Source organism: Streptomyces violens (genome assembly GCF_000717745.1).
Lineage (GTDB): Bacteria > Actinomycetota > Actinomycetes > Streptomycetales > Streptomycetaceae > Streptomyces > Streptomyces violens.
In genome coordinates, this window is the sequence record NZ_JOBH01000008.1 from 1 (window position 1) to 56,111 (window position 56,111).

55 protein-coding genes, 1 tRNA gene and 3 pseudogenes (1 of these 59 running past the window's edge) are annotated in these 56,111 nt (G+C 68.7%); 36 read left to right on the forward strand and 23 right to left on the reverse strand.

Annotated elements, in window-relative coordinates; all coding sequences use genetic code 11:
• The first annotated feature begins 588 nt into the window (after positions 1–588).
• Positions 589–2,664: an ATP-binding protein gene (locus tag IF04_RS0116160; RefSeq protein ID WP_245654419.1), complete on the forward strand. Its 2,076-nt coding sequence runs from the start codon at positions 589–591 to the stop codon at positions 2,662–2,664.
• A 353-nt stretch (positions 2,665–3,017) separates the two neighbouring features.
• On the opposite strand, the gene IF04_RS40265 is transcribed toward IF04_RS0116160, so the two are convergent.
• Genes IF04_RS40265 through IF04_RS0116170 form a run of 3 tightly spaced genes read right to left on the reverse strand, consistent with a single transcriptional unit; the run spans position 3,018 to position 4,669 of the window.
• A complete protein-coding gene (locus IF04_RS40265; RefSeq protein WP_078600372.1) occupies positions 3,018–3,383 on the reverse strand; it encodes a DUF3052 family protein in 366 nt (121 codons plus the stop codon).
• Positions 3,283–4,137, reverse strand: a complete 855-nt coding sequence (locus tag IF04_RS0116165; RefSeq protein ID WP_030257063.1) for a M23 family metallopeptidase — start codon at positions 4,135–4,137, stop codon at positions 3,283–3,285. The genes IF04_RS40265 and IF04_RS0116165 overlap by 101 nt, the downstream gene beginning before the upstream one ends.
• A gap of 25 nt (positions 4,138–4,162) precedes the next feature.
• Complete coding sequence (locus IF04_RS0116170; protein ID WP_030257065.1) at positions 4,163–4,669, reverse strand: ArsR/SmtB family transcription factor; 507 nt, start codon at positions 4,667–4,669, stop codon at positions 4,163–4,165.
• Between the two features lie 594 nt (positions 4,670–5,263).
• Between IF04_RS0116170 and IF04_RS0116175 the strand changes: the two genes are divergently transcribed.
• Complete coding sequence (locus IF04_RS0116175) at positions 5,264–5,803, forward strand: hypothetical protein (RefSeq protein WP_030257067.1); 540 nt, start codon at positions 5,264–5,266, stop codon at positions 5,801–5,803.
• Positions 5,804–5,947: 144 nt separating this feature from the next.
• Here the strand turns inward: IF04_RS0116175 and IF04_RS38735 are convergent, their stop codons facing one another.
• A complete protein-coding gene (locus IF04_RS38735) occupies positions 5,948–6,187 on the reverse strand; it encodes a hypothetical protein (RefSeq protein ID WP_030257072.1) in 240 nt (79 codons plus the stop codon).
• A 608-nt stretch (positions 6,188–6,795) separates the two neighbouring features.
• The gene (locus IF04_RS0116185) at positions 6,796–7,275 is read right to left on the reverse strand and encodes a DUF4232 domain-containing protein (RefSeq protein WP_030257075.1); all 480 of its coding nucleotides are present in this window, start codon (positions 7,273–7,275) and stop codon (positions 6,796–6,798) included.
• Between the two features lie 242 nt (positions 7,276–7,517).
• Here IF04_RS0116185 and IF04_RS35725 point away from each other — a divergent pair, with 242 nt between their 5' ends.
• Positions 7,518–8,225, forward strand: a complete 708-nt coding sequence (locus IF04_RS35725) for a methyltransferase domain-containing protein (protein WP_157847655.1) — start codon at positions 7,518–7,520, stop codon at positions 8,223–8,225.
• A gap of 229 nt (positions 8,226–8,454) precedes the next feature.
• On the opposite strand, the gene IF04_RS0116195 is transcribed toward IF04_RS35725, so the two are convergent.
• Positions 8,455–9,012, reverse strand: coding sequence for a DUF3291 domain-containing protein (locus IF04_RS0116195; protein ID WP_030257077.1), 558 nt, complete (start codon positions 9,010–9,012; stop codon positions 8,455–8,457).
• Between the two features lie 621 nt (positions 9,013–9,633).
• On the opposite strand from IF04_RS0116195, the gene IF04_RS39785 reads away from it, so the two are divergent.
• Positions 9,634–9,834 carry a hypothetical protein gene (locus tag IF04_RS39785; protein ID WP_051831290.1) on the forward strand — a complete coding sequence of 67 codons (201 nt, stop codon included), beginning with the start codon at positions 9,634–9,636 and terminating at the stop codon, positions 9,832–9,834.
• Positions 9,831–10,322, forward strand: coding sequence for a hypothetical protein (locus IF04_RS39790; RefSeq protein WP_051831291.1), 492 nt, complete (start codon positions 9,831–9,833; stop codon positions 10,320–10,322). The genes IF04_RS39785 and IF04_RS39790 overlap by 4 nt, the downstream gene beginning before the upstream one ends.
• 60 nt (positions 10,323–10,382) lie before the next feature.
• Here IF04_RS39790 and IF04_RS0116205 read toward each other — a convergent pair whose 3' ends face one another.
• Positions 10,383–10,559, reverse strand: a complete 177-nt coding sequence (locus tag IF04_RS0116205) for a hypothetical protein (protein ID WP_157847656.1) — start codon at positions 10,557–10,559, stop codon at positions 10,383–10,385.
• 749 nt (positions 10,560–11,308) lie between these two features.
• On the opposite strand from IF04_RS0116205, the gene IF04_RS0116210 reads away from it, so the two are divergent.
• The 3 genes from IF04_RS0116210 to IF04_RS0116220 all read left to right on the forward strand — a co-directional run bounded on the left by IF04_RS0116210 (position 11,309) and on the right by IF04_RS0116220 (position 14,354).
• Positions 11,309–12,142, forward strand: coding sequence for a PIG-L family deacetylase (locus IF04_RS0116210; protein ID WP_030257083.1), 834 nt, complete (start codon positions 11,309–11,311; stop codon positions 12,140–12,142).
• A 429-nt stretch (positions 12,143–12,571) separates the two neighbouring features.
• Positions 12,572–13,036 (forward strand): hypothetical protein, encoded by a 465-nt coding sequence (locus IF04_RS38740; RefSeq protein ID WP_157847657.1) that lies wholly within the window; start codon positions 12,572–12,574, stop codon positions 13,034–13,036.
• A 139-nt stretch (positions 13,037–13,175) separates the two neighbouring features.
• A complete protein-coding gene (locus IF04_RS0116220) occupies positions 13,176–14,354 on the forward strand; it encodes a hypothetical protein (RefSeq protein ID WP_051831292.1) in 1,179 nt (392 codons plus the stop codon).
• Between the two features lie 679 nt (positions 14,355–15,033).
• Here the strand turns inward: IF04_RS0116220 and IF04_RS0116225 are convergent.
• Complete coding sequence (locus IF04_RS0116225) at positions 15,034–15,684, reverse strand: LysE family translocator (RefSeq protein WP_030257090.1); 651 nt, start codon at positions 15,682–15,684, stop codon at positions 15,034–15,036.
• A 787-nt stretch (positions 15,685–16,471) separates the two neighbouring features.
• On the opposite strand from IF04_RS0116225, the pseudogene IF04_RS39800 reads away from it, so the two are divergent.
• Both IF04_RS39800 and IF04_RS0116230 read left to right on the forward strand, forming a co-directional pair.
• Positions 16,472–16,576 (forward strand): annotated as a pseudogene (locus IF04_RS39800) (DUF3052 family protein); the annotation flags it as partial.
• A 116-nt stretch (positions 16,577–16,692) separates the two neighbouring features.
• Positions 16,693–16,962 carry a hypothetical protein gene (locus IF04_RS0116230; protein ID WP_157847658.1) on the forward strand — a complete coding sequence of 90 codons (270 nt, stop codon included), beginning with the start codon at positions 16,693–16,695 and terminating at the stop codon, positions 16,960–16,962.
• A 290-nt stretch (positions 16,963–17,252) separates the two neighbouring features.
• On the opposite strand, the gene IF04_RS39805 is transcribed toward IF04_RS0116230, so the two are convergent.
• The 3 genes from IF04_RS39805 to IF04_RS39305 all read right to left on the reverse strand — a co-directional run bounded on the left by IF04_RS39805 (position 17,253) and on the right by IF04_RS39305 (position 18,316).
• Positions 17,253–17,510 (reverse strand): hypothetical protein, encoded by a 258-nt coding sequence (locus IF04_RS39805; RefSeq protein ID WP_051831293.1) that lies wholly within the window; start codon positions 17,508–17,510, stop codon positions 17,253–17,255.
• A gap of 78 nt (positions 17,511–17,588) precedes the next feature.
• Positions 17,589–17,816, reverse strand: a complete 228-nt coding sequence (locus tag IF04_RS39810; protein WP_245654426.1) for a hypothetical protein — start codon at positions 17,814–17,816, stop codon at positions 17,589–17,591.
• Positions 17,729–18,316 (reverse strand): hypothetical protein, encoded by a 588-nt coding sequence (locus tag IF04_RS39305; RefSeq protein ID WP_030257101.1) that lies wholly within the window; start codon positions 18,314–18,316, stop codon positions 17,729–17,731. Before IF04_RS39305 ends, IF04_RS39810 begins: the two co-directional genes overlap by 88 nt.
• Before the next feature lie 1,323 nt (positions 18,317–19,639).
• On the opposite strand from IF04_RS39305, the gene IF04_RS0116245 reads away from it, so the two are divergent.
• From IF04_RS0116245 to IF04_RS35735, 3 genes and pseudogenes are all read left to right on the forward strand, one after another.
• The gene (locus tag IF04_RS0116245; protein ID WP_211259819.1) at positions 19,640–20,656 is read left to right on the forward strand and encodes a lipase family protein; all 1,017 of its coding nucleotides are present in this window, start codon (positions 19,640–19,642) and stop codon (positions 20,654–20,656) included.
• A 46-nt stretch (positions 20,657–20,702) separates the two neighbouring features.
• Positions 20,703–21,266 carry an EF-hand domain-containing protein gene (locus tag IF04_RS0116250; protein WP_030257108.1) on the forward strand — a complete coding sequence of 188 codons (564 nt, stop codon included), beginning with the start codon at positions 20,703–20,705 and terminating at the stop codon, positions 21,264–21,266.
• A 138-nt stretch (positions 21,267–21,404) separates the two neighbouring features.
• Positions 21,405–22,166 (forward strand): annotated as a pseudogene (locus IF04_RS35735) (transposase family protein); the annotation flags it as partial.
• 124 nt (positions 22,167–22,290) lie between these two features.
• Here the strand turns inward: IF04_RS35735 and IF04_RS0116260 are convergent.
• Positions 22,291–22,800 (reverse strand): DinB family protein, encoded by a 510-nt coding sequence (locus IF04_RS0116260; RefSeq protein ID WP_030257111.1) that lies wholly within the window; start codon positions 22,798–22,800, stop codon positions 22,291–22,293.
• A 206-nt stretch (positions 22,801–23,006) separates the two neighbouring features.
• Positions 23,007–23,534 (reverse strand): cupin domain-containing protein, encoded by a 528-nt coding sequence (locus IF04_RS0116265; protein WP_030257114.1) that lies wholly within the window; start codon positions 23,532–23,534, stop codon positions 23,007–23,009.
• 347 nt (positions 23,535–23,881) lie between these two features.
• On the opposite strand from IF04_RS0116265, the gene IF04_RS37460 reads away from it, so the two are divergent.
• On the forward strand, positions 23,882–24,700 hold the full coding sequence (locus IF04_RS37460) for an IS701 family transposase (RefSeq protein WP_078600376.1): 819 nt from the start codon (positions 23,882–23,884) through the stop codon (positions 24,698–24,700).
• Positions 24,701–25,151: 451 nt separating this feature from the next.
• Here IF04_RS37460 and IF04_RS0116275 read toward each other — a convergent pair whose 3' ends face one another.
• A complete protein-coding gene (locus IF04_RS0116275) occupies positions 25,152–25,736 on the reverse strand; it encodes a TetR/AcrR family transcriptional regulator (protein ID WP_030257115.1) in 585 nt (194 codons plus the stop codon).
• A gap of 160 nt (positions 25,737–25,896) precedes the next feature.
• Between IF04_RS0116275 and IF04_RS0116280 the strand changes: the two genes are divergently transcribed.
• From IF04_RS0116280 to IF04_RS39815, 4 genes and pseudogenes are all read left to right on the forward strand, one after another.
• Entirely contained in the window at positions 25,897–26,835 is a 939-nt protein-coding gene (locus IF04_RS0116280; RefSeq protein WP_030257116.1) for an alpha/beta fold hydrolase, read from the forward strand.
• Between the two features lie 118 nt (positions 26,836–26,953).
• Complete coding sequence (locus tag IF04_RS40395; protein ID WP_106975619.1) at positions 26,954–27,106, forward strand: transposase; 153 nt, start codon at positions 26,954–26,956, stop codon at positions 27,104–27,106.
• 1,312 nt (positions 27,107–28,418) lie between these two features.
• Positions 28,419–30,299 carry a gamma-glutamyltransferase gene (gene ggt / locus IF04_RS0116290; RefSeq protein WP_078600378.1) on the forward strand — a complete coding sequence of 627 codons (1,881 nt, stop codon included), beginning with the start codon at positions 28,419–28,421 and terminating at the stop codon, positions 30,297–30,299.
• Between the two features lie 86 nt (positions 30,300–30,385).
• Positions 30,386–30,635, forward strand: a pseudogene (locus tag IF04_RS39815) (helicase associated domain-containing protein); the annotation flags it as partial.
• A gap of 125 nt (positions 30,636–30,760) precedes the next feature.
• Here IF04_RS39815 and IF04_RS0116295 read toward each other — a convergent pair.
• Positions 30,761–31,360: a CGNR zinc finger domain-containing protein gene (locus IF04_RS0116295; RefSeq protein WP_037959675.1), complete on the reverse strand. Its 600-nt coding sequence runs from the start codon at positions 31,358–31,360 to the stop codon at positions 30,761–30,763.
• Positions 31,361–31,449: 89 nt separating this feature from the next.
• Between IF04_RS0116295 and IF04_RS0116300 the strand changes: the two genes are divergently transcribed.
• From IF04_RS0116300 to IF04_RS0116315, 4 genes are all read left to right on the forward strand, one after another.
• A complete protein-coding gene (locus IF04_RS0116300; RefSeq protein WP_030257124.1) occupies positions 31,450–32,229 on the forward strand; it encodes an MBL fold metallo-hydrolase in 780 nt (259 codons plus the stop codon).
• Positions 32,230–32,473: 244 nt separating this feature from the next.
• Entirely contained in the window at positions 32,474–33,772 is a 1,299-nt protein-coding gene (locus IF04_RS0116305; RefSeq protein ID WP_030257126.1) for an MFS transporter, read from the forward strand.
• Between the two features lie 209 nt (positions 33,773–33,981).
• Positions 33,982–34,587: an MBL fold metallo-hydrolase gene (locus IF04_RS0116310; protein ID WP_030257129.1), complete on the forward strand. Its 606-nt coding sequence runs from the start codon at positions 33,982–33,984 to the stop codon at positions 34,585–34,587.
• A gap of 347 nt (positions 34,588–34,934) precedes the next feature.
• The gene (locus tag IF04_RS0116315) at positions 34,935–35,327 is read left to right on the forward strand and encodes a hypothetical protein (protein ID WP_030257132.1); all 393 of its coding nucleotides are present in this window, start codon (positions 34,935–34,937) and stop codon (positions 35,325–35,327) included.
• Between the two features lie 340 nt (positions 35,328–35,667).
• Here IF04_RS0116315 and IF04_RS0116320 read toward each other — a convergent pair whose 3' ends face one another.
• On the reverse strand, positions 35,668–36,072 hold the full coding sequence (locus IF04_RS0116320; protein ID WP_030257135.1) for a hypothetical protein: 405 nt from the start codon (positions 36,070–36,072) through the stop codon (positions 35,668–35,670).
• A gap of 206 nt (positions 36,073–36,278) precedes the next feature.
• Between IF04_RS0116320 and IF04_RS0116325 the strand changes: the two genes are divergently transcribed.
• The 7 genes from IF04_RS0116325 (at position 36,279) to IF04_RS0116355 (ending at position 44,102) form a co-directional block, all read left to right on the forward strand.
• The gene (locus tag IF04_RS0116325) at positions 36,279–36,803 is read left to right on the forward strand and encodes a hypothetical protein (RefSeq protein ID WP_157847660.1); all 525 of its coding nucleotides are present in this window, start codon (positions 36,279–36,281) and stop codon (positions 36,801–36,803) included.
• A gap of 395 nt (positions 36,804–37,198) precedes the next feature.
• The gene (locus IF04_RS0116330) at positions 37,199–38,743 is read left to right on the forward strand and encodes an ABC transporter substrate-binding protein (RefSeq protein ID WP_051831294.1); all 1,545 of its coding nucleotides are present in this window, start codon (positions 37,199–37,201) and stop codon (positions 38,741–38,743) included.
• A gap of 17 nt (positions 38,744–38,760) precedes the next feature.
• Complete coding sequence (locus IF04_RS0116335) at positions 38,761–39,807, forward strand: ABC transporter permease (protein ID WP_211259820.1); 1,047 nt, start codon at positions 38,761–38,763, stop codon at positions 39,805–39,807.
• Between the two features lie 6 nt (positions 39,808–39,813).
• Positions 39,814–40,695: an ABC transporter permease gene (locus tag IF04_RS0116340; protein ID WP_030257148.1), complete on the forward strand. Its 882-nt coding sequence runs from the start codon at positions 39,814–39,816 to the stop codon at positions 40,693–40,695.
• Positions 40,696–40,698: 3 nt separating this feature from the next.
• The gene (locus IF04_RS0116345; protein ID WP_051831295.1) at positions 40,699–41,544 is read left to right on the forward strand and encodes an ATP-binding cassette domain-containing protein; all 846 of its coding nucleotides are present in this window, start codon (positions 40,699–40,701) and stop codon (positions 41,542–41,544) included.
• Complete coding sequence (locus IF04_RS0116350) at positions 41,537–42,283, forward strand: ABC transporter ATP-binding protein (RefSeq protein ID WP_030257158.1); 747 nt, start codon at positions 41,537–41,539, stop codon at positions 42,281–42,283. Before IF04_RS0116345 ends, IF04_RS0116350 begins: the two co-directional genes overlap by 8 nt.
• A gap of 253 nt (positions 42,284–42,536) precedes the next feature.
• Positions 42,537–44,102 (forward strand): amidase family protein, encoded by a 1,566-nt coding sequence (locus IF04_RS0116355; protein WP_030257161.1) that lies wholly within the window; start codon positions 42,537–42,539, stop codon positions 44,100–44,102.
• A 90-nt stretch (positions 44,103–44,192) separates the two neighbouring features.
• On the opposite strand, the gene IF04_RS0116360 is transcribed toward IF04_RS0116355, so the two are convergent.
• Positions 44,193–44,813, reverse strand: a complete 621-nt coding sequence (locus IF04_RS0116360) for a dihydrofolate reductase family protein (protein WP_030257164.1) — start codon at positions 44,811–44,813, stop codon at positions 44,193–44,195.
• A 219-nt stretch (positions 44,814–45,032) separates the two neighbouring features.
• Between IF04_RS0116360 and IF04_RS0116365 the strand changes: the two genes are divergently transcribed.
• The 4 genes from IF04_RS0116365 to IF04_RS0116380 all read left to right on the forward strand — a co-directional run bounded on the left by IF04_RS0116365 (position 45,033) and on the right by IF04_RS0116380 (position 48,908).
• Entirely contained in the window at positions 45,033–45,962 is a 930-nt protein-coding gene (locus IF04_RS0116365) for an aminoglycoside phosphotransferase family protein (protein WP_030257167.1), read from the forward strand.
• Positions 45,963–46,056: 94 nt separating this feature from the next.
• Positions 46,057–47,097: a vWA domain-containing protein gene (locus tag IF04_RS0116370; RefSeq protein WP_030257169.1), complete on the forward strand. Its 1,041-nt coding sequence runs from the start codon at positions 46,057–46,059 to the stop codon at positions 47,095–47,097.
• Positions 47,098–47,211: 114 nt separating this feature from the next.
• Positions 47,212–47,946, forward strand: coding sequence for a class I SAM-dependent methyltransferase (locus tag IF04_RS0116375; protein WP_030257171.1), 735 nt, complete (start codon positions 47,212–47,214; stop codon positions 47,944–47,946).
• 83 nt (positions 47,947–48,029) lie between these two features.
• Positions 48,030–48,908, forward strand: coding sequence for a GNAT family N-acetyltransferase (locus IF04_RS0116380; protein ID WP_030257173.1), 879 nt, complete (start codon positions 48,030–48,032; stop codon positions 48,906–48,908).
• 12 nt (positions 48,909–48,920) lie between these two features.
• Here the strand turns inward: IF04_RS0116380 and IF04_RS0116385 are convergent, their stop codons facing one another.
• Positions 48,921–50,156, reverse strand: a complete 1,236-nt coding sequence (locus IF04_RS0116385) for an MFS transporter (protein ID WP_211259821.1) — start codon at positions 50,154–50,156, stop codon at positions 48,921–48,923.
• Between the two features lie 103 nt (positions 50,157–50,259).
• Between IF04_RS0116385 and IF04_RS0116390 the strand changes: the two genes are divergently transcribed.
• Positions 50,260–50,712: a winged helix-turn-helix transcriptional regulator gene (locus IF04_RS0116390; RefSeq protein WP_030257176.1), complete on the forward strand. Its 453-nt coding sequence runs from the start codon at positions 50,260–50,262 to the stop codon at positions 50,710–50,712.
• A 237-nt stretch (positions 50,713–50,949) separates the two neighbouring features.
• Here the strand turns inward: IF04_RS0116390 and IF04_RS0116395 are convergent, their stop codons facing one another.
• The gene (locus IF04_RS0116395) at positions 50,950–51,306 is read right to left on the reverse strand and encodes a helix-turn-helix transcriptional regulator (RefSeq protein WP_030257180.1); all 357 of its coding nucleotides are present in this window, start codon (positions 51,304–51,306) and stop codon (positions 50,950–50,952) included.
• A 126-nt stretch (positions 51,307–51,432) separates the two neighbouring features.
• Here IF04_RS0116395 and IF04_RS0116400 point away from each other — a divergent pair, with 126 nt between their 5' ends.
• Positions 51,433–52,242, forward strand: a complete 810-nt coding sequence (locus IF04_RS0116400; protein WP_051831296.1) for an ANTAR domain-containing protein — start codon at positions 51,433–51,435, stop codon at positions 52,240–52,242.
• 186 nt (positions 52,243–52,428) lie between these two features.
• Here the strand turns inward: IF04_RS0116400 and IF04_RS0116405 are convergent, their stop codons facing one another.
• Positions 52,429–53,637: a cytochrome P450 gene (locus IF04_RS0116405; RefSeq protein WP_030257185.1), complete on the reverse strand. Its 1,209-nt coding sequence runs from the start codon at positions 53,635–53,637 to the stop codon at positions 52,429–52,431.
• Between the two features lie 183 nt (positions 53,638–53,820).
• Here IF04_RS0116405 and IF04_RS40400 point away from each other — a divergent pair, with 183 nt between their 5' ends.
• Positions 53,821–54,495, forward strand: a complete 675-nt coding sequence (locus IF04_RS40400; protein WP_030257188.1) for a GbsR/MarR family transcriptional regulator — start codon at positions 53,821–53,823, stop codon at positions 54,493–54,495.
• Positions 54,496–54,634: 139 nt separating this feature from the next.
• Here IF04_RS40400 and IF04_RS0116415 read toward each other — a convergent pair whose 3' ends face one another.
• The 3 genes from IF04_RS0116415 to IF04_RS0116425 form a co-directional block, all read right to left on the reverse strand.
• Positions 54,635–55,288, reverse strand: coding sequence for a TOPRIM nucleotidyl transferase/hydrolase domain-containing protein (locus tag IF04_RS0116415; protein WP_030257191.1), 654 nt, complete (start codon positions 55,286–55,288; stop codon positions 54,635–54,637).
• Between the two features lie 152 nt (positions 55,289–55,440).
• Positions 55,441–55,514, reverse strand: a tRNA-Met gene (locus tag IF04_RS0116420).
• 168 nt (positions 55,515–55,682) lie between these two features.
• On the reverse strand, positions 55,683–56,111 hold the 3' portion of the coding sequence (locus IF04_RS0116425; RefSeq protein WP_030257194.1) for a 3-keto-5-aminohexanoate cleavage protein. Its footprint extends 300 nt past the window's final position; 429 of the gene's 729 nt are visible here — the last part of the coding sequence; its start codon lies beyond the right edge, outside the window; it ends in the stop codon at positions 55,683–55,685.

Here is a 56,111-nt window from a genome sequence, read left to right on the forward strand (position 1 = left end):
AGAACCAGCATCGTGCCAGCTCAGAGGGCGATCACACCGTCGTCACAGGTGACACGTAAATGACGGTTTTCTAGTGGCACTCCAGTGGCACTTCACAGCTCGGGTACGTAGCCGTCGAATCCGACGACCTCTGGAAGCGGCGGCGTCGCCAGGACCTCCGCACACCGTGAGGAGTCGCGCCACCGCACGTCGACGACCACCGTCCCCTGCCGACCGTGCCCATCAAAGGGACACCACAACACCTGGACCAGGTCGGCACCTTGCGGTACCTCAAGCCCGGGAACGTCCTTGGTGAAGAACTGAGCCACCGGCAACAGCGGAACCGGCGCGATCCTTCGACGACCACTCCTGCGGGGGTCCGCGTCGCTCTTGTGCACCAGCGCGCTCTGCTGTTGACCAGAGGAGGGCGGCAGATGACCGGGGGTGTTTCGGTGGTGCAGTCATGTGAGCGTCCTGCAGGCAGAAGCGGGCATCTCACGGCACTCGTGGGCCCGGATGGTGCTGGCGGAGCAGACTCGGGTGCGCGTCGGACAACGATCGGCGCACCGAATGGGGGCCACCGTGGCGGAACCCGGGCGGAACCGGTTGGTGGGAAACCTGACGCCTGAGACGACGAGTTTCGTCGGGCGCGGTGCCGAACTGAGCGCCCTCGCAAAGATGGTGGCCGACGCGCCGCTGGTGACGCTGACCGGAGTGGGAGGAGTGGGGAAGACCCGCCTCGCACAGCGCGTCGGAGCCGAGCAGCAGTCTGTCTTTCCTGACGGGGTGTGGCTGGTCGAGCTCTCCCCGTTGAGCGCGACGGGCCCGATCGGGCTCGCCGTCTACGAAACCCTTCGGCTGGCCGATCAGAGCTCGCGGACGGCGATGGAGGTGGTGACCGACTGGCTGGCGGACAAGCGGCTGCTACTGATCCTGGACTGCTGCGAACACCTGGCCGCGCCCTGCGCCGACATCATCAAGGTGCTGCTGGCCGCGGCTCCGGGGGTACGCATCCTGGCCACCAGCCGCTGCCCCCTCAAGGCCCCGGACGAACATGTCGTGCCCGTGCCCCCGCTGCCCGTCACCGCGGCAGACCATTCCCCCGGTGCGACGCCCGCGGAGGCGGCAGTGCTGTTCCTGGAGCGCGCCGCCGATGCCGCGCCCCACACCCCCCTCGTGGCAAGGGACCGCGCGGCGGTGACCGAGATCTGCACCCGCCTGGAAGGCATCCCCCTCGCCATCGAACTGGCTGCCGCCCGGCTGTCCGATATGGCCCTGGACCAGCTCCGCGAGCGCCTGCAGACCCGCTTCGAGACGCTCACCGCCCAGCGCAAGTGGCAGGGCGAGGGCGAACCACGGCACCAGGCGCTGCGCACCACCATCGGCTGGAGCCATGAACTGTGTGCCCCCTTGGAGCGGCTGTTGTGGGCTCGGCTGTCGGTGTTCGCCGACGGCTTCGAGCAGGAGGCCGCGGAGTGGGTCTGCGCCGGTGGGCCGCTTGCCAGCGAGCAAGTGCCGGGGCTGCTGTCGCACTTGGTGGACAAGTCCGTTCTGCAGCGTACGGGCACCCCGCGCGGTCCCCGGTACGCGATGCTCGACACCCTCCGCGAATACGGTGAGCAGTGGTTGCGCGGTCTCGGCGAGCACGTAACGCTGTCGAGGCGGCACCGGGACTACTGCCGCTGGGTCGCCCGGCGGGGCTGCGCGGAGTGGGCCGGTCCCGACCAGGTCCTGTGGTGCGAGCGCGCCATAGCCGATCAGGCCAACATGCGGGCCGCGATGGAGCGTTGCCTGACCGCCGCGGAACGCAGCACCGCCGTGGAGATGGCCGGGTGCGTCGGGTTCCTCTGGCGCCACTGCGGGTTTCACCGGGACGCACAGCGCTATCTGGACCTGGTCCTGGACCCGGACCCGTTGCCCGGCCCGGAGCGGACCTGGGCACTCTTCGTCCGCGGCTGCATCGCTTTCGCCCAGGGAGACCTGGAGGCCGGGGGCCGCTGGGGAGCGGCATGTGCGGCCGCCGCGTCGCAGCCGGGGCATGAGGAGCCCGGCGCGTCCGTCGGCGCTGCCGGCATGTCCGGGATGAGCCTGGCCATGCGAGGCGAGCTCGCGCGTGCGGCCGAGATGCTCGATGGTGCCCCGCACCAACCTGTCCTCGATGCCCGCTACAGAATCGCCCCGCTCCAGCTCCGCATGGCCCGTTTGTACACTCACGTCGTTTCCGGAGAGATCGCCCGTGCCCGGGTCGTGGCCGATGAGCTGCGGGCGGATTGCCGACGGTACGGCGAGCGCTGGGTGTGTTCCTACGCGGACTATCTGCGGGCCCTGGTGGATCTCGCGCAGGGGGAGGCACACGCGGCGGTGCGGCATGCCCGCGAGGCGCTGGAGGGGCATCGGCTGCTGCACAACACCACGGGAGTCGCGGTGGTGCTGGACACGCTGGCGTCAGCGGTCCTGGCCTGCGGCACCGGGGAACAGGCAGCGTGCCTGCTCGGTCTGGGCCAGCAGTTCTGGCAGACCGTCGGCAGGGATCAGATGGACTCGCCAGGACTCGTCGCCATCCGCCGGGCCTGCGAAGCCGGCGCCCGGCAGGCCATCGGCGACACGGCCTATGAAGCAGCCTTCGCCACGGGCCTGGAGAGCAGCATCGACGACGCCATCGCTTACACCCTCCCCCCGCAGTGAGCCGAGCTTCGCGCAGCAGACTTCCGATCACCGTCACGACGCCCATCCAGGTACGGGGCCAAGCGTCGGCGCCGCACCGACCATGGGATCGCCGGCCCGCCCGCACAGCAAGCTCCGCCTCCCCCTATGACGACCAGAGCCGACCAAGCTCCCCCAGCTACACGACAGGGGACCACCTCATCAGCTTCGAACATGCCCCGCACTGACCCGCCCATCACCGGACCCGACCCGTCCACTGGTCACAGTGCGTTATCGATCGGGAGTTCACACACAGGTACTGACCACCGTCAGCGGGCCGGGTGGAGATCTTCCCGGCCCGCTGACCGGCGCTTCCGCAGGGGCGGGTGCGGGAGCTACCGCTTGCCAGTCTTGGGGGTTACCAGCTTGATTCCCGTCCAGTTCACGGCGGCGCTGACGGGCTGCGTCTGGGAGAGTCCGGCGCTCGTCGCGGCTTCATTGACGTGGCTGGGCTCGGTGTGGCCGTCTTTCCCAGTATTCGGGCCTCGTCCTCCAACTGCGCCGTCCCGATTCAGGCGCTGCTGAGATTCTCCATCCGCCCAACGGCTTCCCGCGGCCACTCCCCCGGCAACGCACCGCGCGGCCACTGCCTGGGCGGGCTCACGCTTCTCGGGACGGTGCCAGCACCGCGGCTTCCTCGTCGGCCGTGAACACCTCGCCGTTCGCGGGCACGCCGATTCCGCGCCAGCGGAACGGCACACCGCGCGCCGTCTCCAGGTCGGGGCCGTCCATCAGCTGGAAGTGCACGTGCGGCTGGGTGGAGTTGCCGGAGTTCCCGCAGCGGCCGAGCACCTGGCCGGCGAGGACCTTGTCGCCCGCCCGGACAGTGAGCGAGCCGCGCTGGACGTGCGCATACACCGCGTAGGTCCCCTCGCCCAGGTCGAGAACGATGTGATTGCCGACGATGCGGCGGGCCCCGCCGAGCGTCCTGCCCACGCCCTCGATCAGCCAGAAGTACAACACCCCGGCAAGGGAGCTGCGGCTGAGGTGGTCGCGCTGGCCGTCCTCGGCATGCGCGACGGTGGCATCGGCCACCGCGTGCAGGGGCGCCCCGAAGGCGGGGTAGGCCTGGTTGGGGTGGGCGACAGGCCAGAACCAGACGGGGCCGGGGCGAGCGGGCCCCTCCTCCGGCTCGGCCACGATGTCGATGGCATAGGTCTGCCCGAGATGGTGCGTGCCATGACTCGGCACCTTGTCGGCAGGGCTGTTGAGCGCGGACCAGCGGCCGGTGACCGGGGGCGCGACCTCGACCGGCGCCGGAGGCTCCGTCTCGATCCGCCGGCGGGCGGAGCGGGAGGTCAACAGGCCGACGGCGATCGCGCCGAGCGCGGGCAGCCAGCTCACCCAGTAGTTGTACGGCAGCTCCACGAAGCATCCGACGGCGATCTGAACAAAAAAGATCAGCCACAGCGCATGCTGGACCCTCGCCGCGACCTTGCGTCGGCCTACAGACATCACTTCCCCCTCGTACAGAAAACGGTCAGGTCACAGGGCGCGCGGCCGTGAGCACCACGAGCAGTGGCACCACCCGCCCGGCAGGCACCTCGTACCGGCCGCGCTCGGTGGTGTGCAGCCAGCCCGCGCCGGTCAGTTGGCGCAGATGGTGGTAGATCTGGCCGGTCGTGCCGACGTCCTCGAGCCCGGCCAGTTCGGCGGCGGTGCGCAGGCCGCCCAGGATCTCCCGCAGCAGCCGCAGCCGTACAGGGTGGCCGAGCGCGGCGAACGAGGCGGCCGCATCGGGCCAGTCGTCCTCGAACAGCGTCTCCGCGAGGAGGCCGTACTGCCACTCGTACCGGTGCCCCGTCGGCACCCGCACCGCGCCGGTGAACAGGACGGCGCCGTCCGCCTCTTGCGTCACCGGGTGCCGCGCCTTCAGCGCGTCCAGAGCCCAGAAGTCGCCCTCCCCCACGGCGGGCGCGGCCGGGCCCGCGTGCTCCAGCTCCGCCATGCGCCGTTCGAGCTCGGCAACGCGCTCCTCCAGATCCATGAGCACGAGATTACGTAATTACGTAATCCCGTGCAAGACCGGGCTCCTGACAGCCGACGCCCCGTCCGGACCGGGCCCGCACGGGTTTTGCCCGCTCTCGCGGTCAGCGGCAGGCCGGCGGTGCAGAGCCAGAGGCGCGAGTACGGAAGGTGGCGAGCCCCGGCGGCGCGTTGACGGAAGAAGCCGAGACACCGGTGCGGCCGAGGCGCTCGACGACGGCCGCGGCCGACCGTCCGGCGCGGAGGAGAAGACGCTCGGCCGCCAACCAGGCGAAGCGAGGCACATGGGACTCATGCCGGCGGGACTCATGCCGGTGGGACTCACCGGACCGGCACGTCAGCCGACCGCCGGGGAAAGCGAGTCGCTGAGGGAAAGCGAGTCGCTGAGGGAAAGCGAGTGGGAGTGGGAGCGTGCCGGCACCCAATGTGCCTGAGCGTTGCAGTTGGCCAGTCGAGCGTGTGGGGGGCAGGGTGGTGCTGTGCGCGAGATTCGGTTCTGGCTCAAGTTCTGTGGCCCGGATACGTTGCGTGACTGCTCTCATGCCTCGTTGGAGGGCATTTTGATCTCCCACGCCAGTCCGGCCAGGATGCTTGCATGGAAGCATCGGTATGGGTGGGGGCGGTGTTCGGCTTGGTGGGCACCGGGATCGGAGGGGCTCTTTCCATCTGGTCCGCAGTCATGACTCAACGGCAGCAGGCAGCTCATACCCGTGAAGAACAACGGCAGGCGCGCGCATCAGCGGCTGTCGAGGCAGCTCTGACTGAGCTGTTCGAGATTCAGCGCGACGCTCGGCGGGCCGGCCCTGACAGCGAGACGCGCAGACAACAGCTGCACGAGCGGGTGCTGAACATACAGGTCCTGATGCAGCGTGTTCCCGACGCCGGCCTTCGTGACCGAGTGCGGGAGGCCAGCTTTTTTCTGCCGCTCTCACCTGCTGGCGACACACGATCCCGGGAAGAGCGTCGGGTCGACAGTATGTATCTCTGTGCCGACGCCATTGCCTGTCTAGGCGCCTACCTTCGCGCTGAAGCGATGCCTGCGCGTACAGGCAGAGTCGAAGAGATCCGTGCCCTGTGGCCGTTCCCCGACATCGGCTCGGACGGGGAAACAATCATCTACGAGGCGGAAGATTAGGACCGGCATGCAGCAATCCGTACCGACTCCGGTGCGGACCGCTCTTTCTGGCTGCAGCGCGGTCGGCAAGCACCGGAGCGAGAGACTCTTGCCCGATTTCGATGGCGGCTGTGCGTCACGAAAGAAGGACGCGTTTGCGGAGGGTCAGCCCGGCGATGACGACATCGCGGTCGATGCCCACGGCAAGGGGTGGAGGCTGGGCAGGTCGTCCTGACGGACGGCTTCGAGCCACTGCGGGAGCCGTTCGCCCTGGCGCTCGGTGAGCAGTTGGGCGAAGGAGCGAACGTGGCCGGTGAGGGCGTCCAGTTCCGGGCACCGGGCGAGGACGGCCTTGAGCCGGAGTCGTTCAGTGTCGGTGAGGGTCTCGGGCCGCGGAGGATCCACCCGGCCACGGCGCGGGGCGACGGCGGGCGGGCAGTGGCCGGCCGTGGGGAGGTCCGCTTGGCCCGCAGGCACAGTGTTCGGCAGGTGAACCGGCGAACCCGCAGCCGGAGTACAAGCTTCCCCCGGCGCTGGGCACATCAGCAGGAAACCGCAGGTAGGAGCCGCGAACCCCCGGCTCGACCACGCCCCACACCCGGGCACACGGCTCCCGGCACGCTGCATTGCACGTCAACGCGTACCACCGCGACATTCATGTCCACCGACAGCACCGCGACGTCCGCGATCGACGGGGACAATAGTTCCTTCAGCCGGAGCACGACCTCTTCCACGGCCCCGAACTGTCAGCCCAACCGCCTTGGCTGCTGGTGTTTTCCGGGCAACTCGCGAAGCCCCCCAGAGGGCCCCAGCCGTCGCTCGACGTGTACGCGTCACAGAAGCTGAGCCAGAACCCGCTCTCGTGGACAAAGCCAGCAGGGCGGCGTGAGCGGGGTCCAAAGGGCGGTTTCCGGTGATCCCGCCAAGCCGAGTCGCTGGTCGCCGGGGAGCCTTGCGAGTTGTTGGCCGTCGACGCGCTGGGAGGCGGTGACGCGTCACCGGGCGACGGGCCGTCAGAAGTCGTACGGCTTCTTGGTGTTCCAGTTCAGCACGTCGGCCTCGTTCCAGCTGAACTGCGGCTTCTCGCCCTTGGCGTCGACCGAGTAGAAGGGGCCGTCGTGACCGTCCGCGCCGCGCAGCGCGATGGCGAACGACTGCGCCGTGTGGTCCTTCGAGCCGTAGTCGAAGAGGTTCACCGCGCTGTATGCCTTGCCGCCGGGCCGGAGCGTGATGTGCTTGTCGCCGCCCGGGTTGTCCTTCTTCGAGTGCGGCAGTACGACATCGACGTCGCCGAGCTTCACCGCCGGGTACGAGGTGACCCAGCATGGCTTGCCACCCCCGTTGGACGCGGACGGGCTCTGCGCGCTACCGGCGGCATTGTCGCCGCCCGCCGCCTTCGAGCCACCGTCGGCGCCGCCGCAGGCGGTCAGGCCCAGCGCCAGCGCGGCGGTGACGGCGGCCAGAGTGGCGGTACGAATCCGGGAAGTACGCATGCTCGAGTTCCCCCTGCCTTTCGTGCGGGAAGTTTCTGTGGCCTTCCCGCGGTGTGGACACGACTTTTCCCGGAGCCACTGACGTTCCGGAAACGTCTCACTCACGTCCCGCAAACACACCGTGCGCGAGCGGGTGAGGCCGAGCCGCGGGCGGCCTGGAGGACCTCACCGTGGACCTCGCGCCCGCACGCAGTCTCCGTGTCCGGTGGCCCCAGCGCGGCACCGATGACCAGTACCCGCTGATGGACCGCACCCTCCGCCCTCGCCAGTGGCTCAAGGCCGTCTACCGCCCCGGCGCCCCACTGATCACCCAGATCGATGACGGAGCTGTGTTACCGGAGGCCCCGGTCAGCAGCGACGCCTTCACCTCCTCCATCTCCTGCGCTCGCGTCGTCGTGACGATGCTGCGCCGCCTGGAGCCGCGGCCCGGCGAGACGCTCCTGGAGATCGGGACCGGCACCGGCTACAACACCGCCCTGCTCTGCCACCGCCTCGGCGACCAGGCCGTCACCAGCATCGAAGTCGACGCCGGCCTCGCCGCCACCGCCGCACACCACCTCAAAGACCTCGGCCTCCACCCTCACCTGGTGACCGGGGACGGCACGGAAGGGCACGCGGCCAGGGCACCGTATGACCATTTCCTCCCCACCGCATGCGTCCAACGCGTCCCCACCGCCCGGATCCAGCAGGTCCGCGCCGGCGGCCGCATCCTCCCCCTCACCACACCCCTGGGCACCGACGCACTCCTCAGCCTCACCACCGAGGCGCCGGCGGCGCCACCGGCCGGCTGCTCACCGCCGTCAACTTCATGCTGCTGCGCAGCCAGCGCCAGCGTCAGCCGTGGAAGCAACTGGGCTGGCCCCGCCTGGCCGACTTCCACCTCCGCATCGACCAAGACGAACAGCACATCGGCGTACCACCCCCGTAGAGTCCCGCTCACGGCGCTGTAAAGTCTCGAAATTCGTGTCGGAATCTCACGGCTGGTGCCGGATGGAAGTCGGATCCGACGTGGCGCTGCGACACGCAGGTGTCGTCCTGTCGCACTGAGCCTGGCGGATTCTCACCGCTTCTCGTTCGTGCTGTCGGATTCTCATTGCGTCGCGCGCTGAGCGATGTTCGCCGTCATTCAATCGAGGCGTTTGACAGCGAACAGCGAACCCATTCGTTCAGGCTTCCTTGTCAGCGAACTTGGTCGCTCTTCGGCCCGATGTCTTTGATCCTGGTCGGAGTTCCGTCCGGGGCGAATGAGTGGTGGAAGGTGAAGGCGTGCGGCGCGGAGCCGTGGTCATGGAGGTGTTCCAGCCTGGAAACCCCGTCCTGCCAGGTGGGTATCACGTCGTCGGAGACCCACCAGCACACGTAATTCGGGTGTGCTGTCCTCTCGAACCAGTCGTAACGCCTGTTCAGCGCCTCACGGTGCAGGCCGGTGTAGATGGCGTCGAAGGCGGGGCGCAGGTCGATCCAGAGTGAGAGGGTCGCGGCCAGGGCGGTGGTTTCCACCGTACGGCCCTTGCCGTACCAGGTCGGTACGGCGAACTCTCCCCATGCACCCCAGTCCGCCTCGAAGAGCATGCCCCGGTCGCCGTCTGCCGCTTCAGCACGCGCGAGGTATCCGGGGTGCTGGCTGATCTTCCGGTAGACGGCCTCACCAATGTCGTAGAACTCGCGAGTGAGAGGTGCGGGATCGGCGAGAGGTGACTTCAGGACGCCGAATGTGTACAGCGCAAGATGGGGCATGCGTCTCTCCCTGGCTGGGGGTGCCTGATGTGGACCCGGTTCGGTGGCTTACGCACGGGGCGAGGATTCATGGGGCGTGACCAACTCATCCCGTTGCGGGTGGCTCAGCCTGAAGAAACCCCTGTGCGACCGTGGGCGATCGTCGAAGACCAGGTGAAGGTAGCTGCCTCTGCGGGCCATGTCGAAGTTGCGTTTTCCCTGTCCAAGTGGCCTCGTACACAGGCCCTTGCGGGGCGACGCCAGCGGCGTTGGCCGGGTTGGATGACGCAGCGACCGGATTCGCTGTCAAAGGACAAGCGACGGCGTTTGCCCCGCACATGGGGTTTGATCTCATTTTCCTGATCCGGTTCTCGCTGTACCTGTCACGATCCTTTTCGGCAGGTACGCGGAGCCTGGGTGGTGATGGCTCTGGGGCTGGTCGATGTCGAGTGGGCTGACGGCGAGGGAGGCAGGCTGCGGAATTCCGTGCTGGAGGCGGTGTCCCGGATTCGGTTCGAGTCGGTGCTCCCGGTGCGGCAGTTCACTTCGTACCGCGGGCAGCGGCCCTTCACGGGCTGGTAATGGGCGGCGACGACGCAGTCGCTGAAGGGCTTCGAGTGGTGGCTGGAGCGGGACCGGGCCATGCTCCTCGATCATGACCGGAAGGTGGTGGCGCTGGGGCTGGCCTCGCAGACGTTACGGGTCACACGGCAGGGGGAGAAGCGCCGGATCTCGCATGCGCCGGACTACTTCGCACGACTGGAGGACGGCTCGGGTCTGGACGTCGATGTCCGGCCGGCGGACCGCGTCCTCCGGACCGGGTCGGCCCGGAGGACGCGGTGAAGTTCTCGGCGACCGAGACGATGTGCCAGGAGATGGGCGGCGGCTGGTCCTTCGCGCTGGTGCACGAGCCCGATCCCGTGGAGATGGCCAACGTCCGCCGACTGTCCGGCTATCGGCATCCCCGCAACCGGGTCGGCGACGTCGCGAAACGGCTCATGGGCGCCTTCAACGACCCGCGGTTGCTCATGGACGGTGCCGAGGCAGTGGGTGACCCACTGTCCGTCCTGCCGACGCTCTACCACCTGCTGTGGTGCGGTGACCTGTGCCTTGGCCTGTCGGCGCCGCTGGGAGACGGCTCCGTGATCGGCTGCGCGGCGGTGGGTCATGGCCGAACTGGCACCACGCGGAGTTCTGCGGGTCGGGGACCGGATCCGGTACGAGGGGCGGAACCAGCCGGCGGAGTCGGGGGCCAGCAGATCGCCGGCCGATACACCGTCACCGACACCGAACCGTTCACCTACGACACCACCGCACAACGGCACAACTGACGGAACCTGATCGCCTCGCTCGAAGACGCTCTGCGACACCACCGGCACAAGCCCGGCAGCCTACTCAAACTCGACGGCTATCTCCATGAACGCACCGACGGCGCGATCGGCAGCCTCTCCCAACTCGTCCGCGGCGCCGCCCTTGAGGCCGTCATCAACGGCAGCGAGACCATCACCCGCAAGACGCTGGAGGCCATCGAAGTCGACCAGACCGCCGAGGACGCTCGCCAGGAACACCGCCGCAAGCGGCGGCCCCGCCGCCGGAGGCCGGATGCCGACGCGGCCTGACCGACTCCGCCGGCTGCCCATCGCTGTCGGCCCCCTCCACAACGAGGCCCTCGGTTCCTCTCTCCACCGCCTGGCCGTCGCCAACAACCATCCAGCAGGCTGCCCTGCCCGCCTCCTGGGCCCGCTGCCGCCAGAGTTCTCCCCGCTCAACATCACCATCGCCGGCCCTGAGACCGTGGTGCTGACGCACCTGATCCTCGCCCCGCCCACAACCGCCTTGGACCCTCAAAGAGCTCTACCTGGCGACGACCGCCGAGCTGAGCTGAGCCGAAGATTCGCGCGGATCTACACCACCCTCGGAACCCTCGGAACCCAGGCCCCTCTACCGAACGTTCTGCCTCTACCGAGATCGCGACTTCCGCGAAAGCCAGGTCGCCTGAGAACTCCGGGCCGCCATTTTCCCAAATGACCTGGCATCCCAGCAGGTCAACGGCTCGCCATCTGACACATGCACTTCGACAGGACACAGGTCGCGCTGGTACCTCGTTCGCATCGAAACGCCGACGCCTGGAAGGCCAACCGGGCGCGCCGGGAACAGTCGGCCCGGCCAGCACTGTTGCATCAGCCGAGGCACCGGCGCCGCACGGGCGGGGAACGCGGAGACCATAAGGTTGTCCGCCTGCCAGAATCCGGGCCTCGGGATCGCTGTACGACCGCCGCGCGCCCGAAACAAGACCGTTGTACACAGGAGGACTGTTATGACTGACCGGCCCTTGACGCTCATGGCCGTGCACGCCCACCCCGACGACGAGGCCACCTCGACCGGAGGGGTCCTCGCGCAGTACGCGGCGGAAGGCATCCGCACGGTTCTCGTGACGTGTACCGACGGCGGTTGCGGTGACGGGCCGGGAGGTGTCAAGCCGGGCGATCCCGAGCACGATCCCGCAGCCGTCGCCCTGATGCGCCGCCAAGAACTTCGCGAGAGCTGTGACGTCCTGAAGGTCAGCGATCTGGAGATGCTGGACTATGCCGATTCCGGGATGATCGGCTGGCCGAGCAACGAGGCCCCCGGCTCCTTCTGGCAGACCCCTGTGGAGGAAGGCGCCGCCCGGCTCGCGGAACTCATGCGGCACTACCGACCCGATGTGGTCGTCACCTACGACGAGAACGGCTTCTACGGCCACCCCGATCACATCCAGGCCCACCGCATCACGATGGCGGCGGTGGAGATGACCGGGCTGACGCCGAAGGTGTACTGGACGACGATGCCCCGCTCGGGGATGCAGCGGTTCGGTGAGATCATGCGCGAGTTTCATCCGGACATGCCGGAGCCGGATCCTGCCGAGGCCGCCGCGATGGCCGAGATCGGCCTCCCCGACGATGAGATCACCACGTGGGTGGACACCACCGCGTTCAGCGGTCAGAAGTTCGATGCGCTGGCCGCGCACGCCAGTCAGGGCGAGAACATCTTCTTCCTCAAGATGGGCAAGGAGCGGTTCGGCGAGTTGATGGGCATGGAGACGTTCGTACGCGTCAAGGACGCCACCGGCGCGCCCGTACCCGAGAACGACCTCTTCGCCGGACTGCGCTGATCCGCCCGTTCGGCCGAGACCCGAGAAAGATCATCGGCCGCACGGCGCGATCCAGCGGGTCATACCCCCGGAGGCTTATCGACACGAGTTCCGCTCCGGCCACGTCCAGGCCATCGTCAGCGGCGTCCACGCGTGCCCGCACTACCGACCCGACACCGCGCTCATCCCCAAACCACCTGACAACCGCACAGGTAGGAGATCTGCGCGCTGCTGACTCCGAAGGTGCGCGATAGCCGAGGTCACGAGCTCGGCGGTCTGCTCCGACCAAGACAGACCGCCGAGGAAGTGACACGAAGCTGAGACTCCGATGTCCGACACGCCGTGAGGCAACGGGAGAAGCAGCAGGTCACGAGGGCGATCTCCGACACGAACCGCGAGCCCAGACAGCGAGCCCGGTCGATCGCCTGGTACGCGGCGATCGTCCGGTCCTTGGCCTCCAACAGCTCACGGGCAACGCTCGGCAACGGGTCCGCCTGCGCCGAGGAGGGGTACTGCCTGCGCGGCCTGCCACAGCTGCTTCGCGGGGGCGAGGCGATCTTGTGCACTCGTTGCCGATTCGTCGGGGAAGCACACGTCGGCCGCCGCCTCGACCAGCTCCCAGGTCAGCCTTCGCCGGCGAGCAGGGAACGTAGTTTCCGCAGCGGCGGAACGCCTCCCTCACGGACGTGCTCCACGGTCGACCGCTGGTGGAGCTCGGCGACGCGAAAGGAGCGAGCTTCGCTGATCACGCGCGTTGGTCGCTGGATCCCGGCGGTCTCCGGTCTGCTCACCTCCGCTGCCGTACTTCTTTTGATCATCACCGGAAACATCGAGGCCGTCGCGCCCGTCGCGGCTCTCGGCACCGCCATCACCGGCGGCGCCGCCGTCAAAGTCAACGTCCACATCCGTCGTTGACGACGCTCCTGGCGGGTGATGCTCCATTTGGGGCATCACCGGCGTGAACGCACGCGCTGCACGACGATCAAGAACCGCTGATTCGTACGGACGGGGACCGTGGTGCGCAAGAAGCCGTCAAAGGGGCACACCTAGATCGATGCAACATCACGTACAGGATCAAGAAACGCCGGAAGACCCTGCCACGCCGCGGCTGCGCCTGGGGGTGGTCGCCGACCCGGGGCTGCCCAGTGACGTCGCGGCCGCCGTCGTGGACGAACACTTGCCGGACCTGCTGAGCCGGCGGGTGTCCGCCGATGTGGTGTGGGAGGTGGAGCTGGAGCAGGAGGCGCTGCCACTGGACGAGCAGGGGGCGGTGCCGCTGCTGGAGCTGGCGGGCGAGCGCAGGCCACAGGCAGGCTGGGACATGTTCGTCTATCTCACCGACCTGACGCGCGGGTCGGCCACCCAGCCGGTACTCGCAGACCTGAGCAGCCGGGATCAGGCCGCGCTGATCAGCTTGCCGGCCGTCGGCGGCCTGCGGCTGCGGCACCATGTCAGGCGCACGCTGATCCACCTCGTCGACCGGCTGCACCACTCCACGGCGCAGTCGTCCGGCCGGCGGGCGCTGCGCCGCTGGAGCGAATGGACTTCCTCGGTGCGCGAACGAACCTCGGCCGAGCACGCCATCGACACCTCCCTGGTGCTGGTGGGACGCCGCGGAAAGTTCCGGTTGCTGTGCGGCATGGTGCGCAACAACCGTCCCTGGCGGCTGGTCCCCCATCTGGCCAGCGCGACCGCCGCGGCCGCCGCGACGGCGGCGTTCGGCATCTTCTACTCCAGCATCTGGCAGCTGGCCGACGCCATGTCCACCCTCCGCCTGATCGTCGTCTCCGCCCTGGCCATCGGTGTCATGGTCGGCTGGCTGCTGTTCTACAACCACCTGTGGGACTCGCCCCGCGGCCACCGGGCACGCAAGGAGACCGTCCTTTACAACGCCTCGACCCTGTGCACCCTGACCCTCGGGGTGAGCTGCATGTATCTCCTGCTGTACGGCCTGGCGCTGCTCTCGGCCGTGGTGGTCATCGACGACGGCTACCTCGGCTCACAGCTGGGCCACCCGGCCGACGCGGGCGACTACGCCACCGTGGTCTGGCTGGCCTGCTCCATGGGCATCGTCGCCGGAGCGCTCGGCTCCAGCCTGGACAGCGAAGCAGCCGTCCGGCAGGCCACCTACAGCAGGCGCGAACAGGAACGGCAGGCCAACCAGCTCCGGGCCGAGGCCGAGGATCCCCAGGACCAGCATCCTCGCGCCCCCGGCCGACGCCCGGAGCGCTGATATTCCCATCCGCCGTTGACCGCAGATCACCGCTCCACTGCCTCCCCTGCACGGCCCGGCGGTCTGATGTGGTCCGACTCGGACGAGAACCGCTGCGCTCCAGCAGGACGTGCCGACTCACCGAGATCAGGTGAGAGAGCTCGAGCCCGCGTAAGGTCGCCGTTCCCCGCTACTCATCTCCGGCCCCTCGACATGCGTCGAGGGGCCGGAAGCGTTGGGCGGGGAATGCCCTGCCCGGCCCGATGAGCCGTCCCGCCGCCCCGTGCCGCGGGTGTGTGTGGGCGCCGACGTACCGACATCCCGCCACACCCCCCGGACGGGGATCGCCGAAGCGGTCGGCGATCTGGCGGCAGCATGCATGCGGCGCGGGTCGGCCGAGCCGCACTCGGCGGTGCCCTGCGGCCCGCCACCCGGGTCGGCATTCCCCCAGGCCGACGCGTCAGGTCACTGGCAGCGGGTACTCGCCGCTCAAGCCGAGGAGGTCCCCGGGAGTCTTCTCAGTCCAGGTTTGGCCCGTCCGACAGCGCGGCGGGCCAAACCGCAGAGAAAACGAAGTTGCCAAACACAAGCTTCGGCCGCGTCGGTAGGTGATAACACAGCAGGCCAATTAGAGGAACACCTCGTAGATTTCGAGGAACACCTCTCAGATATCGCCCTGTCAGATGTCAGCTGTCAGGTGTCAGCGCAGGGCGACCGCCGCGCCCGTTCGTTCGGTGGCGATCCTGACGGCGAAGCCCGCCAGCGCGGTGCCCATCACATAGCGGTGCAGGCGCTGCCAGAGCGGGTGCCGGGCGAAGAACCCGGCGACGGAGCCGGCCGTCACGATGAAGAACGCGTTGCCTGCTACCCCCACCGCGATCTGGGTCAGCCCCAACAGCAGGCCTTGCACGGCGACATGGCCGCGCTCGGGGTCGACGAACTGCGGCAGCAGCGAGATGTAGAGGATGGCCACCTTGGGATTGAGCAGGCAGGTGAGGAGGCCCATCAGGAAGAGCTTGAGGGGCCGGTCCTGCGTCAACTCCCGGTTCGCGACAGCGGATCGGCCGCCTGGCCGGACGGCCTTCCAGGCCAGCCAGAGCAGGTAACCCGCCCCGGCCAGCTTGATTGCCAGGTAGATCTCCGGCACCAGCGCGAAGACCGTGGCGATACCGGCGGACACCGCGAGGAGGTAGACCAGGAAACCGAGGGCGACCCCGGCCAGCGAGATCAGCCCCGCCCGGCGGCCCTGGGTGATCGAGCGGGAGACCAGGTAGATCATGTTCGGCCCCGGCGTCAGCACCATGCCGAGCTCCACCAAGGCGATCCCTGCTATTGCTCCCAGTCCGATCACAGCACTACCTCTGTACACGCGTTCCCCTAGGCGCAACCTAGCAGCTCACGGCCATGTACCCGGCCGCGAGGGGGAGGTGCCCATGCCCGTTCCCTCCGCCGCTCGTTGAGGAGGTCGCGAGGAAGGAATCGCCGTGGCTTGTGTCGGACGACCTGTGGAATCGGGGCGGGCCGTTGGCAACGGCTTCGCAACCTCGGCCGTCCACCACTCGATGACCGGGGATGCCTGCAGGGGTTCCTGTTCGTGCTGCACACGGGATCCAGTGGGAGTGGCTGTCGCAGGAGCTCGGCTTCGGCTCGGGCATGACCTGCCGGCGCCGGTTGCGGGACTGGCACGAGAGGGCGGGGTGCGGGACCGGCTGCACCAGGCGCTGCTAACGGAGTTGCACCGTGCCGGGGAACCGGACCGGTCGCGGACGGTGATCGATGGCTCGCATCGCCAGGCCCGTCGCGGCGGGCACGGGCGGTCCGGGCGGAGAGGCGGCGGTACATGGGCGGAGTGTTCGGCAGCAGGCCGGCGGCGACCAAACGGTACATCACCTGCCGGAGCGTGACGCCGCCCTGGCAACTCTCCACGTTCTCCCCCCGGTCCAGGATCACCGGACCCTGCCGCCCATAGGGGCATGAGCACGCGCTGACGGCCGTCATCACCTCAACGAGCCGGATGACCACGTCCGGGTTGCTGCCGTATTCACTGAACTACTGGGAGTCCAGCCAATGTGAGCCCAAAAACGACGGGATGATCTTGGTGGCCCGATGCCTCGACGCCGTCACGAGCCGCCATGTAGGACGGGCCCCTCACCGACGCTCTGGTCGACGCGACTGGCCTCCTCGAAAGCGGTGGCACGATCTGGCACGTCGCTCGGCAGACCGGGCGGGACGACTACGTCGAGCGGGCCCGCCTCTTCCGGGTACGCCGACGACGCCCGGGGCTTCCGGACACCGTTGTCCCTAAGTCATGGGCATGCCAGACTGGCCCGTCGGGGCAAACGGGCTAAAGGGGGACCTCGTGCTCATCACCTACGTCATCGGCGTCGGCGGTCTGCTGTTGTGGCTCGGCGCAGCGAGTGCTCCCATACGGGCCAGGGAAGTGCGGCTCGGTTACCTCACAGCCATCGCTCTGGTCACGTTCATCGGCATAGCCTGGCCGTGGCTCAGCACGATGTATGCCGGCGGCGACACTCTCCGTCTCAACGTGGCCGTGCTACTGACGGTGGTCTTTCTCCCCGGCGGTGTCGTCGCCCTCATCCGGCTGCTCAGGACACCTTCGAAGACCTGACCTCTCCCTTCACCGTCGTTCGACGGCGAAGCCGGCCGCTGCGGCACGGTGGAGACGCCGATGGACGGATTCGGATTCGAGCACGGCATCAAAAGTCGCGTTGATCAGGCAAAGGCTTGATATGCCGGCGCATCCCGAGACCGGTCGGCGGGAGAGTCATGTCAGCCGACACCGCCTACGAGCCCGGCACGACCGCGACCGCGGCCCACCAGGTTCCCGCCGCCGGCCAGGCGGCCGTGCGCGCTACGGGATGCGGGGTTCTTCCGTTTCGCCCTGAGCCGTCCAGGTCCTCAGTACGCGCTCGCTTTCACTGAACTACTGCAGCTGCCTGGAAACGAGTGAAGAGATATCCCGAGATCGACGGTGCGACGGCTGCGCTCCTCCACAACATCGAGCTGAGCGAGCTTCTCCTCGGTGCTGGCGAGGCTGACCTCAAGTCCTTCGATCTCGCCGAGCCAACCTTCCTGCCCTGCCTCTGTAATCCGGGCGATGAGGTTGTCGCGGATCTCGACGAGGCGGGGCCGCTGTACCGGGTCGGGGCGAAGCATCGAGCAGCGGATGCAGGTGTGTTCGTGGATGCACGGGGTTCCGAAGGCTCGCGCACAGATCCCGATCGACAGCTTGCGTCACTCGAAGTGTCCGAGGAAGGCATCCCACTCCTCGCTGGTCGGAGTGCGGTACTCCTCGCTGGGTCGAAGCGCTCGACGACGGGCGATGAACGCTCGGTGAGCTTCGATAACCTCGGCAGGATAGATCGCGTTGTAGCTCATGGTGGTGTTGATATCGGTGTGTCCGGCGATGTCTTGGGTAATGTGCGGTGGCAGGCCGTTGCGGATGGAATCCGTGATGAAGATGCGCCGAAGGTCATGCGGGTGAAGTGGAGCGACTGACTGTCCGAGCCGGTCAGCCCCGTCGCCTCCAGCACGTCGTCCAGAGCGCTCACCAGGAGCTTGTCGGAGAACGCGGCGTTCTCTCCGTTGAGACACCACTGGAACAGCAGCGGCATCGGCGCCCTCCAGACCTTCTCGTCCTTGTCGTAGGAGGCCACGTGCGGGACGACGCCGGTGCGAGGATCGCGGACGCGGGTAATGATCGTGCTGAGCACGTCGGCCAGCTCGGGACTGATGAGGAGAAGCCGTTCCTGGTCGGTCTTCGACGGCGCGATCTGCAGCAACGGGACGACCTCTCCTGAGCTGGGCAGCTTGTACTGGATCAAGCTGTGATGGCTGGTCTCCTGCATCTCCTCAATGCGGGCGCCGGTGTGCTGAAGGAACTCGATCGCTGCCCAGCCCCAGAACGCCCGCTGCTCCGCCTGCCCGAGGTTGCGCTTTCGACCGCGCTCATCGAAGACCACGTCGATCCCGGCTTGCGGGCCCTGGTGAAGGTCTCACCGAGCACGGCGAACCGAGCACCTGGAGGGGCTGCCTGGAGGGCAGCTAGGCGAACCTGGGCATCGTCGAGGAGCCGCTTAGCGGCGCGGAGACCCCTGCCCCTCGTTGTGGAAGGGCGCAGCCGGGCTGTGATGGGCGTGAGCCCGCCCCGCCCTGCCTGAACGGGTGAGAGGAAACGGGTTGATGAGCGGCCCGGTGCCCTCGTCACGGTGGAAGTCGTAGAACGTGCGCAGCACCGTCTCGCAGTGCGCCCGTGTATTCGGCGCATACTTCGTCCCGGGCGTCGACTTCCCGGTGACCGGGTTGGGTGTCCCTGGCGGAAGCCGCCGTTTCTGCTGCGGAACCGTCTTAGCTATCAGCCCTGCCCGCTGGTGACGCCAGTGCATGCGCACGGGCTTGTCCGCGATCTGCATCCAGCGTGCGACATCGCGCGCATCGACCCGGGTGGCCCGGTCCCAGAAGATGCCCACCCAGCCATGAACCTCCACCAGCGCAGCAAGTCCATGCCGTACGAACGGATGGTCGCTGCCGGCTTGTCGCTGGCCTGAAGTTCCGCGAAGAACGCTCGTACAGGCCCGACCACCAGGCCGTACTGGTCGAGGAGCTGATAGGGCTCCCAGGGATTTCCCGTTTCAACGAGCTCACCGATTTCCGGCAGGACGAAACTGGGCAAAGTCCCGCTCGGGACCACCGTGCCCAAGCATGGCCGGACGCTAGCAGAGACCTCAACTGACCTGCGGCAACAACTGAGTTAGTTCAGTCACCGGGTAGCGCCCGACCCATTCGGTGTACCGGCCCCGGGCGGTGGCCTGCGCGGCCCATTCGCCCTCGACTGCTGCACCGGTTGGCGTGAACTGCAGCCGAGCGACGTACTTGGTGGCCGCCTTCGTTCCCCTCGCCGCATCAGCTTCTCACCGGGTGCGGGGTCAGTCGGCTGCCGGCTCGTTGCCCTGCCTGAACCGCGGGCGTCGGTGAGCGGGAGATCGGCGCGGGTCGTTGGCACCGCGTACGCATGCATCGCTCGCGGTATTCCTGCTCCTTGGGGCTGGCGTGGGAGCCGTTTCCGGTCATTCTGTGCTTAGTTGATCGGTTATGTCGATTGTGGGGGGATACTCTGCACGGATCCGGATCCGGGTCCGGGTCCGGGTCCGGGTCCCGGTCCGGATGAGGTTGGGTGGTCGGGGCTGCCGGCCAGGCATGAGTGGGTGGTGGGTGTGGGGGGATCGGCCAGCTCTGCGGCGGGTGATGTCGTCAGTACGCAACCGGCGACGTTCACCATGGATCCGTTGCTGCACACGCCGATGCCCGGCGTGAAGGCGACGAAGGTGGTCTATCGGTCGACCAACGCGCGGGGAGAGGCCAACACGGTGTCCGGCACGGTGCTGGTTCCGGCCGCGCCCTGGCTGGGGAAGCGTCCGGTGGTCGGCTACGCGGTGGGCACCCACGGGCTGGGTGATGCGTTCGCGCCGTCGCAGGAGATGAGCAACGGTACCGAGACCGAAGCCTCGATGGTCTCCGGGTTGCTCGGTCGGGGCTGGGCGGTCGCCGTCACCGACTACGAGGGGCTGGGCACCCCCGGCCAGCACACCTATATGGTCGGCCCGGCCATGGGGCATGCCGTACTGGATGTACTGCGGGCGGCGACCCGGCTGCCCGGCGGCAGCCTGGCCGCGGACGCCCCGATGGCCGTGTGGGGCTACTCCCAGGGCGGCGCCGCCGCGGCCTGGGCAGCCCAGCTCCACCCCTCCTACGCGCCCGAACTGCCCCTGGTGGGAGTGGCCGCCGGCGGCGTGCCCGCCGATGTCCTGGCGGTCGCCCGGCACCTGGACGGCGGCGCCTTCTTCGGCCTGGCCGTCGCCGCGCTGATCGGCCTGGACGCGGCCCACCCGGAGCTGGACCTGAACGGCTACCTCAACGACGTCGGCCGGCAGTTGCTGCAGGACAACAAGGACGACTCGCTGATCGGCCTCGTCACCGGCTTCGCACTGAAGAACCTGGCCGACATCACCACCACCAACCCCCTCGAGGCGGCCGACTGGCAAGACCGGTTCGCCCACAGCCGGCTGGGCGCCACCGCACCGAGTGTTCCGGTACTGCTCTACCACGGCGAACTGGACGAGATCATCCCCTACGGGCTCGGCACCGCGCTGCGCGACCGCTACTGCGCGCACGGCGTGCCGGTGCAGTGGCAGAGCTTCCCCGCAACCGATCACATCACCGGGGTGCTGCTGGCCGCCGCGCCGGCCACCGACTGGCTCGCCACCCGCTTCCACGGCCGACCACCGCTCACCACCTGCCCGTAACCGGCCCCGCCCGATCGGGACAGACCACGCCCCTAATGGAGGATCCATGGAGATATCGGCTTTTCTCGACCAGAAACTCGCCCGCCGCTTCGCCACCTACGACAGCGACGGTGACGGCTTCATCGAACGGGAGGACTTCACCTCGGCCGTCGCCCGCACGGCCGAGGCGTTCGGCCATCGACCCGACTCACCGGCCCGGCAGCGGCTGCACGATCTGAGTCTGCAACTGTGGTCGCACCTGGCCAAGGTGGCCGACGCCGATGGTGACGGACGCATCAGCGAAGCCGAGTACAAATCCGCCTTCGCCGCCGGACTGCTGGAAACCCCCGGCTCCTTCGACGACGGCTACCGGCCGTTCCTGGACGCCATCATGAACATCGCGGACGCCGACGGCGACGGCAAACTCACCCAGGACGAGCACGTGCGCTGGACCGGCGCCCTGATGAACCTGCCCGCCACCGACGCCGCCGAAGTCTTCCGCCGACTGGATGGGGACGCAGACGGCTTGATCACCACGGGCGACCTGCTGGAAGCCATCCGCGAGTACTACTTCAACGACGACCCGCAGTCCACCGGAAGTTGGCTGCTCGGCCCCCTCAAGCCCCGCTGAACGCACCATGCACACGCCGACAGCCGCCGCGGCACCGCCAGACCACAGCAATCAATGCCCAAAGCCCGCGAGATCAGCAGTTCAGGAACGGGTTCTAAAGCGCGTTGCAGAAGGCCGTGATCAGGGCATTTCCTGTGTATGGGCGGGGTGCTGAGGGCTGAGCGGGTGTGGGTGGAGACGTTCACCGGGCTACGGGTCGATCGGTTCCGGCGACTGCTGAAAGTGGTCCGGGAACGCGGCGGTGAGAGCTGCGGATGGAGGCGTCCGTGGCGCTTGCCGCTGGCCGAACGCGTGCTGCTGATGGCGGTCTACTACCGCACCAACCTGACCTGCGGCAGTTGGCGCCGCTCTTCGGGGTCTCGCCGGCCACCGTGTGCCGGGTGATCCAGCGTCTTGGGCCGCTGCTCGCGCTGGAGACTGTCCGGGCTTCGGCGGAGGGTATCGAGCGGTTATGGATCGTGGACGGCACGCTCATCCCGGTCCGGGACCGGTCGGTGGAACGTCCTCACGCAACTACCGGTTCTCGGCACACGTGCAGGTCATCGTGGATGCGGACACGAGGCTGGTGGTGGTTGCGGCCCACCCGGTGCCGGGCACCACGGCCGATGCGAAAGCCTGGTGCGACTCCGGCCTGGCCGGGCACTGCCAGGGAGTGACCGTGCTCGGCGACGGCGCGTACATCAACACCGGGCTGGTCGTCCTGCACCGTAAACGCCCCGGACGGCCGCTGCTGAAGGGCGAGGAGGAAGACAAGGCGAGCACCGCAAGGTCCGCGCGCGGGTCGAACATGTCCTCGGCAGGCTGAAGAACTACCAGATCCTCCGTGACTGCCGGCAACGCGGCGACGGCCTGCACCACGCCGTCCAGGCCGTCGCCCGCATGCACAACCTCGCCCTCGCCGCATGCCAGACACGCCAACAGCCCACTCCAGGCTGCCTGATCACGGCCTTCTGCAACGCGCTTTAGACCGTCTCCTTCGGATCTTGCCGGGGCGCGGGGCCTGGCGGGATCCGAAGGAGACGACCTAGGCGCCCACGGTCCCGTCGATACCCTCGCGCAGAAAGTCCGCGTGCCCGTTGTGACGGCCGTACTCCAGGAGTACGTGCACCATCACCATCCGCAGCGACACCTCCTCGCCCCATCTCGGTTGATACCCGGCCCGGTCGAGGGACTCAGCCTCCCGCTCGATACGGCGCGAGTTCTTCACCTCGGCCTCCCAGGCTACGAACGCCTCCTCCCTGGTCGATGCGCTCGCGTCGTACGCCACCTGGAAGTCGATCTTGTCGGACCAGACCATGGGCGCGTCATTGTCCTCGAACACTCGACGGAACCAAGCACGCTCCACCTCTGCCATGTGCCGCACCAGACCGAGCAGCGAAAGCGTGGACGGCGGCATCGACTGCTGGCGCAACTCCTCGTCGGTAAGTCCTTCGCATTTCATGGCGAGCGTCGCGCGGTGGTAGTCGAGGAAGGCCCGCAGCATGTCGCGTTCGCTCCCAAAAATGGGCGGTCCTGTGCGAGTGTCGCTGGTCACTGGTTGTGCTCCCCTTATCCGTGCCTGCATTCAGGGCCAGTATCTGCTCCCGTCGACTGGCCCCGAACGTGGGCCGTCAACCGGACTTGACTGTCATCACGGAGATCGCCGGTCACAGGAATCAGCAAGACTCAGCGGTCCACACGCAGCGTCCCAACTGCCCCTTGGTATCGATCATCTAGCGGGGACCCGCGCCAGGCCGGCGGCTACTCCGCCCGCCCCGTCTCGAAGTCGAAATCCTCCACGAAGTAGCTGTCGTGCCGGATGCGGAACTCCTTGAGCTCCTCCGGGCCGCGCTGCGACATCTCCGCGACCCGCTCGAAGTACTCCTCGCGCGGGGAGCCCGGGGCGAAGAGCATGAGCATGGACACGGGGTCGTCGGTCATGTTCTTGAAGGCGTGCAGACCGCCGACCGGCACGTACAGGAAGTCTCCCTCGCGGCCCGTGACCCACTTCTCGCCGTTGAAGAGCTCCAGTTCGCCGGAGAGGATGTAGAAGGACTCCGACATCGCACGGTGGAAGTGGGTCTTCGCACCGGCGGACCGGGGGCCCAACACCCCCTTGTAGAGCCCGAATTCGCCACCGGTCGACTCCTGTGTGGCGAGGTAGCTGGTGGATCCGCCGGGCGAGGAGACCTCCGGCGGGGTGTCGGCCGAGCGGAAGGACGCGCTCACCTCGCCCTTGGCGCCGTGGTAGCGGGGCTCCGGGTACTGCATGTTCTCGAAGTACGACATCGTGTGCTCCTTGTCGGCAGGTTCACCACAAGGGTGCCCGCCGCGGCCGGGCACAGCATCGGGCCCGCGAATGATCGCCGCGGGCCCTCGGACGAGGTCCAACGACCTAGTACGGCAGTCAGACTTCGTTCCTGACGTGAGGTCAGCGCCTTTGAGCTGCAGAGATTCTCGGCTCATTCGGTGGCGCGAACGAGTGCGGGCCGCTCCGTGCTCATCATGGTGTGACTCGGTCTGATCAAGAAACGGCCTGCCCGGCCACTGTAGCGGGAGGGTTCGAGGCGCGCTTCGCTGAGCTCGCCGGACTGCTTGCGCCCGTGTTTGCCCGGTGTGACCTGCGATCGAACGCGATGACGTATGTTCGTGGCCTGCTGATGCCGGGCGTGGCCGGCAACTGCTGGGCGCTGGCTCAGGCAGTGGGGCACGCTCGCCCTCACCGGCTCCAGCACCTGCTCTCGGGCGCAGTGTGGGACGAGGACGCCGTGCGTGATCAGGTGCGTGGCTTCGTCGCCCGCCATCTGGGAGCCGCCGGGGTCCTCATCTTCGACGAGACCGGAGATCTGAAGAAAGGCTGGGCCACGGCAGGAGTGGGAAGACAGTACACCGGCACGGCCGGACGGATCGAGAACGCGATCGTCGCGGTCTACTCCACCTACGCCACAGCGCATGGGCATGCGCTGACCGACCGGGACCTGTACGTCCAACGTGAGTGGTTCACCGATCCCGACCGCATGCACCGGGCCGGGTTCGAGGACGACCACATGTTCGCGACCAAGGGTCAGATTGCCCGAGACCAGGCCCTGCGCGCCCTGGACGCCGGGCTGGAACCCGCCTGGGCCACCAGCGACGAGGTCTACGGGCGAAGCAGCGAGCTGCGCGCGGTATTCGAGCAGCGCGGAATCGGCTACGTCTTCGCCATCGCCGCGACTTCCAGATCACGACCTCCGGGCACCAGAAGATGCGCGCCGATGCGGCGCTCGGCCTGGTCGAGCCGCACGGGTGGAACCGGCGCTCGGCCGGAAGCGGCTCGAAGGGACCGCGCCTGTACGACTGGGTGTGGATCGCCACAGCCTCACCGCGCCACCACTTGCTCATCCGCCGCTCGATCAGCACGGGCGAACCGGCCTACTACATCGCCTACGTCCCCGACCACGACGTCTGTTCTCTGACCGATCTGGTCGAGGTCGCCGGCACCGGTAAGCGATCGAAGACGACTTCCAGGACGCGAAACAGGCGGTCGGCCTCGACCACACCCAGGCGCGCAGCTACCGGGCCTGGAAGCGGCCCACCGCGCTCGCGCTCGCCGCCTACGCGCTGCTGGCCATCGCATCGGCCCTGGCCAAAGCCACCCACCCCGCACCTGTCCTACCCGACGACGCCGACCAGAAAGCGCCGGCCGACTGCAGCATGACCGCGCTGACCGTCCCCGAGATCCAGCGCCTTCTCACCGTGATCACACGGCGAATACAACAGGCCCCGGACCTCGCGTCCCACCTGGCCTGGTCCGATTGGCGACGAAGCCACCGGGCCCGAGCGCGTTGGCACCACTACCGCACACGCACCGAACTCATAAATGACTGTGCGTACCAGGCTGCGAGTTCGACGGCCGTATCAGATTCGTTACGTGCGCAGCGCCTGCGACAGCGCGTCAACGGTCACCCCCACGATGGCCAGGAGCTGCGCCGGGCTCGCCCCGGCCCTGCTCATGACGGCGAGCGACTGGTTCACGGCCGCCGCGTGTACAGCGAAGGCTTCGGCGTCCTGGTCGGTCAGTCGGCCGGCCTTCAGCGCGGTGCGCAGGCGCAGGTGCTGGAAGCCGAGCGCCTGCTTGGCGTGCGCTGCGACGCTCGGGCTCAGCACTGGAATTGCCATGGCCGACTGGGCGATCAGGCATCCATCAGGTAGTTCGGGATCGGCGATGCGCTCGAGGGTGACGTCGAAGAACGCACGAACAGCGGCAACGGGTTCCGAGGCCGCACGCGACAGGGCGGCGTCGTACTTCTCGCCGTAGCGCGCGGCGTAGAGATCCAGGCAGCGCAGGAAGAGCGTGTCCTTGCCGCCGAGGGAGGAGTAGATGGAACTGCGGTTCAGGCCGGTTGCCCGGGACAAATCGCCCAATGAGGTGTCGGCGTAGCCGTCGCGCCAGAACTGGATCATCGCGGCGTCGAGCGCCGTGTCCATGTCGAACTGCTTCTTGCCTGCCACGCGGCACTCCTTGCCGATGCGTCGATGGTTCGGACTGTGTTGCGCACCATCCTATCTTGAACCGATCAGTTCAAGATGTGTTAGCTTTCGAGCGCGATCATGACCAGGCATGGCACGCTGCACCGTCCCTACCCACACCTGACACCGACGGAGGATCCCCGTGACCGGCCCAGCAGCCAGCACTCCGCATGTCTCCGAAAGCAACCCCGTCCGCGACCTGCCCCTGCAGCATCTGGCCGGATTCACTCACCGCTGGGTCGACGCGGACGGCGTCCGCCTTCATGCCGTCGAAGGCGGACGGCCGAGCGGCCCGGCCATCGTCCTGCTCGCCGGATTCCCCCAAACCTGGTGGGCCTGGCGAAAGGTGATGCCCGGCCTCACCCACCGGTTCCACGTCATCGCGATCGACCTGCCGGGGCAGGGCCACTCCGAGCGTCCGGAGGGCAGCTACGACACGCACGCGGTCGCCGCGCACGTCCACACCGCCGCGAAAGCTCTCGGAGTGTCGACTTACTCCCTGGTCGCCCACGACATCGGCGCCTGGGTCGCTTTCTCCCTCGCCCTCAACTTCGAGAGCCACCTGCGCGGGGTCGCTCTGCTCGACGCCGGGATTCCCGGTATCACTCTCCCGGAGGCGATTCCCACCGACCCGGATCGAGCGTGGAAAACCTGGCATTTCGCGTTCCACATCGTGCCCGACCTGCCCGAGACGCTGCTTGCCGGCCGCGAACGCGAGTACGTCGGCTGGTTCCTGAAGGTGAAGGCCCTGTCTCCCGACACGTTCGACGACGCGGAGATCGACCACTACGCGGCGGCCGTCGCCGTCGACGGCGGCCTGCGCGCTTCCCTCGCGTACTACCGAGACGCCGCGGAGTCAGCGCGCAAGAACCGCGAGGCGCTCAAGCGGCGGCACCTGACCGTGCCCATCCTCGGAATCTCCAGCAGCCACGGCTCCGTTCCGGACATGGCCGCCTCCATCAGCCCATGGGCCGACAACACCACCCGAATCGTCGTGCCCGACGCTGGACACTTCATCCCCGACGAGCAGCCCGAAGCTATCGCTGCCGCGATGACAGACTTCATCGCCGACGGCGGCTGACACCCGTCGAACCTACCCGACCGCGCCGCCCAAGGCCGCGCGAAACTCAGACCACGAAGTCTGACTGCCGTACTAGGCAGTTTCGTTTGGATCAGTCGGACGTTGTCCGTGTACGCCGTTGACTGATGCGCAGTGGCCGCGGATCGAGCCGTTACTCCCAGGCCGGACGCCGAAACGGGATGGCCGGTGGCGGGACCACCGGCAGGTCATCGATGCGATCGCCTTCAAGTTCCAGACCGGAACGCAGTGGGTTCACCTGCCGGAGAAGTAGGGAGACTGGCGTGGCATCTACAACTGGCTGCGGTGTGGGCCGTCGGCGGTACATGGGAGCGGGTGTTCACCGCGCTGATGGCCCAAGCCAGCTCCGACGGGGACATCAACTGGGTCGTGTCAGTGGACTCCACGGTCGTGCGGACTCACCAGCATGCGGCCGGAGCCCGCAAGAGGGGGCTCCGGCCGGCGAACCTGACGACCACGCCGTCGGCCGCTCCCGTGGTGGACTGACCACAAAGGTCCACCTCGCTGTCGACGGCCTGCTGCCGGCCCCTGGCGTTCGTCCTCACCGCCGGCCAGGCCGACGACGCACCAGCCCTCACCGTCGTCATGGCGCAAGGCATCGCCACTCGCTACGAGAAGACCGCGACGATACACCTGGCCGGACTCCGCATCGCAGGGATCTTCCTCTGGTCCGCGCGGTGATCACATGAGAGCCCGCAAGGCCATTTCTGATCATCCGTTTCGGGGCCTGTCGGGGGCTGGCGCGGACAGGCGACGAGGCGTCCTGAGACCAGGGGTGCTGTGTGAAGGCTTCCTGGTGAGCCCGCGTTGGTCCAGGGGGTGTCGGGATGCCTGTCCTGGCGGCCAAGGCAGCCCCTGGGCGCGGTGGGCGGTGCCGAGCCGTCCGGCTGCGATCCGGACTGTGTTGTCGTTCGGCGGTACATCGACGGGCTGTGGCGAGGCGCCGGGAGGGCGGTATTGACCCGAGAGTGATGCGTGATTGTCCGTCTCGGGTTTCCGGGCGACCGGGCGGTAACTCTCAATTGCCGCTCAAATAGCCACGCGACCGGGAAGTAACCCTCAAGTTTTGATCAGGCCGGTGGTGAGGTACCGGCAGATTTGTCTAGGGTCTTTTCCGTCAGGCGTAATTCCTGGCCCGGGCACCCACGCATACTCCCCCGTGGTTGTGGGACGCCCGCTCCGGCGTCCCTTTGGCGCCGGGCCGCATCGCGCCCCCGAGCCACCTCCCTCCCCCGGTCCGGGGGCGCGACAGCGGAGCACGCGCCGTACGTCGATGCTGGCCAGGCACGCCGCGCGGGCGAGCGGACAGAGTGGTGCGACTGTCGAAAACCGACGGAGCGCGGAGCCGGAGAGAGACTGGCGGGGCACTCGAAGAGGCACGCAAAGGGGAGCGTAGAGAGCGTAAAGGGTGATTCGAGCGGAATGCTGGAGGGTTTCTCGACGGCTTTTTGGTTACCGGCGAGGAACCTCATGTTTCGCGCAAATCTTGCCCATGATCATTGCCGAAGCATTCGCCGTACAGCAAGGTTTTGGGAAACCCTTTCGCGCAATTCCTCGGAGGCTCCATGGGTGTCCGCCGTGCCGTCGTCGCTGCCGTATCCGCGGCGACAGTGTTGTCTCTCCCCTTCGTTGTGCCGTCCAGCGCTCTCGGTTCTGCCGCTACTGCCGCGAGTTCCGACGCCACCCCCGCCGATGCCACCCCCGCTCATTCAGGGCCGCGGCCACCCGCGGAGCAGCCTGTCGCCGTAGGCAGTGGCGGCGCGGTTTCCAGCGTCAACCCCTACGCGTCCCAGGCCGGCATCGACGTCCTCAAGCACGGTGGCAACGCTGTGGACGCCGCCGTGGCCACCGCGGCTGCGCTCGGTGTCGTCGAGCCGTACTCCGCGGGAGTCGGCGGCGGTGGCTACATGGTCTATTACGACGCCGCGGCCCACCGGGTGCGCACCATCGACGGCCGTGAGACCGCCCCGGCCCGTATGCGCTCGGATTCCTTCATCGACCCGTCGACGGGCAAGCCCATCCCCATGGACGAGGCCGTCAACTCGGGCCTGTCCGTGGGTATTCCGGGCACCCCCGCGACCTGGCAGAAGGCGCTGCACGACTGGGGCACGGTCTCGCTCGCGCGGGCCTTGAAGCCGGCCACTCGGATCGCCGACGACGGCTTCGTCGTCGACCACCAGTTCCGTGCGCAGACCGAGATGAACGAGGACCGCTTCCGGAAGTTCCGCTCCACCAGCGACCTGTTCCTGCCGGGCGGCAAGCTCCCCGAGGTCGGCTCGCGGTTCCGCAACCCGGGCCTGGCCCGTACGTACCGGGAACTCGCACGCGACGGCGTCGGCGCGCTCTACCACGGCGACCTCGGGCGCGAGGTGGTGCGTACGGTCCAGAAGCCGCCCATGGCCGACGGTGCCGAGCCCGTCCGCCCCGGACTGATGGAGACGGGCGACCTCGCGCGCTATGCAGCGCTGGGGCAGGCCCCGACCCGGGCCAACTACCGCGGGCTGGACATCTACTCCATGGCACCGTCCTCCTCCGGCGGCACCACCGTCGGCGAGGCCCTGAACATCCTGGAGAACTACCACCTGTCCAAGGACGACCGGGTCCAGGCGCTCCACCACTACCTGGAGGCCAGCCGGATCGCCTTCGCCGACCGTAACCGCTGGGTGGGCGACCCGAAGTACTCCGACGTGCCGACGCGGGAACTGCTGTCCAAGGACTTCGCCAAGGAGCGCGCCTGCCTGATCCGGCCGGACGCCACGCTCACCAGCCCGGTGGCTCCCGGGGACCCGCGCAAGCCGGGGTCCGGGTGCGTCAAGGGCACCGGCAGCAAGGAGGCGTACGAGGGGCCGTCGACGACCCACCTCGTGGCTTCCGACCGCTGGGGCAACGTGGTCTCCTACACCCTGACGATCGAGCAGACCGGCGGTTCGGCCATCACCGTGCCCGGCCGCGGATTCCTGCTCAACAACGAGCTGACGGACTTCAACTTCACGCCGGTCACGCCGGGGGTGCCGGATCCGAACCTGCCGGGCCCCGGCAAGCGTCCGCGCAGCAGTATGTCGCCGACGATCGTGCTCAAGGACGGCAAGCCGTTCATCGCGGTGGGCTCGCCCGGCGGCGCGACCATCATCACCACGGTGCTGCAGACCCTCGTCAACCGGATCGACCTGGGCATGACGCTGCCGCAAGCGGTGGCCGCGCCGCGCATCTCGCAACGCAACTCGGCCAAGACCGAGGCCGAGCCGGCCTTCCTCGAGTCGCCGGAGCGCACGGCCCTGGAGCGTCTCGGCCAGCACTTCGTCCGCGCCCCGTCGACCTTCACCCCGTCACCGGAGATCGGGGCGGTGGCGGCTCTGGAATTCCGGCCCGACGGCCGCACGCAGGCGGTCGCCGAGCCGAAGCGACGTGATGGCGGCTCCGCGATGGTGCTGCAACCGGCACGCTGACGTCTGAGGACGCGCACCCGCATGCCCAACGAACGGCCCGCCGGCACAGTGCTCGGCGGGCCGTTCGTTCGGTGGGTGCACCAACACAGCAGCGCACAGCCCTGCGAGCCGGGGAGCTGGAGGAGCGGCGCAAGACCCTGCTGGACGCGTCAGAAGCCGGCATGGTCCGGGAGCCCGGCGAAGAGCATGGGAGAACAAGCTCGCCGCGCTCCGCTCCTACCGGCGGGCCACCGGGCACTTCGCCCCGCGCCAGGACGCGGTGTGGGGCGAAGGCGAGGCGATGGTGCCATCGGACAGCACACGGCCAACCTGCGCAGGAAGGGCGGCCCCGGGAAAGGCCGAAGGGCCCGGAATGGGCGCCATGCTCAGCAGTTCAGAGGCTGTGCAAGAACTCGTGAGCACACGGTGAAGGACCGTCGACTCGTGATCGCGCGGTAACGGACCGTCGCCGGGCAGGCCCGTCACTCCGTCTTGGGCTGGGTGCGGCGGGCGTAGGCGCGGGCGGCGCGGGCGCGGTCGCCGCAGCGGGTGGAGCACCAGTGGCGGCGGCCGTGGCGGAGCAGGTAGCGGTTGCAGGGCGGGGAGCCGCAGGCGGTGAGGCGTTCGGCGTCGGGCCCGGTGAGCAGGTCGGCGGCGTCGGCGGCGAGGACCGCCAGGGCGTGATCGACGATCGCGGTGGTGGGGTGCGGGGTGGCGCGATAGGGGCCGGTTTTGTCGTCCCACTGCAGCAGCGGGGCGGTGGGGACGCGGGTCATCGCGTCATTGATGGCACCGACGGCGGCAGGGAGGGCGGGGAGCCCGGCGGCGCGGGAGGCGAGCAGCGATCTGATCTGTTCGCGCAGCGAGCGCAGCTGCGACGCGCACACCTCCAGCATGCCGGCGTCGACCGGTGCGAGGCCGCGCTCCGTCAGCCAGCGGTTGGTCTGCGCAGGAGTCCCCAAGCGATCGATGGTGTGGCCGCCGGGCAAGGCAATCGCGCTGTTGGCCAGGGCAAGGGAGAGGTGCTCTTCCTCCCCTTGGGCGGGCGGCAGGGCGGGCTCTTCGATCACGGACTCCTTCATACCTCTCATGGTACGGCTTGCATTCGTCCGTGAGAAATGGCTACTGTCACATCACGGTTAATCCACATCCATCCGTGAGGTGTATTCCTGTGCCTTCTCCTTCCGCAGCTACCGACCAGTTCCCGGTCCTTGTCTTCGGCGGCCCGACCGCCCTCTTCGAGTACGGCGGCCTGCGCTTCCTGACCGACCCGACCTTCGACGGTCCCGGCGACTACCCCTCGCCCGGCCCGACCTTGACCAAGACCGCCCCTTCCACCGGCAGCCCCGCCGACCTCGGCCCCATCGACGTGGTGCTCCTCTCCCACGACGAGCACGCCGACAACCTCGACACCTCCGGCCGGGCCCTGCTCGCCGACGTCCCCCTCACCCTCACCACCCCCGGCGGCGGACAGCGCCTCGGCGAGAAGGCCACGGGCCTGGCCGACTGGGAGTCCATCGAGCTGGACCGCCCCGACGGCGGCACGGTCACCGTCACCGGCGTCCCCGCCATCCACGGCCCCGGCCCGCGCGAGGAGGTCGAACCGGTCGCCGGCCAGGTGGTCGGCTTCGTCCTGACCGGGGAGGGCCTGCCCACCGTGTACGTCAGCGGCGACAACGCCTCCCTCGACGCGGTCAAGGAGATCGCCGAGCGCTTCGCCCCGGTGGACACCGCGATCCTCTTCGCCGGCGCGCCGCGCTTCGCCGAGGTCTTCGACGGCGAGCTGATCGTCCTGGACAGCGCCCAGGCCACTGAAGCCGCCCAGCTCCTCGGCGCCCGCCGCGTCGTACCCGTCCACTACGACAGCTGGGCCCACTTCACCGAGGGCCGCGACGAGCTGACAGCCGCCTTCACCAAGGCCGGGCTGATCGACCGCCTGCAGATCGGCTGAACGGGCGCCGATCCGCACCCGGTCCCACGGCTCCAGGCCGGTCGGCAGCTCCGTTGCCGGTCGCCCCGGCTCGCGCGGGCCTGCGCACCGCACACCCAGCATGCCCGCGAGCCGGAGAAAACCCTGTCTCTCCCCGCTTCCCCGACAGCCGCCCCGCCCGTCCACCGCGACACGACGCAACCTCGGCGCGGTCCCCCACCACCTGGCCCTTTCGCCCCGCCCGGGCCTGCCCGCCGGAGAACCCATGTCCCGCCACTCGGCACGCTTCACCACCACACCCCCAGTCACCACCGCACCGGACGCCGGGCCTCCGCCCTCCGCCCCGCAGAAGCGCATCCTGACCGCTCTGCTGGTCTCTCAGGTCCTCAGCGGCGCCGGGCTGGCAGCAGGGGTCACCGTCGGAGCCCTTCTGTCGCAGGACATGCTCGGCGGTACGGCCCTGGCCGGCCTGCCCAGCGCCCTGCTCACCGCAGGCTCGGCGCTCGCCGCCGTCGCCGTCGGCCGCATATCCCAGACCCGCGGCCGCCGCCCGGGGCTGGCCACCGGCTACCTCATCGGCGCCCTCGGCAGCGCCGGAGTCATCGCTGCCACCCTCATCGACAACCCCCTCCTGCTCTTCCCCTCCCTGTTCCTCTACGGTGCCGGTACCGCCGCCAACCTCCAGGCCCGCTACGCCGGAGCCGATCTCGCCGCACCCTCCCGCCGCGCCCGCGCGGTCTCCACCGTCCTGGTCGCCACCACCCTCGGCGGCGTCGCCGGCCCCAACCTCGCCGCGCCCGCGGGCGAGTTCGCCGCGGTCCTCGGTCTCCCCCGCCTGTCCGGCCTCTTTCTCGTCTCCGGCGCCGCCTACGCCCTCGCCGCCCTCGTCCTGCTTCTGTGGCTGCGCCCCGACCCTCTCCTGCTCGCCCGCACGCTGCACTCCGAGCAGCAGGCGGCAGGGGCAGACAGCGCCACCGCGGCCGCAGTCGAGCCCCCCTCAGCGGCAACGGGCCGCCGCCCCGATCTGGCGCTGGGCGTACTGATCATGGTCCTCACCCAGCTCGTCATGGTCGCGGTGATGACGATGACCCCCGTCCACATGCACGACCACGGTCAGGGCACCGCCGCCTCCGGCCTCGTCATCGGCCTGCACGTCGGCGCCATGTACCTGCCCTCGCCGCTGACCGGCTGGCTGGTCGACCGCTACGGGCGCAGTGCCATCGCCACAGCCGCCGGGCTCACCCTCCTGGCCTCCGGCGTCCTCGCCGCCACCGCGCCCGGCAACTCCGTACCCCTGCTCGCCCTCGCCCTCATCCTGCTCGGCGTGGGCTGGAACTTCGGCCTGGTCAGCGGCACCACCCTGATCACCGACGCCGTGCCCCTGGCCACCCGCGCCAAGACCCAGGGTCTGGTCGACGTGGCCGTCGCCATCGCCGGCGCCACCGGCGGGCTGGCATCCGGCCTCGTTGTCGCCGCAGCCGGCTACTCCCTCCTGGCCATCGCCGGCGGCGCCCTCGCCCTCGCCGTCCTGCCGGCCATCCTCGCCACCGCCCGGAAACGCTGACCACACAACCGGACCGACCCTTTGGCGCCAGGCACCACGCCCCGGCACCACGCCCCGGCAAGCAGCTCGCCTGCGCCCCGCCGGGGCCCGCTCGGCCGGGTGCCGGCCGAGCGTGCCGTCCGGCGCCGCCCCAAAGCCCCCCGGCGAGGTTGCACAACCCGCGCCGCCGCCGGGTATTTCCCCCACCGCACACAAGGAGTGCTACACCCATGACAGCGACATTCACCCTGCTGACCTCCGGCTACGACAGCTTCGACGAACGCAACGCCGGCCGCGACGGCCGCGAAAAGCCATGGCACGTCGCCTCCACCGTCGCCCTCCTGCGCGACGGTGACACCAACGTCGTCGTCGACCCCGGCATGGTCGCCGATCGCAAGGAGATCCTTGCCCCGCTCGCCGACGCCGGGCTCAGCCCCGAGCAGGTGACCGACGTGGTCTTCAGCCACCACCACCCCGACCACACCCTCAACGCCGCCCTCTTCCCCCACGCACGCGCCCACGACGTCTGGGCCTTCTACGAAAACGACCTCTGGTACGACCGGCCCGCCGACGGCTTCCAGCTCTCGCCCTCGATCCGCCTGATGGAAACCCCCGGCCACACGCCCCAGGACATCAGCACCGTCGCGGAAACCGACGAAGGAACCATCGTCCTCACCCACGTCTGGTGGACCGTCAACGGCCCCGCCGACGACCCCACCTCCAACGACCGCGAAGGCCTGCGCGCCTCACGCCGCAAGATCCTCGACCTCAAGCCCGCCCTGATCGTCCCCGGCCACGGAGCACCCTTCGTGCCCAGCGAGAACACCCCCGTGTAAGGCACACCGCACCAGATCACGCGACGGGGGGCTCCTCTCGGCCCTCTTGGCCCCTCTCGGCCCCTCTTCGCCCCCAAGTGAACCGATCGCGTTCACGTTCCGTCCGCGAAGCAAGCCGAAGGACGAGCCCGCCGCACACGAGCAGTTGCCCCTCATCAAAGCGAGCTCGCGATCCGAAGAAACGGCGTAGCCGCCGCAGTTGGGCAGGGTCCCACCCTGCCCAACTGCCGGGTCGTCAGTGAGACATGCTCCGACCAGCCGCTTCACCGCAAGCCATATGAACACCCGTCTCTGAACATGGGGAAAGGGCTTGATGTGAAGTGCGGTTGAGGTGTGAGACTCGGGCCATGAACACACCAGACAGCAACTTTCTCCTCTTCCGTAACACCATGCGCATCACCGAAGGGCACCTGGAGGGATTCCGCAGCGCCATAAACCGTGCGGTGGACTTTGTCGAACAGCACGGGCCCCAGCTCATGGTGGAGGTCTTTGTCGACGAGGAGCGGCTCCTCGCGCACAGCTTCCAGCTGTACCGGGACTCGGACTCCGTCCGCGAACACTGGAAGCTGTCGGATCCGTACATCCAGGACGTGATGGAGCACTGCACCGTGGAGCACTTCGAGGTGTTCGGCGAGCCGGACGAGGACGTGATCGCAGGCATCCGGGCGGCGCTCGGCGATCAGCTCACGCCCGCATTCTCACCACGCTTCACCGGCTTCGTACGGTTCGGCGGGGAGTGATCAGGCGCTTGGCAGAGGGGCCACGGAAGGCGGAGTCGCACTGCCGCGCGTAGGCGATGTACGCGGCTTCGGGAGCCACCCGAGCTCCGGCCGACGACATGTCGAAGCCGTGCGCACGGGCGAAACCACGCCAGCGTGGATCGTCCTTCTTGCCTTCCGCGGCCGGCAACCCGTACGCGCGGACCTGCTCGTGGGTCAGAGCAATCCGCTGCACGCGGGTCCAGCACCCGGTGCGCAAATGCGCGGAGCCGTTCACGATTTGGTCTGCGCCGTCTGCGACGCCGCGACCTGCCCGCCCACGGGAACGTCACCCCGGGGTGTGACCGCGTGCCCCTGACCGTTACGCCGCCGCGGCGGGGCGCCGTGCGGAGCCGCCGATACTGAAACCCGGCTTACGCGGGTGCCAAGGCCGCTGACGCCGCCCAGACCAGCGACAGGACCAGCACCACGGCACCGGCTCCGGCATGACGTTCGGGAGGTTGACCGCCGGCGCCTCCGGATGCACCCGACAGCCGTCCAGCAGCCCGTCGTGGAACGTGTACGCGCCGCCCACCCCGGCGCAGTCAACGCCCAGGGCGACGGGCAAGAGGAAGCCGTCCCGCGCGCGCAGCCAGAAGACGGCGGTGACGCCGATCGCCGTTGCCACGACCGAACTAGCCGGGATGGCCAGTCCAGTGGAGTCGATGAGGATCTTCGAATCGGCCCACGCCCCAGCGACCGTCGCCGCGCAAGCGGCCAGGCGCATCACCGCTCAGCGCCACAGCGACCCCACCACCGTGCGAGGCAAGTGCTCTGCGAGAGCCGGAGAAATGGAGGAGGTCGTGCTCACATCATGACCCACGCCCCTGATGCCGACGCAGTCTCTCGGCGTCTGCGTCTGCACACCCAGTCGAGGACGGAGGCCGGACAGCGAGCGCCTTTCACAGTGTGCGCACGGTTAGGGTCTTGGTCATGTTCGTGCACTCCAACGCTCTCAATGGCAACCGTCGGCATCGCCTGGTCATGGGGGCGATCCTCACGCCGTTCCTGGTCCTGATGGGCGTGGCGCTGAGTGCCGCGGCCGTGAGTATGTCCGAGCGGCCTTCGTTGTTGATCGGCCTCGGCTCGGCTGCGATTTCGGCGTACGCAGTCGCCTGGTGGTCGGCCCGCTACTGGTACACGGCCTTCCGGGAGGGACGGTCCTCCCAGCCCGTTCCCGAGCCCCACCCGTGGCCCTGGCTGCTGCCTCCGCTCGTGCTCGGTGGGGCCTTCGCCACCACCGGCATCGGCGCTGTGCAGGACGGGAAGACCGCAGCCGCGGTCATCAGTCTGGTGCTCGCCACCATGCTCCTTCTTCCCGCAGCCATCTCCGTCGTCGTGGCGATGTACTTCCTGCGAGAGAGGCGCTCCGGTACATCGGGCACAACGGACGCCGGGCAGAACACCTCCGGGCATGTACCGCAACGGCCGCATCGGGCCTGGGGATCGATCGACTGACCGTACAGAACTCACACTCAGCACGCGATCGAGGTTCGCCGCGCCCAGCTCCATCCTCCTCCTGATGACTCAGTCAGTGCCGCCACGCCCCACTCCCCGAACGGCCCGGATGACGCCTGCCCGTCCGGCGCGCCGCGTGCCATGCTGTCGCCACAGCGCACCACGACGCACCGTCCCGCACCACCCCGCCCCACGACGCACCACCCCTCACCTGCCGCGGCAGGACCCGCGCGAAGTACCTGACAGTACTGTTCCGGACTGTTCCGGGAGGCTCGATCATGTCGTTGCGGCCCCGCCTCGCTCCTCGCTCCGCGCGGCCCCGCCTCGCTCCTCGCTCCGTGCAGCGCTGTTCATGGGTGCGTCCACGGTTATGTGCCGCGGGAGTGGCCGTCGCCATGGTGTTGTCGGTCCTGGTGGCCGGCTGCTCGGGTGGGGGTGGCGGGGGCGAAGACGACGACACCTTTGTGTATCTCGCGCCCCAGGGGCTCGTCACCGAGTGGGACCCGGCACGCTCGTACTCCGATGAAGTGGTGGTGCTGTCGAACGTGTACGAGACCCTGACCCGTTACAACGCCGACACCCGCCGGACGGAGGGGGTGCTCGCGACCCGGTGGACGTCGTCCAAGGACCGTCGGACCTGGACGTTCACCCTGCGGGACGGGGTGCGGTTCCACTCCGGGCGGCCGCTCACCGCCGAGGCGGTGAAGGCGGCCATCGAGCGCACCATGAGGCTGAAGGCCAGCGCCTCCTACGTGTGGGATCCGGTGGAGAAGATCGTCCCGGTCGGGGCGCGGCAGGTCCGGTTCGAGCTGTCCCGGCCGGCGCCCCTGGACATCGTCGCCTCCGCCACGTACGCGGCCTATATCTATGAGGTGAGGGACGACGCGAAGGACTACCGGGCCACGGACCGGGGCACCGGCCCGTACACCGTCAGCGCGTGGCGGCCGGGCAGCGAGAACGAGGTGGAGCTGACCGCCTTCCAGGACTACTGGGGTGGCTGGCACGGGAACCGCTACCAGAAGGTGATCTTCCAGGCGGTACCGCAGTCGTCCACAACGGCGCAGCTCATGAGCTCGGGGGAAGGGGACTACGCCGGAGGGCTGCCGCCGCAGTTGGTGGACACCCTGCGTGGCCGGCCGGGCCTTTCGGTACGGGAACGGCCCTCGTGGCAGACCCTTATCGGCCTGTTGAACACCGAGAAGGAACCGCTGGACGATGTACGGGTGCGGCGGGCCGTCGTGCACGCGCTGGACTACGGGGAGCTCATCGCCGCGAGCAGGGGTGCACTCGTACGTTCCGACGGTGTCATTCCGCAGGGCTTGCTCGGGCACACCAATGACCTCGACCTGCCCAACGACGACCTGGACGCCGACCGCGCCCGTGCACGGAAGCTGCTGAAGGAGGCCGGGTACGGGCCGGGCAGCGGACGGACCGTCGAACTGGAGCTGACCTACCCGGCGGGCGACGACACCGCTCGCACCCTCGGCGACCTGATGACGGCACAGCTGCGCCCGTTCGGCATAGACCTGCAGGTCCGGGGCCTGACGTGGTCATCGGCCCAGTGGCCGCGCGCCAAGAAGAAGGACCCGGACGAGCGCCAGGACATCTTCGTCATGTACTGGTGGCCGGACGACGCCGAGTCACTTTCGTACTTCCGCAATGTGTTCCGCACCGAGAAGGAGATCTCCTACAACCTCGCCTACTACTCCAACCCCGAGCTCGACCGGCTCATCGACCGGGTCGGCGCACTCACGGCCACCGACCCGGCCCGGGCCGCGCGGACCTACCGCACCATGCAGAAGATCCTCATCAACGACGCGCCCGTCCTCTTCCTCGGCACCACGACCTATCGGCGGGTGCTGAGCAGCGATGTCAAGGGGTTCACCGACAACCCGGCCTACGCCAACGTGGTGTTCGTCCATGACCTCACCCACCGCTAGGGCGGGGTGCGGACGTGATGCGCGCCGGGAACGGCCGCGGAATGCCGGTGCTCTGTTACGCGGCCCGCCGGGCGGGACTGTCGCTCCTGGTGGCCCTCGGTGTGGTGGTACTGACGTACCTGATCGCGCGCGTGGTGCCCAGCGACCCGGCCGGCGTGTGGGCGGGCCCCCGGGCCACGGCCGCCGAACGAGCCCGTGTACGCGCTGAGTTGGGCCTGGACCGTCCGGTTCACGAGCAGATCGTCTCCTACGTGGCAGGCGTGTGGCATGGCGACTGGGGTGTTTCCGTACGCACTCACCGCCCCGTCCGCAGCGATCTGTTCGGACTGCTGCCCAACACCCTCCAGATGGTGCTCGCCGGGCTGGTCGTCGGGCTGATGGTGGGGGTGCCTGCTGGGCTGGCCGCTGCGCGGTGGCACGGGCGGTTCCCCGACGGGCTGGTGCGGTTCGGCGCACTGCTGGGTGCTTCGATGCCGGTGTTCTGGCTGGCGCTGCTCCTGCAGATGTTCTTCGCGAGCCGACTCGGGCTGCTGCCGATCGCCGGCAGCCACGACCGCACGGTGCTCGCCGCACACCCGGTGACCGGCGTCACCGGCCTGCCACTGCTCGACGCCGTGCTCACCGGCAACGGGGCGGCGGCCACCAGTCTCCTCAGCCACCTGATCCTGCCCGCCCTCGTGGTGGCCACCTATCCGGCCGCCGTCATCACCCGCCTGGTGCGGGCAAGCGTCATGGACGCACTCGGCGAGACCCACATCCAGATGGTGCGCTCCCTCGGCTTCCCCGAGCGCGCCGTACTCGGCCGCTTCGCGCTGCGGCTCGCCTGGAACCCGGTACTGCAGCTCAGCGCGCTGGTCTTCGGGTACTCGCTGGTCAACACGTTCCTGGTGGAGGCGGTGTTCAACTATCCGGGTCTCGGGCGGTACGCGGCCGACGCGGTGAAGGCCCTCGATGTGCCGGCCGTCCTCGGCGTGACCCTCCTGGTCGCGTTGCTCTACCTTGCCGCGAACCTGGCCGTCGACCTGGCACAGGCCGCCCTCGACCCACGTATCCGACTGCGGTGATCGCGTATGACGGCCTCACCTTCCCTCTCGCGCCCCTCCCCCACCCGCCGGGCGCCAGGTGCGCTGCGCAGCCGGGCGACGCTGGTCCTGGCAGTCGGCGGTCTGCTGCTCATCGCGGTCCTGGCGCTGCTCGCTCCCGTACTGGTCCCGTACCCGGAGCACGCGACCGGCGCCACCGACACCGCTCAGGCACTGCGTCCTCCCTCGGCCGCCCATTGGTTCGGCACCGACGAGCTGGGCCGTGACGTGTTCTCCCGGGTGCTGTGCGGCGCGCGGATCGGTCCGGTGGTCGCGGTGCTGGTCGTGGCGGTCTCCTTGCTGGTCGGTACCGCGATCGGGCTGATCGCCGGGTACTTCGGCGGATGGATCGACGAGGTGCTGATGCGCCTCACCGATGTCTTCCTGGCGGTGCCCGCCCTGTTGCTGGCGCTGGCCCTGACCACGGTGCTGGCTCCCGGTCCGGCCGGGCTGACGGTGGCACTGGCCGTGACCTGGTGGCCGTGGTACGCCCGGCTGGTGCGCGGTGAGGCCGCGTCGGTGACCGGACGTGCGTACATCGAAGCCTGTCGCGCCCTGGGGCTCGGCCACCGCCGCATCCTGCTCCGCCACGTCCTGCCCAACGCCTCGACCCCGTTGCTGGTCCAGGCTTCGACCGACGTCGGCGGGGTCCTGCTCGTCGCCTCCGGGCTGTCCTTCCTCGGGCTGGGCCCACAGGCGCCGACGCCCGACTGGGGGCTGATGGTGGAACAGTCGCAGAACTACTTCACCACCCACTGGTGGCTCGGCACCTTCCCCGGCCTGGCCATCATGGTGGTCGCGGCGTTGTGCTTCCTGCTCGGTGACGCCCTGCGCGACCGCCTCGACCCTCGGCACATCCCCAGGACCTGACCGATGGCCACCGCCGACGACACCCCGTTTCTGCACATACGCAACCTGCGTGTGTGGTACGGCACCGCCGACAGCGCGCCGGTGGTCCGTATCGATGAACTGGCGCTGTTCCGCGGGCAGTTCCTCGGACTCGCCGGGGAGAGCGGTGCGGGAAAGACGACGGCCGGGCTGACGGTGCTGGGGCTGACCCGCCATGCGGGTGCCCGGGTGACCGGCAGCATCCGGCTGGCCGGCGAGGAGCTGGTGTCCGCCCCGGAGAGGCGGCTGCGGCGGCTGCGCGGCACCACCATGGCGCTGATCCCGCAGAACCCGGCCGCCGCGTTCCATCCGGTACTGCCGGTCGGGGTGACCGTACTGCGTGCCCTGCGGCTGCACGGGTGCACCCGAGCCGAAGCCCGGCGCCGCGCCGCCACCGCACTGGAGCGCGTGGGGCTGCCCGCCGACCACCTCTCCCGCCTCCCGCACCAGCTCTCCGGCGGGCAGCTCCAGCGGGTGGCCATCGCCCTGGCGTCGGCCCTGCGCACGCGGCTGCTCCTCGCCGACGAACCGACCAGTGCACTGGACGTGACGGTCCAGGCGGAGATCTGCGCACTGCTGGCGGAGTTGCGCGACACGCACGGGACGGCCGTCCTGTTCATCAGCCACGACCTCGCGCTACTGGCCGGGTTGTGCGACCGGATCGCGGTACTCCACCAGGGGCGGGTGATCGAGGACCGCCCCGCCGCGGACCTGGTCGCCGCGCCGTGGGCCGACTGCACCAGGCGGCTGCTGGCGGCGGTACCCCGGCTGGGCATCCCTGCGGCACCCGGGCCCGGCGAGGGACGCGACGAGGAGGCGGCCGGTGCTTGAGGCGCGCGATCTGACGGTGGTGCACGGCGGTACGGCCGTGGTGGACCGGGTGAGTCTGGCGCTGCCCGAGGGCCCGTACGGACTGGGACTGATCGGTGCGAGCGGTTCGGGCAAGACAACAGTCGCCCGGTGTTTGTCGGGACTGATGACGCCGACGCATGGCACGGTCCTTTTCCGCGGTGCCGACGTCAGCGGAATGCGGCGGTCGGGTGCCTACCGGCGTGCGGTGCAGATCGTCGTGCAGGACACCGAGGGCGCCCTCGACCCGCGTATGCGCGTGGGCACGGCGATCGCCGAAGTGCTGCGGGCGCACCGGATGGTGCCGCGCGGCACCGAGCGCGAGCGCGTCGCCGAGCTGCTGGCCGACGTGGGGCTGAGCGCCGAGCACGCCGCTCGCCACCCGCACCAGCTCTCCGGCGGGCAGCGTCAGCGTGCGGCGATCGCCCGCGCCCTCGCGGTACGGCCGCGCTTCCTGGTCCTGGACGAGCCGACCAACGCGCTGGACACGACCGTGCAGGCCCGGATCCTCGGCCTGCTCAACACACTCCGCACCGAGCACCGGCTCTCCTTGCTGCTGATCTCGCACGATCTCGCGGTGGTGGCGCAGCTCTGCCGGTACGTGGTCGTACTGCACCACGGGCGCGTCGTGGAGGAGGGCCCACTCACCGCCGTACTGCGCGAGCCCCGGCATCCCGCCACCCGAAGCCTGCGCGACGCAGTGCCGCGCCTTTCCCCGTGAACCCGGGTACTACCAGTGGTACCCATCAGGGCGGCCCGGCCTCACCCAGGGCAGACCCGCCCCGGCAGCTCCGCTGGGACGGCGCTCCGCTCCGCGGTCGTGAACCTCTGCGTGCCGACGACACGGCAGAGTGTGCCGCGCCACAGGGCGGGGTCGAGCCGGACGGCCTCGAAGTCCGTATCACCTCGTGAGCCGCTTCGTGGCGGTCTTGCGGTGGGGTCCGACCTGTAGTCCGCTACCCGTCATGAGAAACGTGAGGAACAGGAGCATCACCGCGCTGGCCGCCACGCTGCTTGCGTCGGCCCTGCTCGCTGCCGCCGCACCACATCCGTCGGCGGCGGCCCCGCGGCTCGGCGTCGACCTCGATACGGTGACGATCCCGGAGCTGCAGGCGCGTATGGGGGACGGGTTACTGACCTCGTCGGCGCTCACCACCGCCTATCTGCACCGGATCAAAACCATCGACCCCAAGATCAACGCGGTGCTGCGCACCGACCCGACGGCTCTGCGCCAGGCCGCCGCCAGTGATGCCCGACACCGGCGCGGTGCCGTCCGCGGCCCCCTCGACGGCATCCCCGTACTGATCAAGGACAATGTGAACACCCGCGGGCTGGCCACGACGGCCGGATCGCTGGCGCTGGCCGGAAAACCGCCCGGCACCGACGCCGCCCTGGTGACGCGGCTGCGCAAGGCCGGGGCAGTGATCCTCGGCAAGACCAACCTCTCCGAGTGGGCCAACTTCCGCGCGGCAAAGCCGACTTCGGGCTGGTCCGCGGTGAGCGGGCAGACCAACAACCCGTACGTACTGGACCGGAATCCGTGCGGCTCCTCCTCCGGCTCGGCCGCCGCGCTCGCCGCGTCGCTGGCCCAGGTGGCGATCGGTACTGAGACGGACGGCTCCATCGTGTGCCCGGCCGGCATGAACGGGGTGGTCGGCCACAAGCCCACCCTCAGCCTGGTCAGCCAGGACGGCGTGGTGCCGATCTCCGCCGAGCAGGACACCGCGGGCCCCATGGCACGCAACGTGGTCGATACCGCGCTCACCCTATCGGTGATCAGCAATGGCGGCATCGCACATCACGGCGGTGCCACCGGCCTCACCGACGCACTGCCCCGCCCCGACGGCCTGCGGGGCAAGCGCATCGGCCTGTGGCGGCTGCCCTCGCTCGGGCCGAAGGTGGACGCCCTGATGACCCGTACGGCAAAGAGGTTGCGCGCAGCGGGCGCCGAGGTCGTCGAGGTAACGCCGCCGTACCAGAAACGACTCGCCGAACTCGAATTCCCGGCGCTGCTGAGCGAGTTCCACAGGGACATCGACGCCTACCTCGCCACCCGCCACGGGCCGCGGGATCTCGCCGGACTCATCGAATTCAACCGCACCCACCCCGCGGAACGGACGTGTTTCGCCGGACAGGAACTGTTCGAACAGGCCCTCGCCGCACCGCCGACCACCGACCCCAAATACCGCGCCATGCGCGCCGAGCTGACGGACCTCTCCCGGCGCTCCATCAACGAGACCATGGCCACCCACCGGCTCGACGCCATCGCCTCGCCGACGAATCCACCCGCCTGGACGACCGACTGCGCGCGCGGCGACAACGACGTGATCCCGTCCTCCACCCCGGCAGCCGTCGCCGGCTACCCCTCCTTGTCGGTCCCCGCCGGCTTCGTGGGCGAACTGCCCGTCGGCGTACTGCTGATGGCCGGTGCCCACCAGGACACCGAATTGCTCACGCTCGGAGCGGCGGTGGAAAACCGGCTCACCGCATGGCGGGCACCGCACTACCTGCCGTCGGCGGGCACCGACGCCAGTCGGTGAATGAGCCATCCGCCGCCGGCACCCGGCCCGGGTCACCTCGCGGGGTCACCGGACCGGGTCACCGGACCAGGTCACCGGACTAACTACACGTCAGTCGGGCGTTGCCGTTGCGTACTGCGGGCGGCCGGTGGGCCGGTAGACCTGGATCGTCACCCCCTTCGGAGTGGACCGCGAGTCGACCAGTTCGAGTGCTGTGTCCGGGCCGGTGTCGGGGAACAGCCGCGTGCCCTGGCCGATGACCACGGGATAAGTGAGCAGGGTGATCTCGTCGACAAGCTGGTTGTCGAACAGCCGGCGAACCAGGTTGCCACTGCCGTGCACCTGCAGCTCACCCGCCTGCTCGGCCTTCAGCTCGCCGATGGCCGCCACGACGTCACCGGAGAGGACCGTTGTGTCCGCCCATTGCGGATCGGTGAGCGTGGTCGATGCCACGTACTTGGGCCGCGTGTTCAACGCCGCTGCGATGGGATTACTCGAATCTGCCATCACTCCCCAGTAGCCGGCAAAGATCTCGTAGGTCCGCCGGCCGAACAGGAACGCGTCGGCGCGCTGGAAGACCTGGTTCAGAAACGTCGTGGTCTCGTTGTCCTCGCCGAAAAGCGGCAGAGCCCATCCGCCGCGCTCGAATCCGCCCCTGCGGTCCTCATCCGGCCCGCCGAGGCCCTGCATCACGCCGTCGACGGAGACGTGCGTGATGGTCGTCAGTTTCATGGTCGCGGTTCCCTTCTCGCTGGGTTGTGCCGTCGCTCGATTCGACCGCACCGCAGCGCCGATCTCATCGATCGCAACAGAGCGCGTCCGGCCGATTCATTCCGCACCCTCCCGAACACGTCGCCTGCGACTGCCCCAGGTGACCAGGCTGTCCCGCAGCTCCATGGAGCGCGAAGAGTCAGGCGCGAGCGAGCCGCCGCTCGGCTACCGTGGCTCCGCATGACGCACACCGAGATCGAGATCACCGCGGAACTGGTCCGGGATCTGCTGCGCGACCAGCATCCCGACCTGGCCGACCGGCCCTTGCGGCTCGGTGCGCGTGGCTGGGACAACCAGCTGTGGCGGCTCGGCGATGATCTCGCGGTCCGGTTGCCTTGGGCAACGCAGTCTGCGGACGCACTGCTCTACAAGGAGCATGCCTGGCTGCCCGAGCTCGCCCCGCGCCTTCCCCTCCCCGTCCCCGTGCCACAGCGCCTCGGCGAGCCCTCGGAGCGGTTCCCGCGGCCCTGGATCGTCACGACGTGGGTTCCGGGCACGGCCTCCGACCATGCCCCCGCCACGCGCTCGGTGGAGGCAGCCGACACCTTGGCCGCCTTCCTGACCGCCCTGCACCGACCGGCGCCCGCCGGGGCGCCGACCGGCCGGAACCGCGGAGGGCCGTTGGCCGATCACGCCGAGGGGTTCGCCGAACAGCTCGCCTCGGCCACCGAACTGGGCCTGATCCATGCCCCGGACACCATCCGCGCGATTTGGGAGGATGCCGTCGCGGCGCCGCGCTGGGCCGGGCCGCCAATGTGGCTGCACGCCGATCTGCATCCGGCCAATATCCTCACGGAGGGTGGCACCTTCTGCGGTGTGATCGACTTTGGCGACCTCTGCGCGGGCGATCCGGCCTACGACCTCGCCGCTCCGTGGCTGCTGCTTCCGGACGGCGCCATCGACCGCTTCCACGCCGCGTATCGGCAGACCGTAGACCCCGCAACCCTGCGCCGGGCCCGCGGCTGCGCGGTGCTGAAAGCTCTCACCTGCATCCTCATCGGAGAAGCAGGCATCCAGGGTCGCCCCGGGGGGAAGCCCACTTGGGGCCCGCCGGCGCACACAGCACTGCGGCGCCTGTGCAGCGCCTCTCCGATCTCGTGCAGGGGCTAGCTCTTCAGCGGGGGCTTCGCCGGGCTGCTTCCAAGATCGATTGTCAGTGGTGGGTGAGAAGGTAAGAGCACCGAGTGAAAGAGGGGGAGCAGTCTTGTCCGGAACCCAGAACTACATCAACCACGTTGCTCTTGTCCTGGATGCCAGTTCGTCCATGTCACACCTGAGCCGCAAGGTCGTTGAGGTCGCCGACCAGCAGATTGCCTACTTGGCCCGCCGGTCGAAGGAGCTGGACCAGGAGACCCGTGTCACGGTGTACGTCTTCGCCGACAAGGTGGAGTGCGTCATCTACGACAAGGACGTGCTGCGGATGCCGTCCCTGAAGCAGCTGTACCGGGTCGGTGGCATGACGGCTCTGCTGGCGGCCACGCTGAAGTCACAGCGGGAGCTGGCGCAGACGGCTCAACTGTACGGCGACCACAGCTTCCTGACGTTCGTACTGACCGACGGCCAGGAGAACGCAAGTCACCGCTGCCCGGACGCCCCCGCCAGGAACCCGCGGGAGCTGGTGCAGGCCGTGGCCACGATGAGCGAGACGCAGGAGGACAACTGGACGCTGGCCGTCCTCGTGCCGGACCAGATGGGCAAGCGCGAGGCCATGCAGTGCGGCTTCCCGAAGGACAACATCGCCATCTGGGACGCCACGAGCACGCAGGGTCTGGAGGAGGCCGGGCTGGTCATCCAGCAGGCCACCGAGAACTTCATGGTGGGCCGGGCCCAGGGCATCCGGGGATCGCGGGCGGTGTTCTCCACGGGTGCGGAGGTGGTCAACAAGGACACCATCAAGGCAGCCGGCCTCACCCCGGTGAAGCCGTCGGAGTACCAGCTGATACCGGTGGCTCGCGACGCGGCGATACGGGAATGGGTCATCGAATGCGGGCACACTTACCGCACCGGTTGTGCGTTCTACCAGCTGAGTAAGTCGGAGAAGATCCAGGCACGGAAGCAGATCGCGGTGCTGGAGAAGAAGACGGACCGCGTGTACACGGGGCCGCAGGCCCGATCCCTGCTCGGCCTGCCGGACACGGAGGTCCGCGTCAAGCCGGACCACAACGACGACTTCACCATCTTCGTCCAGAGCACCAGCGTGAACCGAAAGCTGGTTCCGCACACACGACTCCTGCTGATGATCTGACACCTCACAGCCCCGCCGGCCCGCCCGGCGGGGCTCCCTTCGAGTTCAGCACGCTGCCTACGAAGAGCCGAATCGCGTAGAGCCGCGGAGCTGTTGCCGCGTACCTTCGACTGCATGGCTGACGAGTGCTTCGGGCATCCACGGCTCGCCGCGATCTATGACCCGCTCGACCCTGACCGCAGCGATCTTGACGCGTACGTCCACATGGCGGAACAGACCGAAGCGCGTCGGGTGCTGGACATCGGATGCGGGACAGGAGTGTTCGCCCTTCTCCTGGCTGATCGCGGGATCGAGGTTGTCGGGATCGACCCCGCCGAGGCGTCGATCGAAGTAGCCCAGGGGAAGCCGGGCAGTGAACGGGTGCGGTGGATCTGTGGTGACGTGTCCGCCCTCCCACCGCTGCAGGTCGATCTGGCGACCATGACGGCGAACGTAGCTCAGGCCATCGTGGACCCGAAGGTCTGGCAGGAGACTCTGGGGAAGGCGTACGAATCGCTGCGGCCAGGCGGGCGCCTGATGTTCGAGACCCGGGATCCGGCCAGGCGTGCCTGGGAGCAGTGGAACCGGGAGGATTCCTGCCACGTGACGGAGATCCCGGGCGTGGGCGCGGTCGAGAGCTGGGTCGAGGTGACCGACGTCAGTTGGCCGCTGGTGACGTTTCGTTGGACCTACGTGTTCGCTGCGGACGGGCAAGTGCTGACCTCTGATTCGACGTTGCGTTTCCGGGAGCAGGAGGAGGTCGAGACCGACCTGTTCGTGCAGGGGTATGTGGTCGACGATGTGCGTGAAGCTCCTGACCGCCCGGGCCGGGAGTTCGTCTTTCTCGCGCGGCGCCCGGAGGCGGGCTGAGCGTCGTGGTGAAGATGAACCTTCGCCAGGGCGGTCAAGGAGTTCGGACTCCCCAGAATCGAGCGCATGAGGGATCATGAAGCATGCGTCCGGATGGCTGGCACCTCACCGAAGACATCGACGACTTCCTGGACCGAGCCGGGGAGTTCCTGCGCTCACGCCCCGCCCTGCACACCACGCCACTGTCGGTGACCGAGAAACTTCGCACGCTCGGGGCGGCCGCACACGGCACCCAAGCCCCCGTCTTCGGCAGACTGGAGCGAGCGGGCGAGGTCCATGCCACCTTCTACCGCCTCCCGTCCCGCGGCCTGAGCGTCACCTCTCTCACTCCCGAGCAGGCCGATACGCTCGCCGCCCAGTTGGTTGCACTCGGGCACTCCCTTCCTTACGTCACCGCGGACCACAGCACCGCCACTGCTTTCGCCGAGGCATGGCAGCGGCACACGGGCGCAACGCCGACGCTCCGCGTGCGGCTGCACCTGTACCGTCTCGGCACACTCACCCCGCCGGAGCCGTTCCCGGCGGGCCGGGGCCGACTCGTGGGCGAGCGGGAGCATGAGCACCTCATGTGCTGGTGCCGTGAGTTCGCAGCGGACGTCGGGGAGGACGTTTCCATTGACGCCGCTTCCTGGGCCGGCACCCGCTTCGCCGAGAAGCGCTACACGTACTGGGAAACCCCGGACGGCACGCCCGTCTCCATGGCGGGCGTGAACCCGATGGTCGGCGGCCAGGTCCGGGTGGACCCCGTCTACACCCCGGCCCACCTGCGCGGCCGCGGCTACGCGGGCGCCGTGACGGTCGAGGTCAGCCGCGCCGCGCTCGCCGCAGGCGCCAAGGAGGTCGTGCTGTACACGAACGCGGCCAATCCCACCAGCAACGCCCTCTACCAGCGCATCGGATACGTCCCGCTCACCGACTTCGCCGTGTACGACTTCGCGTACACCGCGTCGGAAGCCAGATAGGGACGCGAGAAGTCAGTCGCCCGGAGTGCCGTCCCGAGTGAACGCCCACAGTACGAGCCCGAGGCAGCTGAACGCGGCACCCAGTGCGCATACGGCGCCCCAGCCGGCCACCGTGTAGAGGGAGGTCGCGGCGATGGCGCCGGTGGCGCTGCCGATCGAGTAGAAGACCATGTATCCGCCGATCAGCCGGCTGCCCGCGTCCGGATGCAGCGCGTAGATCAGGGTCTGGTTGGTGACATGGACCGCCTGCACGGCGACGTCGAGCAGGATCACCCCGACGACCAGGGCCCAGAGCGAGCTGCGGGTGAAGGCCAAGGGCAGCCACGAGGCGGCGAGCAGTACCAGGGCGATGCCGGTGGTCCGCCGGGAGAGTCCGCGGTCGTTCAGGCGGCCCGCCACAGTCGCGGCCAGGGCGCCGGCGACACCGATCAGACCCAGCGCCCCGATCGCGCTGTGCGGCAGGAAGTACGGGGCCTCGCTGAGCGGCAGCGCGACGCTGCTCCACAGGGTGCTGAAGGCAGCGAAGATCAGCAGGCCGAACAGGGCCCGGCGCCGCAGCAGTTGTTCCCGTGCGAACAGGGTGATCGTGGAACGCAGGAGCTGTCCGTAGCGCAGGGTTGTCGGCGGAGCGGCACTGTGGCGCGGCAGTACTCGGTACAGGATCAGGGCGAGCAGCGCGGTGAGCGACGCCGAGGCGAGGTAGACGGAGCGCCAGCCCGCGAGGTCGGCCATGAGGCCGGACGCGGTGCGGGCGAGCAGGATTCCGATGACCACGCCGCTGGTGACCAGGCCAACTACCCGTCCGCGCCCGGCGGGAGGGGCCAGTGATGCCGCGAAGGCCACCAGCGTCTGCGTGACGACCGCGAGGAGCCCCGTCGCGGCCATGCCCGCGAGCAGGATCGCTGCGGTGTGGGCGGTGGCCACCACTCCCAACGCCACTACCAGAAGAAGCAGTTGAGCAACGATGAGCCGTCTGCGGTCGGTCACGTCACCCAGCGGTACGAGGAAAAAGAGTCCCAGCCCGTATCCCACATGCGTGAGCGTGACCACGCTGCCGACAAGTGCCGGGCTCATGGCGAGGTCGTGGCCCATGGTCACCAGGAGCGGCTGGGAGAAGTAGACGTTGGCCACTGCGGCCCCGCAGGCGACGGCGAACAGTATGACGACGCCACGGGACAGGACGAACGCGGCGCCTTCCCCGCTTCCGACCTCGGTCTGTCGTGTCACGGCCTCACAATTGCCGGGCATCGGCACCCCTCCGCACATCTGGTTTCAACTTACTACCAATGATGTCGGCGACGGTAGCCTTGGTTGGTAGCATGTTGCAACCGTCGTGAGAGGGAGGGACGCCATGGTGGCCAGAACACGCTTCGACGACAGCGAATGTCCCGTCGCCCGGTCGGTGGACGCGATCGGCGACTGGTGGTCCCTGCTGATCGTGCGAGACGCCTTCGACGGAAGCCGCCGCTTCGGGGAGTTCCAGCGCAGCCTCGGCGTGGCGAAGAACATCCTCACCGCGCGACTGCGCACCCTGGTCGCCGGCGGCGTACTCGAATCCGTCCCCGCCTCGGACGGCAGCGCCTACCGCGAGTACGTACTGACTCCGAAGGGCAAGGCGCTCTTCCCCGTCATCGTGGCACTGCGACAGTGGGGCGAACAGCACTTCTTCGACGCCGACGAACCACACTCAGAGTTGGTCGACCGCCGACAGGGACATTCCCTCCGCGCACTGGAGGTGCTGTCCGCGGACGGGCGACGGCTGAATCCGGACGACACCGCTGTCCACAAGGTCTCCGACCAGTGAACAGTGATCCGAGGCGGAGACCCGGCGCCGGCACTCGGCCGCCGCGCCGACAGGCCGACAGGCCGACAGGCCGACAGGCCGACAGGCCGACAGGCTAGGTAAGTAAGCATCCGCTCGGCGGGGTATCCGCGGGGCGTCCGCGCCGTAATCGAGAGCTGTCGCGCGGCACCTGCCCACCGCCCGCAGAAGGGGAGCGCCTCTTCCAGAGGGAGGTCCGCAAGAACGAATTTGCGGCGGTCAAGCGCTGGCGTGGGACCGACTGCTGTTGTCGGCGGACGCGGGCGTGGTGCGGCCGACTTCGTCCTGGACGAGCAGGGAGAGCAGGGAGGCCACCGTCAGGCCGGATTCGGCCGGGTGGCGCAGGACCTTGCTGGGGTCGATGCGGTACAGGTTGGTGCGCCCCTCCCGGGTGTGGGAGAGGTAACCGTCCTGCTCCAGGTCGGCGATGATCTTCTGGACGGCGCGTTCGGTAAGGCGGCAGTACGCCGCGATGTCACGGATGCGGGCGCTGTGGTTGTCGGCGATGGCTGCCAGCACTCGCGCGTGGTTGGTGATGAACGTCCATCCGGTGTAGGGCTCGGGCACTCCATCCATCTCTCCACTTTAGCGACCGGCCATGCGTGCTTTCAAAAACACGTACTCTGTTTCAGGTATTAGTTGACGTGTATCGTCGGGGGCGGCAGTCTGAGAGCGGTCGTAGGCACAGACGAGGGAGAGGCCATGCCGGAGCCTGCCTACTCTGAGCAGTCCCCGACCGGACAGGGTTCCGGGCCCGGGCAGGGCTGCCGTCCGCCGGCGGCCGTCCCGCCGTTCCTGGCATCGATCGACGTCCTGCCGGACGGCGATCGGGTGACCGCAGCGCTCCGGGGAGAGCTCGACCTGGACGCCGCCCAGTGGCTCCGGTCCTACCTGCACCAAGCCCTCAGCTACTCAGTCAGCGGCGTCGATCTGGACCTGCATGAGGTCGAATTCTGCGACTGTTCCGGCCTCAACCTCCTGCTCAGCCTGCGCCATCGAGCCCTGGAACAGGGCAAGACCGTCACCCTCTGCCGCAGCAGCCCCGCGGTCGAGCGGCTGCTCGATCTGACCTGCACCAAGAACCCGTTCACGCCCCCGAACCCGGACGACAAGTACATGACATCCTCTGCCGCCCCCCACGACCCTGGCCCGCCCGAGGACACCGACCAGGACCTGCATGTCCAGGTCGCCCAATTGCGGCGGGCCATGCAGACCCGGCCGACCATCGACCTGGCCCGCGGCATGCTCATGGCCTCCTTCAAGCTGAGCCCCGAGGCGGCCTGGGATGTGCTCGTCACGACCTCACAGAACACCAACACCAAGCTGCACCGCCTGGCCGGAGAACTGGTGAACTCCGTTCAGGGCACTACGTTGCCCCCGGTCGTGCAAGAACAGCTCACGGCCGCCGTCGCCAAGACCAAGCCGGCAGCGACAGCCCCGCCCCCGCAGCCCGGACCACCGGACCTGCAGAACACCGCGCCGGAACCGCTCACCAACCAGCCCGATTCCTAGCTGTCCTCAAGCAGCTGTCCTCAAGCAGCTGTCCTCAATTCGGTTCCGGCTTCCGCTGGTACCTGTTGCCTCTCCGGAGGCGACGATGAGTGAGGTGGACCCGGCCTTGGGGCGGATGACTGGTGTTCGGGAAGGGGCCGACCTTCGGTGCGGCCGAGCACGGCCATCCAAGCGCTCTCCTCGCAGTCACTCGCCCCAAGTGACCGGCAGGCTCTTCACCCCGTAGATGTCCGCGGTCTCCGGGCGCAGGCTGACCTCTTCGGCCGGTACGGCCAGGCGCAGCGTGGGGAAGCGGTTGACCAGGGCGGTGAATGCGACCCGCATCTCGATGCGGGCCAGCTGCTGGCCCAGGCACTGGTGGATGCCGTGGCCGAAGGCCAGGTGCCCGCCGTCCTGCCGCTGGAGGTCGAGCACGTGCGGGTCGGCGAAACGCTCGGGGTCGCGGTTGGCGGTGCTGTACGACAGGATGACGGGCGAGCCGGCCTCGATGGTCCGGCCGCCCAACTCAACGTCCTCCAGCGCCGTCCTCATGAACGTCTTGGCAACGCTCAGATACCGCAGCAGCTCCTCCACGGCCCGGTCGGCGAGCGCGGGATCGGCACGCAGCGCGGCCAGTTGTGCCGGATTCTGCAGCAGCGCGAAGGTGCCCAGTGCGAGCATGTTGGCGGTGGTGTCGAGCCCGGCCGCCAGCAGAATCAGGGCGATCCCCTTCAGCTCCTCATCGTTCAGATCGCTGTCGGTGAGATCGCTGAGCACATCGTCGGTGGGGTTCGCGCGCTTGGCGGCCACCAGCTCCTCGAGGTAGTTCTGGGTCGCGGTGTAGGCCGCTATCAGCTCCTCGTCGCTCGTCTCCCCGTTCATGAACGACTCGACGTGCTCCTGGAAGGAGCCCCGGTCCTCGTACGGCACCCCCAGCAGCTCGCAGATGATGATGGCGGGGATGGGCTTGGCGAACGCGGTCACCAGGTCCGCCGGCGGCCCGGCCTTCTCCATGGCGTCCAGGCAGTCGGCGGTGATCCGCTCGACGCGCTCGGTGAGCAGTCGCATCCGCCGTACGGTGAACTTGCCCATCAGCGGCTTGCGATAGCGCCTGTGCTCCGGGTCGTCCATGAGGACGAACTCGCCGGGCGACGCCGGAGGGACCTCGATGTCGCCGTAGTCGATGGTCGGGTGGTACCGCATGAGCTCCTTGCGCGAGCTGAACCGCGAGTCAGCCAGGACCGACCTGACCAGGTCGTATCCGGTGATCAGCCAGCCGGACTTTCCGCCGGGGAAGGTGTAGCGGCTGATGGGGCTGTGTCGGCGGGCGTCGATCAGCTCTGCCGGCGGGTCGAAAGGGCAGCCGGGCTGACGCATCGTCGGGAGCGTCGTGACGGTGTGCAGGGATTCCCCCATGGCCATTCCTCATCTCGCGATAGGACGTGTTTGGCGTAGTTCGAAAGCTACGTTGCATTCAGAATTGCGTCAATCGATTGAAATGAGTAAGTGCAGGTGAACGGCGCTAAATTGATGCAATGACACTGAGCTCGAATGCAACGCTTCATTGCAATGAATGACGGCGAAGGCAATACTGACGGCATGCCAGGAGGACGATTGACCCAGCAGGACCGCCAGCGCATCGCGGCCGGACTCGCCGACGGGCTCTCCTATGCCGAGATCGCCAGGCGGCTCGACCGGACGACCTCGACGATCAGCCGGGAGGTCGCACGCAACGGCGGCCCCGGCGACTACCGGCCCCAGCGGGCGCACCAAGCGACGGTCCAGCGAGCACGGCGCGGCATACCGGCACCCGCACGCGAGGCCAGTGCGCCGAGCGGCACGACGGAAGAGGAGATCATCGAGCTGGCGGTCAGGTCGGGGCTGCCGAGGATGACGGCGCGCGTGCACGTCGACCTGTTGCTGTCCGAGGACGGCAGGCGCACCGCGGCCGAGCTGACCCGCAGGCTCAACGTCAGCCCGGCCTCCGTCTCCGTGGCCGTCAACTTCCTGGTCGAGCACGGGTATGTCCGGCGCGAGCGCGATCCGCAGCGGCGTCGCGACATCTACGTGGTCGATGACGACGCCTGGTACAACTCCATTGTGATCAGCTCACAGCAGACGCTCGAGTCGGCGCAGGCCGCGATGGCGGCGGCGGAGAGGTTGGGGCCCGAAAGCCCCGTGGGGCAGCGGCTGGCCAAGGGAGGCACGTTCCTGGAGCGGGTCGTCCTGGACATGAGGGAGTCGGCCGACCGCTGGCGCGGCCTCCTGTCGTGAGGAACCCAGCCCGACCGCGTGGAAGCGGGCTGGCCCTTCTCACTGACCGTCACCAACCCACGCCACGTGGCCGGCCGCCGTGCTCAAGGTTCTGTCCCGGCTCCCCGCCCACCCCGCGACCACCCCGCCGTCGACCGTCTCACACGTGCGTGAGAAGGCCCTCCAGCGGCCGCGGAACGCGCTCCAAGTCCAGGTGCGCGACCAGTGCCTGCGCGTACAGCGCCTTGCGACCGCTGTGCGTGCCCATGAAGCGCCGCAGTTGGTGTTCCACGGGCCGTTCGCGCTGTGCCGGCTGTCCCTGGAAAATACGGAAGGGGCGCATCTCGCCCTGGGCGTCGATGACTTGCTGCACACCCTCGGCCCCGAGAGCGCGGATCAGCTCGTCCTCCAGGTCGGCGACGCACACATGGAAGCCGAGTGTCACCAGTCCGGCGTGCGTGAGACCGGACCCGAGCCCAACCCGTTCCAGATGACGCCGGAAATGCCGCTCCTCGCCGATGTCACAGAGACCGGCCAGCGGGAGTCCGAGCCCCGGAGGACCGCACACGTCCAGGAAGCGCCCGATGCTCGTCGCACCTCCCAGCGGTACTACCGCGACGCCCTCCGCACCAAGATCGCGGCCATAGCGCATGGCCAGCGCTTCGAGCGCGACCTGATCGCTGCTCCCCTCGACGAGCACGACCATCCGCACATCGCCGGCCAGCTCCCGCGCCGCCTCGGCCGCCGCACCCGCGCCCGCTCCGCCGGCCGCCCACGCGACCACCGCCAGACGGAATCGCCTCAACTCGTCCACGAGACCTCGCTTCCCGCCGCCATCCTGGCACGGCCGAGATCCCGTACGCACGCACGTTTTCCGCAGGCGATGACCGTTCACCGTGAACTACCCGCGTAGGGGTACGTGGGGGCAAGAAAGCCCCCGACCTGTGGTCGGGGGCCTCTTTCGAGTAGCGGGGACAGGATTTGAACCTGCGACCTCTGGGTTATGAGCCCAGCGAGCTACCGAGCTGCTCCACCCCGCGTCGGTGAACCTCACTGTACGCCATGTTTCGCCGCATCGACGCATGTGGCGACTACGGGGCCGCCCACGATGCCGCCGGCCCACCCTCATCCGCCGCTACCGAGGCGAGCGCTCCCCTTCACAGCACCGCCATAGCACCGCCACAGCACCGCTCAATGGCGCTGTACTTCTACTCCTCCTCGACCACCAGAAGTCTCCGCGCAGCCCTCACCAGCGCGCCATTGTCAGCTGCGACGGACCCATCGGGAAGTACCAGAACATCCTCCAGCCCGACCCTCGTATCCAGCCCCAGCCGGGCAGCCACCCGCAGCACCGGCCATGCGCCACCGTCTTCTCCATGCAACAGCACCGGAGCAGACCGGACCGGACCCAGCTCTTCCACAAGAGCGAGGGCAGTACTGTCGGCCGTAGCCGCTTTGGTGTCCGTGACCTCAGCGAGCACTCGCAGCACCCGCCCAGTGAACGGCGAGGCGCGGAACCGGCGTGCCGCCTCCGTCCCCGAATAAATGCCTGCTTCCACCCCAACTCCCCGCTCCAAGAGCGCCTCGGCCACCTGCTCGGCGCCGTCCTCGTGCCAGTTCACCGACGCGTGATCGGG

Coding starts and splice junctions, on each gene's coding strand:
- IF04_RS0116365 (WP_030257167.1), top strand. CDS start 45,033: ATGACGCACACCGAGATCGAGATCACCGCGGAACTGGTCCGGGATCTG.
- IF04_RS40400 (WP_030257188.1), top strand. CDS start 53,821: ATGCCAGGAGGACGATTGACCCAGCAGGACCGCCAGCGCATCGCGGCC.
- IF04_RS0116340 (WP_030257148.1), top strand. CDS start 39,814: ATGACGGCCTCACCTTCCCTCTCGCGCCCCTCCCCCACCCGCCGGGCG.
- IF04_RS0116390 (WP_030257176.1), top strand. CDS start 50,260: ATGGTGGCCAGAACACGCTTCGACGACAGCGAATGTCCCGTCGCCCGG.
- IF04_RS0116195 (WP_030257077.1), bottom strand. CDS start 9,012: ATGCCCCATCTTGCGCTGTACACATTCGGCGTCCTGAAGTCACCTCTC.
- IF04_RS0116170 (WP_030257065.1), bottom strand. CDS start 4,669: ATGGATCTGGAGGAGCGCGTTGCCGAGCTCGAACGGCGCATGGCGGAG.
- IF04_RS0116330 (WP_051831294.1), top strand. CDS start 37,199: ATGGTGTTGTCGGTCCTGGTGGCCGGCTGCTCGGGTGGGGGTGGCGGG.
- IF04_RS0116295 (WP_037959675.1), bottom strand. CDS start 31,360: ATGAAGGAGTCCGTGATCGAAGAGCCCGCCCTGCCGCCCGCCCAAGGG.
- IF04_RS0116375 (WP_030257171.1), top strand. CDS start 47,212: ATGGCTGACGAGTGCTTCGGGCATCCACGGCTCGCCGCGATCTATGAC.
- IF04_RS39785 (WP_051831290.1), top strand. CDS start 9,634: ATGCTCCTCGATCATGACCGGAAGGTGGTGGCGCTGGGGCTGGCCTCG.
- IF04_RS0116380 (WP_030257173.1), top strand. CDS start 48,030: ATGCGTCCGGATGGCTGGCACCTCACCGAAGACATCGACGACTTCCTG.
- IF04_RS37460 (WP_078600376.1), top strand. CDS start 23,882: ATGACGTATGTTCGTGGCCTGCTGATGCCGGGCGTGGCCGGCAACTGC.
- IF04_RS35725 (WP_157847655.1), top strand. CDS start 7,518: ATGGACCGCACCCTCCGCCCTCGCCAGTGGCTCAAGGCCGTCTACCGC.
- IF04_RS0116175 (WP_030257067.1), top strand. CDS start 5,264: ATGGAAGCATCGGTATGGGTGGGGGCGGTGTTCGGCTTGGTGGGCACC.
- IF04_RS0116210 (WP_030257083.1), top strand. CDS start 11,309: ATGACTGACCGGCCCTTGACGCTCATGGCCGTGCACGCCCACCCCGAC.
- IF04_RS0116315 (WP_030257132.1), top strand. CDS start 34,935: ATGAACACACCAGACAGCAACTTTCTCCTCTTCCGTAACACCATGCGC.
- IF04_RS0116360 (WP_030257164.1), bottom strand. CDS start 44,813: ATGAAACTGACGACCATCACGCACGTCTCCGTCGACGGCGTGATGCAG.
- ggt (WP_078600378.1), top strand. CDS start 28,419: ATGGGTGTCCGCCGTGCCGTCGTCGCTGCCGTATCCGCGGCGACAGTG.
- IF04_RS0116310 (WP_030257129.1), top strand. CDS start 33,982: ATGACAGCGACATTCACCCTGCTGACCTCCGGCTACGACAGCTTCGAC.
- IF04_RS0116320 (WP_030257135.1), bottom strand. CDS start 36,072: ATGCGCCTGGCCGCTTGCGCGGCGACGGTCGCTGGGGCGTGGGCCGAT.
- IF04_RS0116250 (WP_030257108.1), top strand. CDS start 20,703: ATGGAGATATCGGCTTTTCTCGACCAGAAACTCGCCCGCCGCTTCGCC.
- IF04_RS0116185 (WP_030257075.1), bottom strand. CDS start 7,275: ATGCGTACTTCCCGGATTCGTACCGCCACTCTGGCCGCCGTCACCGCC.
- IF04_RS0116385 (WP_211259821.1), bottom strand. CDS start 50,156: ATGCCCGGCAATTGTGAGGCCGTGACACGACAGACCGAGGTCGGAAGC.
- IF04_RS0116165 (WP_030257063.1), bottom strand. CDS start 4,137: ATGTCTGTAGGCCGACGCAAGGTCGCGGCGAGGGTCCAGCATGCGCTG.
- IF04_RS0116325 (WP_157847660.1), top strand. CDS start 36,279: ATGTTCGTGCACTCCAACGCTCTCAATGGCAACCGTCGGCATCGCCTG.
- IF04_RS0116305 (WP_030257126.1), top strand. CDS start 32,474: ATGTCCCGCCACTCGGCACGCTTCACCACCACACCCCCAGTCACCACC.
- IF04_RS0116405 (WP_030257185.1), bottom strand. CDS start 53,637: ATGGGGGAATCCCTGCACACCGTCACGACGCTCCCGACGATGCGTCAG.
- IF04_RS0116220 (WP_051831292.1), top strand. CDS start 13,176: ATGCAACATCACGTACAGGATCAAGAAACGCCGGAAGACCCTGCCACG.
- IF04_RS0116265 (WP_030257114.1), bottom strand. CDS start 23,534: ATGTCGTACTTCGAGAACATGCAGTACCCGGAGCCCCGCTACCACGGC.
- IF04_RS0116395 (WP_030257180.1), bottom strand. CDS start 51,306: ATGGATGGAGTGCCCGAGCCCTACACCGGATGGACGTTCATCACCAAC.
- IF04_RS0116400 (WP_051831296.1), top strand. CDS start 51,433: ATGCCGGAGCCTGCCTACTCTGAGCAGTCCCCGACCGGACAGGGTTCC.
- IF04_RS0116345 (WP_051831295.1), top strand. CDS start 40,699: ATGGCCACCGCCGACGACACCCCGTTTCTGCACATACGCAACCTGCGT.
- IF04_RS39805 (WP_051831293.1), bottom strand. CDS start 17,510: ATGCTTCGCCCCGACCCGGTACAGCGGCCCCGCCTCGTCGAGATCCGC.
- IF04_RS0116335 (WP_211259820.1), top strand. CDS start 38,761: ATGCGCGCCGGGAACGGCCGCGGAATGCCGGTGCTCTGTTACGCGGCC.